This window comes from Streptomyces sp. NPDC006207 (assembly GCF_040613835.1).
In the GTDB taxonomy this organism is placed as follows: domain Bacteria; phylum Actinomycetota; class Actinomycetes; order Streptomycetales; family Streptomycetaceae; genus Actinacidiphila.
In genome coordinates this window covers 1-57671 of the sequence record NZ_JBEXSX010000046.1, presented here as the reverse complement: position 1 = coordinate 57671, position 57671 = coordinate 1, and the positions used below count along the sequence as shown (strand labels likewise).

Annotated in this window: 44 protein-coding genes and 5 pseudogenes; 31 read left to right on the top strand and 18 right to left on the bottom strand. The window is 72.8% G+C overall.

Annotated elements, in window-relative coordinates:
* Nucleotides 1–23: 23 nt before the first annotated feature.
* Both ABZ312_RS30625 and ABZ312_RS30620 read right to left on the bottom strand, forming a co-directional pair.
* A complete protein-coding gene (locus tag ABZ312_RS30625; protein ID WP_500356579.1) occupies nucleotides 24–629 on the bottom strand; it encodes a GOLPH3/VPS74 family protein in 606 nt (201 codons plus the stop codon).
* A 114-nt stretch (nucleotides 630–743) separates the two neighbouring features.
* Nucleotides 744–1202 (bottom strand): RrF2 family transcriptional regulator, encoded by a 459-nt coding sequence (locus ABZ312_RS30620; RefSeq protein WP_500323664.1) that lies wholly within the window; start codon nucleotides 1200–1202, stop codon nucleotides 744–746.
* 319 nt (nucleotides 1203–1521) lie between these two features.
* Between ABZ312_RS30620 and ABZ312_RS30615 the strand changes: the two are divergent.
* A pseudogene (locus tag ABZ312_RS30615) lies at nucleotides 1522–2539 on the top strand (RNA-guided endonuclease InsQ/TnpB family protein).
* 13 nt (nucleotides 2540–2552) lie between these two features.
* Here ABZ312_RS30615 and ABZ312_RS30610 read toward each other — a convergent pair.
* From ABZ312_RS30610 to ABZ312_RS30595, 4 genes and pseudogenes are all read right to left on the bottom strand, one after another.
* Complete coding sequence (locus ABZ312_RS30610) at nucleotides 2553–3794, bottom strand: acyl-CoA dehydrogenase family protein (protein ID WP_500439202.1); 1242 nt, start codon at nucleotides 3792–3794, stop codon at nucleotides 2553–2555.
* Nucleotides 3795–3890: 96 nt separating this feature from the next.
* On the bottom strand, nucleotides 3891–5042 hold the full coding sequence (locus ABZ312_RS30605) for a PP2C family protein-serine/threonine phosphatase (protein WP_500439197.1): 1152 nt from the start codon (nucleotides 5040–5042) through the stop codon (nucleotides 3891–3893).
* Between the two features lie 114 nt (nucleotides 5043–5156).
* Nucleotides 5157–5903: a hypothetical protein gene (locus ABZ312_RS30600; protein ID WP_500323666.1), complete on the bottom strand. Its 747-nt coding sequence runs from the start codon at nucleotides 5901–5903 to the stop codon at nucleotides 5157–5159.
* Between the two features lie 120 nt (nucleotides 5904–6023).
* Nucleotides 6024–6256: pseudogene (locus ABZ312_RS30595) on the bottom strand (IS5/IS1182 family transposase); the annotation flags it as partial.
* A gap of 126 nt (nucleotides 6257–6382) precedes the next feature.
* Here ABZ312_RS30595 and ABZ312_RS30590 point away from each other — a divergent pair.
* Nucleotides 6383–7351, top strand: coding sequence for an esterase-like activity of phytase family protein (locus tag ABZ312_RS30590; protein ID WP_500439196.1), 969 nt, complete (start codon nucleotides 6383–6385; stop codon nucleotides 7349–7351).
* A gap of 217 nt (nucleotides 7352–7568) precedes the next feature.
* Here ABZ312_RS30590 and ABZ312_RS30585 read toward each other — a convergent pair whose 3' ends face one another.
* Nucleotides 7569–8462: a hypothetical protein gene (locus ABZ312_RS30585; protein WP_500323669.1), complete on the bottom strand. Its 894-nt coding sequence runs from the start codon at nucleotides 8460–8462 to the stop codon at nucleotides 7569–7571.
* Between the two features lie 251 nt (nucleotides 8463–8713).
* Between ABZ312_RS30585 and ABZ312_RS30580 the strand changes: the two genes are divergently transcribed.
* The 3 genes from ABZ312_RS30580 (at nucleotide 8714) to ABZ312_RS30570 (ending at nucleotide 11555) form a co-directional block, all read left to right on the top strand.
* The gene (locus ABZ312_RS30580) at nucleotides 8714–9307 is read left to right on the top strand and encodes a DinB family protein (RefSeq protein WP_500356583.1); all 594 of its coding nucleotides are present in this window, start codon (nucleotides 8714–8716) and stop codon (nucleotides 9305–9307) included.
* A gap of 39 nt (nucleotides 9308–9346) precedes the next feature.
* Entirely contained in the window at nucleotides 9347–10447 is a 1101-nt protein-coding gene (locus ABZ312_RS30575) for a M20 family metallopeptidase (protein ID WP_500323672.1), read from the top strand.
* A 124-nt stretch (nucleotides 10448–10571) separates the two neighbouring features.
* The gene (locus tag ABZ312_RS30570) at nucleotides 10572–11555 is read left to right on the top strand and encodes an aldo/keto reductase (protein ID WP_500323674.1); all 984 of its coding nucleotides are present in this window, start codon (nucleotides 10572–10574) and stop codon (nucleotides 11553–11555) included.
* Nucleotides 11556–11626: 71 nt separating this feature from the next.
* Here ABZ312_RS30570 and ABZ312_RS30565 read toward each other — a convergent pair whose 3' ends face one another.
* Nucleotides 11627–14161, bottom strand: a complete 2535-nt coding sequence (locus tag ABZ312_RS30565; protein WP_500323675.1) for an alkaline phosphatase D family protein — start codon at nucleotides 14159–14161, stop codon at nucleotides 11627–11629.
* Nucleotides 14162–14324: 163 nt separating this feature from the next.
* Here ABZ312_RS30565 and ABZ312_RS30560 point away from each other — a divergent pair, with 163 nt between their 5' ends.
* Entirely contained in the window at nucleotides 14325–14903 is a 579-nt protein-coding gene (locus tag ABZ312_RS30560; protein WP_500323676.1) for a P-loop NTPase family protein, read from the top strand.
* A gap of 119 nt (nucleotides 14904–15022) precedes the next feature.
* On the opposite strand, the gene ABZ312_RS30555 is transcribed toward ABZ312_RS30560, so the two are convergent.
* The 4 genes from ABZ312_RS30555 to ABZ312_RS30540 all read right to left on the bottom strand — a co-directional run bounded on the left by ABZ312_RS30555 (nucleotide 15023) and on the right by ABZ312_RS30540 (nucleotide 18328).
* Nucleotides 15023–15409 (bottom strand): hypothetical protein, encoded by a 387-nt coding sequence (locus ABZ312_RS30555; RefSeq protein ID WP_500323677.1) that lies wholly within the window; start codon nucleotides 15407–15409, stop codon nucleotides 15023–15025.
* Nucleotides 15410–15496: 87 nt separating this feature from the next.
* Nucleotides 15497–16183: an NADPH-dependent F420 reductase gene (locus tag ABZ312_RS30550; RefSeq protein ID WP_500439195.1), complete on the bottom strand. Its 687-nt coding sequence runs from the start codon at nucleotides 16181–16183 to the stop codon at nucleotides 15497–15499.
* Between the two features lie 71 nt (nucleotides 16184–16254).
* Nucleotides 16255–17286 carry an LLM class flavin-dependent oxidoreductase gene (locus tag ABZ312_RS30545; protein ID WP_500356584.1) on the bottom strand — a complete coding sequence of 344 codons (1032 nt, stop codon included), beginning with the start codon at nucleotides 17284–17286 and terminating at the stop codon, nucleotides 16255–16257.
* The gene (locus tag ABZ312_RS30540) at nucleotides 17279–18328 is read right to left on the bottom strand and encodes an LLM class flavin-dependent oxidoreductase (RefSeq protein ID WP_500323680.1); all 1050 of its coding nucleotides are present in this window, start codon (nucleotides 18326–18328) and stop codon (nucleotides 17279–17281) included. Before ABZ312_RS30540 ends, ABZ312_RS30545 begins: the two co-directional genes overlap by 8 nt.
* 104 nt (nucleotides 18329–18432) lie before the next feature.
* Here ABZ312_RS30540 and ABZ312_RS30535 point away from each other — a divergent pair, with 104 nt between their 5' ends.
* On the top strand, nucleotides 18433–18909 hold the full coding sequence (locus ABZ312_RS30535) for a MarR family winged helix-turn-helix transcriptional regulator (RefSeq protein WP_500323681.1): 477 nt from the start codon (nucleotides 18433–18435) through the stop codon (nucleotides 18907–18909).
* Nucleotides 18910–18936: 27 nt separating this feature from the next.
* Here ABZ312_RS30535 and ABZ312_RS30530 read toward each other — a convergent pair whose 3' ends face one another.
* The 3 genes from ABZ312_RS30530 to ABZ312_RS30520 all read right to left on the bottom strand — a co-directional run bounded on the left by ABZ312_RS30530 (nucleotide 18937) and on the right by ABZ312_RS30520 (nucleotide 22192).
* Nucleotides 18937–19746: an SDR family NAD(P)-dependent oxidoreductase gene (locus ABZ312_RS30530; protein WP_500439194.1), complete on the bottom strand. Its 810-nt coding sequence runs from the start codon at nucleotides 19744–19746 to the stop codon at nucleotides 18937–18939.
* Nucleotides 19747–19867: 121 nt separating this feature from the next.
* Complete coding sequence (locus ABZ312_RS30525; RefSeq protein WP_500439193.1) at nucleotides 19868–20716, bottom strand: GNAT family N-acetyltransferase; 849 nt, start codon at nucleotides 20714–20716, stop codon at nucleotides 19868–19870.
* Nucleotides 20717–21151: 435 nt separating this feature from the next.
* The gene (locus tag ABZ312_RS30520; protein ID WP_500439201.1) at nucleotides 21152–22192 is read right to left on the bottom strand and encodes a multicopper oxidase domain-containing protein; all 1041 of its coding nucleotides are present in this window, start codon (nucleotides 22190–22192) and stop codon (nucleotides 21152–21154) included.
* A 201-nt stretch (nucleotides 22193–22393) separates the two neighbouring features.
* Between ABZ312_RS30520 and ABZ312_RS30515 the strand changes: the two genes are divergently transcribed.
* The 3 genes from ABZ312_RS30515 to ABZ312_RS30505 all read left to right on the top strand — a co-directional run bounded on the left by ABZ312_RS30515 (nucleotide 22394) and on the right by ABZ312_RS30505 (nucleotide 27686).
* Entirely contained in the window at nucleotides 22394–24874 is a 2481-nt protein-coding gene (locus ABZ312_RS30515; protein WP_500439192.1) for a ThuA domain-containing protein, read from the top strand.
* Between the two features lie 47 nt (nucleotides 24875–24921).
* On the top strand, nucleotides 24922–27087 hold the full coding sequence (locus ABZ312_RS30510) for an OmpL47-type beta-barrel domain-containing protein (protein ID WP_500439200.1): 2166 nt from the start codon (nucleotides 24922–24924) through the stop codon (nucleotides 27085–27087).
* A 131-nt stretch (nucleotides 27088–27218) separates the two neighbouring features.
* Nucleotides 27219–27686 carry an SAM-dependent methyltransferase gene (locus ABZ312_RS30505; RefSeq protein ID WP_500439191.1) on the top strand — a complete coding sequence of 156 codons (468 nt, stop codon included), beginning with the start codon at nucleotides 27219–27221 and terminating at the stop codon, nucleotides 27684–27686.
* On the opposite strand, the gene ABZ312_RS30500 is transcribed toward ABZ312_RS30505, so the two are convergent.
* On the bottom strand, nucleotides 27652–30198 hold the full coding sequence (locus ABZ312_RS30500) for an ADP-ribosylglycohydrolase family protein (RefSeq protein ID WP_500439190.1): 2547 nt from the start codon (nucleotides 30196–30198) through the stop codon (nucleotides 27652–27654). The two genes, ABZ312_RS30505 and ABZ312_RS30500, sit on opposite strands and share 35 nt — an antisense overlap.
* A gap of 174 nt (nucleotides 30199–30372) precedes the next feature.
* Here ABZ312_RS30500 and ABZ312_RS30495 point away from each other — a divergent pair, with 174 nt between their 5' ends.
* The 13 genes and pseudogenes from ABZ312_RS30495 to ABZ312_RS30435 all read left to right on the top strand — a co-directional run bounded on the left by ABZ312_RS30495 (nucleotide 30373) and on the right by ABZ312_RS30435 (nucleotide 47203).
* Nucleotides 30373–31497, top strand: a complete 1125-nt coding sequence (locus tag ABZ312_RS30495) for an MFS transporter (protein ID WP_500323720.1) — start codon at nucleotides 30373–30375, stop codon at nucleotides 31495–31497.
* Between the two features lie 201 nt (nucleotides 31498–31698).
* Nucleotides 31699–35481 (top strand): S8 family serine peptidase, encoded by a 3783-nt coding sequence (locus ABZ312_RS30490; protein WP_500439189.1) that lies wholly within the window; start codon nucleotides 31699–31701, stop codon nucleotides 35479–35481.
* A 112-nt stretch (nucleotides 35482–35593) separates the two neighbouring features.
* On the top strand, nucleotides 35594–36100 hold the full coding sequence (locus ABZ312_RS30485; RefSeq protein ID WP_500439188.1) for a hypothetical protein: 507 nt from the start codon (nucleotides 35594–35596) through the stop codon (nucleotides 36098–36100).
* Complete coding sequence (locus ABZ312_RS30480; protein ID WP_500439187.1) at nucleotides 36100–36561, top strand: hypothetical protein; 462 nt, start codon at nucleotides 36100–36102, stop codon at nucleotides 36559–36561. The genes ABZ312_RS30485 and ABZ312_RS30480 overlap by 1 nt, the downstream gene beginning before the upstream one ends.
* A gap of 60 nt (nucleotides 36562–36621) precedes the next feature.
* A complete protein-coding gene (locus ABZ312_RS30475; protein ID WP_500356598.1) occupies nucleotides 36622–37107 on the top strand; it encodes an RrF2 family transcriptional regulator in 486 nt (161 codons plus the stop codon).
* 102 nt (nucleotides 37108–37209) lie between these two features.
* Nucleotides 37210–38091 (top strand): RNA polymerase sigma factor SigJ, encoded by an 882-nt coding sequence (gene sigJ / locus ABZ312_RS30470; RefSeq protein ID WP_500439186.1) that lies wholly within the window; start codon nucleotides 37210–37212, stop codon nucleotides 38089–38091.
* Nucleotides 38092–38191: 100 nt separating this feature from the next.
* Nucleotides 38192–38650, top strand: a complete 459-nt coding sequence (locus ABZ312_RS30465) for a carboxymuconolactone decarboxylase family protein (RefSeq protein ID WP_500323692.1) — start codon at nucleotides 38192–38194, stop codon at nucleotides 38648–38650.
* Nucleotides 38651–38704: 54 nt separating this feature from the next.
* The gene (locus tag ABZ312_RS30460) at nucleotides 38705–40879 is read left to right on the top strand and encodes a SpoIIE family protein phosphatase (RefSeq protein ID WP_500439185.1); all 2175 of its coding nucleotides are present in this window, start codon (nucleotides 38705–38707) and stop codon (nucleotides 40877–40879) included.
* Between the two features lie 584 nt (nucleotides 40880–41463).
* A complete protein-coding gene (locus ABZ312_RS30455) occupies nucleotides 41464–42192 on the top strand; it encodes a sigma-70 family RNA polymerase sigma factor family protein (protein ID WP_500439184.1) in 729 nt (242 codons plus the stop codon).
* A gap of 129 nt (nucleotides 42193–42321) precedes the next feature.
* On the top strand, nucleotides 42322–43047 hold the full coding sequence (locus ABZ312_RS30450) for a hypothetical protein (RefSeq protein WP_500439183.1): 726 nt from the start codon (nucleotides 42322–42324) through the stop codon (nucleotides 43045–43047).
* Nucleotides 43048–43379: 332 nt separating this feature from the next.
* Complete coding sequence (locus ABZ312_RS30445; RefSeq protein ID WP_500323696.1) at nucleotides 43380–45512, top strand: SpoIIE family protein phosphatase; 2133 nt, start codon at nucleotides 43380–43382, stop codon at nucleotides 45510–45512.
* Between the two features lie 43 nt (nucleotides 45513–45555).
* A pseudogene (locus ABZ312_RS30440) lies at nucleotides 45556–45861 on the top strand (FAD-dependent oxidoreductase); the annotation flags it as partial.
* A 175-nt stretch (nucleotides 45862–46036) separates the two neighbouring features.
* A complete protein-coding gene (locus tag ABZ312_RS30435) occupies nucleotides 46037–47203 on the top strand; it encodes a phytoene desaturase family protein (RefSeq protein ID WP_500439182.1) in 1167 nt (388 codons plus the stop codon).
* Here the strand turns inward: ABZ312_RS30435 and ABZ312_RS30430 are convergent.
* Complete coding sequence (locus tag ABZ312_RS30430; protein ID WP_500439181.1) at nucleotides 47183–49150, bottom strand: FUSC family protein; 1968 nt, start codon at nucleotides 49148–49150, stop codon at nucleotides 47183–47185. The two genes, ABZ312_RS30435 and ABZ312_RS30430, sit on opposite strands and share 21 nt — an antisense overlap.
* 300 nt (nucleotides 49151–49450) lie before the next feature.
* Nucleotides 49451–49957 (bottom strand): signal peptidase II, encoded by a 507-nt coding sequence (locus tag ABZ312_RS30425; protein WP_500323699.1) that lies wholly within the window; start codon nucleotides 49955–49957, stop codon nucleotides 49451–49453.
* A 132-nt stretch (nucleotides 49958–50089) separates the two neighbouring features.
* On the opposite strand from ABZ312_RS30425, the gene ABZ312_RS30420 reads away from it, so the two are divergent.
* The 8 genes and pseudogenes from ABZ312_RS30420 to ABZ312_RS30385 form a co-directional block, all read left to right on the top strand.
* Nucleotides 50090–50575, top strand: a complete 486-nt coding sequence (locus ABZ312_RS30420) for a MarR family winged helix-turn-helix transcriptional regulator (RefSeq protein ID WP_500323700.1) — start codon at nucleotides 50090–50092, stop codon at nucleotides 50573–50575.
* A 125-nt stretch (nucleotides 50576–50700) separates the two neighbouring features.
* On the top strand, nucleotides 50701–51516 hold the full coding sequence (locus ABZ312_RS30415; RefSeq protein WP_500439180.1) for a glycosyltransferase: 816 nt from the start codon (nucleotides 50701–50703) through the stop codon (nucleotides 51514–51516).
* Nucleotides 51513–51842, top strand: coding sequence for a nucleotide disphospho-sugar-binding domain-containing protein (locus ABZ312_RS30410; protein ID WP_500439179.1), 330 nt, complete (start codon nucleotides 51513–51515; stop codon nucleotides 51840–51842). The genes ABZ312_RS30415 and ABZ312_RS30410 overlap by 4 nt, the downstream gene beginning before the upstream one ends.
* Before the next feature lie 3 nt (nucleotides 51843–51845).
* On the top strand, nucleotides 51846–52334 hold the full coding sequence (locus ABZ312_RS30405; protein WP_500323702.1) for a hypothetical protein: 489 nt from the start codon (nucleotides 51846–51848) through the stop codon (nucleotides 52332–52334).
* Nucleotides 52331–53248 (top strand): hypothetical protein, encoded by a 918-nt coding sequence (locus ABZ312_RS30400; RefSeq protein WP_500439178.1) that lies wholly within the window; start codon nucleotides 52331–52333, stop codon nucleotides 53246–53248. The genes ABZ312_RS30405 and ABZ312_RS30400 overlap by 4 nt, the downstream gene beginning before the upstream one ends.
* A gap of 64 nt (nucleotides 53249–53312) precedes the next feature.
* Nucleotides 53313–53900 (top strand): annotated as a pseudogene (locus tag ABZ312_RS30395) (TetR/AcrR family transcriptional regulator); the annotation flags it as partial.
* Between the two features lie 240 nt (nucleotides 53901–54140).
* On the top strand, nucleotides 54141–57089 hold the full coding sequence (locus ABZ312_RS30390; RefSeq protein ID WP_500439177.1) for a M14 family metallopeptidase: 2949 nt from the start codon (nucleotides 54141–54143) through the stop codon (nucleotides 57087–57089).
* 378 nt (nucleotides 57090–57467) lie between these two features.
* Nucleotides 57468–57671, top strand: a pseudogene (locus ABZ312_RS30385) (ABC transporter substrate-binding protein); the annotation flags it as partial.

Sequence of the window (57671 nt, the reverse complement as noted above, 5' to 3'; positions counted from 1 at the left end):
CTCCTGAGCCGCCGCCCCCGCCCTCAGGCCCGCCAGATGTTGTCGAAGGCCGCCTTCTCGATGTCCTTCCGCTGCCGCACCGACTGCAGTTCCTCGACGGCGTCGTGGACCGCGGCCAGCACCGTCTCCACGGCGTCGTCGCCGACGTCGGCGAGGTCGCCGGCGGTCCGGTCCCCGGGGACCCCGGCGGCGGAGGCGAGGGCGGCCAGCACGGGCTCCCCGGACGACCGGCGGCCGAGCGCCTCCCGGCGGGCGGGGGAGTCCAGCAGCACCTGCTCCCCGGTGGCCCAGGGCCGCCACCGGGGGCGGCTCACGGCGGTCAGGCCGGTCGCCTGCAGCGCGCCGCGGTAGACCGAGGAGAGGTTGCGGCCCCTGCGCCACAGCCAGTCCTCGACCGACTCGTAGGGCTCCTGGTCGACGAGCGCGGACGCCGCCTGGTCCAGCAGGTGGTCACCGGTGGCCGGCCCGTGCGCCGGCACCAGGCGGTCACCGTCCAGGGTGACCGCCCGCGCTCCGAGGAGGTCGATCACCTCGGCCCCCGCGAGCGCGAGCGACAGGTCGCCCGGTTCGACGGGAGGGCTCGAAGGCGCATCCATGCTGACGATCATCAGGTCCTGCGGCGTGGTCATGGCGGCTCCCGTCGAAGAGATCAACAACGATACGTCGCCGCGGGCCGCCGTCCGCCGTTCCCGGCGCACGGCGAGCCGCCCCTCACGGTGCGTGCAGGTCCGGGCGGTGCCCGGTCAGGGGTTCGTCCAGGCGCTGGGGGCCTCCGTCAGGGCCAGGACGCCGCGCGGCAGTTCGGCCCCGGCGACGTCGGCGAGCGACACGCCTTCGAGGATCTCGCGCACGTTGGACCGCAGCGCGATCCACAGCGGCAGCAGCGACTCGGCGGGGCCCGTGTACGCCAGGTCCGGGGGGCGGACCCCGCGGACCGAGACGAGCGGTCCGTCGACGGCGCGGATGACGTCGGCGATGCTGATGGACCCGGCGGGCCTGGCCAGGCGGTAACCGCCGTTGCCGCCCCGCTGGCTGAGGACGAGACCGGCGCGGCGCATCTCGTTGAGGATGCCCTCGAGGAACTTGTGCGGGATGTCCTGGGCGGCGGCGATGGCCTCGGCCTTCATCGGCCCGGCCTCCGGTGACGCGGCGAGCTGCAGCGCGGCACGTACCGCGTAGTCCGCCCTGGCTGAGATCCGCATGGGCGCATTATCCCGTCGGGTGCCGGTGGTGTCGGTTCCGGGTCACTTTAGGATGCCCGGGCCTTCAGGCCGGAGAGGAAGGCGTCCTTTGGTTGGAGCCGCGATGCGGCGGAGTTGGCTGCCCATCTGTTGTGACCTGTGTTCTCTTTCGTTGTCGGTGGGCGCTGTTAGGTTCCGCAGCGTGACGGCGACAGCGACGGCGGAGCAGGGGTGCGGGCATGCCCGGTACACCTACAGGTTGCGTGTGTCGTCCACGGCGCGTGCCGGTCTGGAGGCGGAGTGGGCGCGGTGCCGGTGGGTGTGGAACGAGTGCGTGGCGGTGTCCCGCAAGGTCCACGGCCTGAACCAGACCGCCGGGCAGAAGATCACGTGCGGCCCCGCGTAGCTGGACAGGATGCTGACCGAGGCCCGGCGGTCGATGGCGTGGCTGCGGGCGGGCAATTCGGTGTCGCAGCAGCAGGTCATCCGGGATTTCGCCAAGTCCCGGACCAAAGCGATCAAGGACATCGCGGCGCGGCTGCCGATGAGGCAGCGGGCCGGGATGCCCCGGATCAAGCGCAAGCGCGAGGCCGCACCGTCGCTGAACTACACCACCCGCGGTTCCCACGTCGGTACGCGTGTACCGGGACAGCCTCGGCCACTGGTACGCCTCGTTCGTCGTCGCCGTCCAGGTGCAGCCGCTGCCCGCCACCGGCGCGGTGATCGGTATCGACTGGGGCGTGCGTGAGACCGCGACCACGACCAGCGACGCCCACGACCTGCCGCACGCCCAGCACGGGAGGAATGCCGCGGCGAAACTGGCCCGCTACCAGAAGATGATGGCCCGCCGACGTACCCCGAAGAACAAGCGCGGCTACCGCAAGGCCCGCCGGGCCGCCGCGAAGGTGTCCAAGAAGATCGCCCGCCGGCGGCAGGACACTGCCCGCAAGTGGGCCGAGCGCGTCGTGCGCGACCACGACGTCATCGCGGTCGAGGACTTCCGGCCGAAGTTCCTCAGCCGGACCACCATGGCGCGCAAGGCGGCGGACGCCGCGATCGGCGCCACCAAGACGGCGCTGATCGAGATGGGCCGCAAGCACGGGTGGGACGTCCGCCTGGTGCATCCCGCGCACACCACCATGGACTGCGCGTCGTGCGGAGCGAGAACCAAGCACGCACTTCCTCTTTCGGAACGTACCTACACCTGCACCGCGTGCGGAGCCGTGTCTCCCAGGGACAAGAACTCCGCCCGCGTGATGCTGGTCCGGGCTGGTCTCAACCCGGCTGGTGCCGATCGTGTAAGCGCTGGCGGACCGCTGGTTCCCAGCCCACGTGAGCCAGGAATCCCCGTCCTTTAGGGCAGGGAGGATGTCAAACGGGCAGCGTGAACGGGGGGTGCGTGCCGTTGAGGAAGTAGTCCCCGACGTCGCGGAGGCGGGGGGCCACGGGCTCGTACAGGGTGTGGGTGCGCGCGTTGCGCCAGAAACGGTCCAGGCCCAGGCGCGCGGACGCGGAGCGGGGCCCGATGACGTCCAGGGCGCGCGTCGTGCTCTCCCGCACGGCGGTGGACGTCGCGACCTCGGCCACGGCCACGAGCGCCGAGATCTCCGCGCACTCCTCGTAGCCGAGGGCCTCCCCTCGGGCCAGGCCGCCCTCCAGTGCCTCCAGCGCTTGACCGGCGAGCGCGGAGGCGGAGCGGGTGAGGACGGTCAGCTCGCCGAACGCGGCGAGCACGTGGGGGTCCTGGGGCGATCCGGCCGGCCACTCCGGGTGCCACGGCCGCTGGCCCGCCCTGCTGTACTCACGGGCCTCGGCGAGCACGCCCTCGGCCGTGCCGAGCCGGAGCTGGACCGACATCAGACGCCCCAGCGGCGAGGCCAGCGAGGCCAGGGGCGGCAGGACCTCCTCCTCTGCGGAGAGCGAACCGAGCACCTCGTCGGCGGTGACCGCCACGGAGACGAACTCCACGCCGCCCCCGGCGGCGAGCCGCTGGCCGAAGGGATCGTCCTCCGCGCCGACCGCGACGCCGTGCCGGGCGGGGTCGACGGCGACGGCGAGCGGTTCCCCGGTGTCGGCCCGCGCGGCGCGCACGGCGATGCGGTCGGCGACGAGGACGCCCGTGACGTAGCTCTGCCGGCCTTCCAGCCGGTAGCCGCCCGTGGTCCTGGCCAGAGTCAGCGGCGGGTCCTGGCGGGCGAACCCACCGCCCCAGCACCACTGCCCGGCCGCGGAACGCCGTTCCAGCCCCGTGGCGGCCGAGGGCCCGGTGAGGAGCCGGGCGCTCCACGACACGAAGTAGTGCGTGCCGAGCAGTTGGGCGATCGCGGCGTCGGCCGCCGCGATCTCGCGGACCACGGCGTACGCCGTGGCCCAGTCCGCGCCCCCGCCGCCGGACCCGGCGGGCACCAGCAGCGGCAGCAGCCCCGCCTCGCGCAGCCGGGAGACCTCGTCGAACGGGGGCTTGCCGGCCTGGTCCCTGGCGACCGCGTCCGTGGCCAGGTCGTCCGCCGTCTCACGGGCCACCCGCAGCCAGTGCGCGCGGCCGGGCCCGGTCGGTTCCGGTTCCGGCTCCGGCGGCGGTGCGGAGCCGGACGGCGCGGTCTCAACGTCCAAGGGCGTCTGGGGCACGTTCCTCATCCTGCGCAGCCTGTCGGACCACCGTCAATGCTTTCCCATCAATTCAATAGGAAATACTCGGCGGCGACCGCATCACGGGGTGCCCGCGGCGGTCCTGCGGATGGCGATGCAGGCGATGTCGTCGTTGAGGCCGCCGTCGCTGTGGCGGAGGAGGGCCTGGTGAAGGAGGCGCAGGAACCCGGCCGGTGCGGTGGTGGCGGCCTGTCGGGTCCAGGCGGTGAGGGGGAAGAAGGCGCCGCCCGGGTCGCGGGTCTCGCTCACGCCGTCGGTGTAGAGCAGCAGCAGGTCGCCGACGGCCAGGGGAACGCGGTCGACGTGGTAGCCGGAGCCGACAAGTGCCGCCAGGTTGACCGGTGGTGAGGGGGCCACCGGTTCGATGGCCCGGGTGCGGCCGTCGTGCACCAGCAGGGCAGGCGGGTGCCCGCAGCTGAGCACGGAGGCATGGTCGGCTGCGGGCGGGATCTCCACGATGACGGCGGTGGCGAAGCGTTCGCAGTCGTCCTCGGCGGGCACCGCCGCGGAGTACCGGGTGATGGTGGTCTCCAGACGGTGCGCGAGGTGCGCCAGGTCGGGGGCCTCGTAGGCGCCTCGTGGAAGGAGCCGAGGAGGGCGGCCGAAACCCCCACGGCGCGCAGGCGGCCCTTGCCGCGGACGTCCCCGAGGATCAGGCGCAGGCCGTGGGGGGTGTCGGCCGCGGCGTAGAAGTCGCCCCCGATGCGCGCCTGGGGGGCCGCGGCGAGGTAGAGGGTCGCGATCTCCAGGTTCCTGATGCGTTCGGGTACCGGCCTGAGGAGGACCTCCTGCGTCGCGTCGGCGACGGCGCGGACCTGGGCGAGGGTGTGTTCGCGCTGCAGGCGCAGGTGGCTCGCGTAGGCGGCGGCCAGACCGACGGCGCCGATCGCCCCGGCGGTGTAGAGGGCGGACATGTCGGAGAAGGCCAGGGCGTAGCCGATGACCGGGAGCAGGCAGATCATCCCGAGCGTGAGGGTCGCCCGCACGGACCAGAGCGACGCGGCGAGCGCGGGCGCCGCCGGCAGCAGGCGGGTGAAGGGGACGTCCTGGGGGGTGAGGATCGCCAGGACCCCGATGACCGCGGTCAGGACGGCGGGGGACAGCAGAACGGGGTCCCGTCGCCGCAGGTTCGACCACATCGTCCGATACCGGGCCAGAGCGCTCATGGCTGGATCGTAGGCGATCCTTGATCGCACCCCTCGGGTGCGACATCTGATGCCGCGTCCGGCCCGGAACGCCCTTCGCGGGTCCGCGGAGGGCGCGCGTCCTTGGGCTGGTGTCCCGCACCTGCCGCGGTGTTCCGCCGGTGGGCCCTGCGCATATGGGTCAGAAGGGAGGTTCGAGATCGCCGCGGCCGTCGCTGTGCGGCCCCCGGTCCCAGGGCTCCGCCTGGAAAGGTTTGGGGCCGGGGACGTCGTAGCCCCACGTTTCAAGGGCCCTCCGGGCGACGCGGCGGTTGGGTTCGTGGCCGTTGGTGTCGAGGACGCGGCGCGCGTGCACGGTGAGGTGATCACGCTGCTCGGCGAGTGCGGGGTGTTCGGCGAGGATGAGCGCGGCGATGACGGCGGCTTCGCGCACGTTCTCGTGGCGGTCCTGCAGGAAGGGAGCAACGGCCCGGTAGACCATCGGGCGCAGGTCCCGGAAGGACGCCATGGTGGTGCCGCGGGTGAGGAAACCGGGGAACCACTGCTCGATGCGGCCGACGATCTCGTCGGAGGCGTCGTAGGCCGTGGAAACCAGCCAGTTCAACAGCGTCGCGCGGATGGGGACGTTGCGATAGGCACGGAGGTTCGCGGCCGCCGGGTGGGTGAGGATGCCGGCGACGTACAGGGCGACGGGTGCGGTGGCCTCGTAGATGGTGTTCTGGTGGTTGACCATCTCACCCAGCTCCGACAAAGCGGTGACCTGGATCTTGGGATCGGGCTCCAACAGTCGCGCGAGGACGTCGGGAAGGTCCTCGCCGCTCCCGAAAGCAGTTTGGAGCGAGCCCCAAGGGGTCTCCGCCAGGACCACCCGGTAGGGCGGCACGTCGGGCTCAACGGGCGCCCCGGCGCTGGAACGGCTCTCGTGCATGGGCCGAACCTAGACCAGGCCGCTGACACGATTCCCCTTGCGGGCCGGTCATTCGGACTGCGGTCCCGCGCGAGCTATGGGCGGGACGGCGCCCCGACTTCCGCTTCCGCGAGCGCATCGGACACCAAACAGCGGGGCGAACTGTCGCATCGTGAGGTGTGCGCGTCATCCGCCGCGACCGTCAGTATCCGGTCCTCCAGGGGGCGTCAGGGGCGGCCCGTGCTGACCGTGTCCTCGCCGTGGCCGCGCATCATCACTGGCTTGCCGGACCGCCGTGGACCCGGTCCGGCGAACAAGGCCATCCAGTAGGGTTCCGACGCCGTGATCACTCCCGCGCAGCAGGATCGCTCCATGGCGGCAACGCCTTCGCGCGCGGTAGTGGGGAATCGCTGGAACTTACTGCGAGAACATCCCAGGTGACGGGCACGGCCGAGAAGTCGGATGTGGAGGGTTTTCGACCCAATGCGAAGGGGTTCACGATGACCGAATTTTCTGAGGGTTCGGAGCCGAACGCCTGCTCCGCCTGGGCCGTTGTCGACTGGTTCTCCGATGCCCTCGACAAGACCTATTTCGAGGAGAAGTTCGTCGGCAACATGTCGGCCCTGGCGGTCAGCCCCGAGGGACGTGTGGCCGCCCTCGCGGACCGCTCCTTGCTCTTCCACCTGGACGCCGCCACCCACGAGCCCGTCGAAGTCGTGGCGCTGTACGACGAGAACGGGAAGGAGACGGACTTCGAGGCCCTGGTCTTCGATGAGGACGGCACGCTCCTGATCGCCTCCGAGGAGCCGGCCGTTCGTCGCTACACCCCGGAGGGAAAGTTCATCGACAGGCTGCCGGTGCCGGACAGCCTCCTCCTCGCGCCTGCGGGCCGGGCCGTGGTCAACGAGACCTTCGAGGGCCTCGCCATGCAGCCCGGCGGCCTCACCCTGGTGGCGTCGATGGAGGGTGCGCTGAGGGGTGACGAGAGCGCCTACGTGCGTTTCCAGGCGTGGAAACGCGAGACGACCGGCGACGAGTTCCGGATCGGCGTGCAGTGGGGCTACGTGCGAGACAAGGGCCTGTTGCTGTCGGACATCTGCGCGTCCGGTGACGGCAGGCTCCTCGTTCTGGAGCGAGGCTTCGACAAGAGCGTGGGCAATATCATCCGGGTCTATCTCGCCGACCCGCGCGAGGCGGACGACATCACCCACGTCGAGAAGCTGTCCGGCCAGGACGACGTTTCCCTGATGAACAAGACCCTGCTGGTCGACATGGTCAACTGCCCGCCGCTCGGAGCCACGAACAAGCAGTCGCAGGCCAACCCCCTGCTCGGCAACATCGAGGGCATGACGATCACCGGGACCGCCCCGGACGGCCGTTTGAAGGTCCTCATGGTCACTGACGACAACCAGAGCGCCATGCAGACCACCCGACTGTACGGGATGACCATACGGTTGCCCGAGCTCTGAGTCCCATGCGCCCGGTCCGGGAGCCGGCGTGCGGAGGCGGATGACATGGCATCGGGCACGGGTCCCGGCGCGGGGACGCCGCATCCGGACTCGACGGGAAAGGAGCCCCAGGCTGCTTCCCGGGGCTTTCCGCTGGAGCGGGCGACGGGGATCGAACCCGCGCTGCGTCCGCCGGGTGGCGTGGGTGCCCCACGGCGCCCGGCGGACGCGAGCGGCGTCACTCCACGAAGTGGCCCGGGCCGACGACCTTCCACTGGCGGGTGTGCGGGTCCTCGATCGAGGTGTAGGGGGCCTGGAAGACCAGCACCTGCTCGGTGGAGCGCTTGATGGTCCACAGCTCGGGGGTCCTGCCGGAGCGGTCCCAGGCGATGGCCTGGCCCTCGACGTCGGGCAGCTTGACGGTCGCCACCCAGCGCAGGTCCGAGCCCTCGGACGGGACGTCCATCACGTAGGCCTCGTCGTAGTCGTGGCCGGTGATCCACAGCCGGCCGTCGGGGCCCCACGAACCTCCGGAGTTGCTCATGGGCCGGATCTTGTCCAGGAGTTCCTGCGGCAGCGTCCAGGCCTCCACGACGCGGAACCGGTCGTCGAGTTTGACGATCTGCGTGTTGTCGGTACCGCCGTACGGCTCCGTGGAGCCCGCCGGGGGCTTGTCGTAGTTGGCGAAGGCCGCCCACCACGCCCCGTCGTGCCGGTCCAGCCAGGTCAGCGAACCGCGGTCGATGCCGAAGCTGAAGGTGTCGACGTGCTTCATCGTCCGGGTGTCGAACACCTCGACGGAGCTCTTCTCGGGCGTGGTGTTGTAGTTCGAGGTCGCCGCGTACAGCTTGTCGCCGACCACGGTGGCGCTGTCCATGTGGATGATCGGGCCGTCGGCGTCGCCGACGAACTGCAGGAGAGGTCTGCCGGTCGCCTTGTCGTGCTTGGTGATGGTCTGGTTGTTGACGGCGTAGAAGTACTTCCGGTCGACGGCCACACCCTGCCGCGCGTCGAAGGCGGCGAAGGTGTGCCGGAGTTCGGCCGTGTACTCCGTGGGGGCCGCCTTGGCGACCGCCGTTTTCGCGACCGCCGGGGTCGAGGCCTCGGCGGATCCGAGGCCCGTGGCCGCCATGAGTGCCGCCGCCGCAAGGCAGGCTGCCGCGGCTGAAGCGATCTTGGTCCGTACGCGCATGGTTCCCCTCGGTGGATCCGGTGACAGGGCAGGGTTCGACCCTGACGCGGCCGGAGATCGTCCACGCGAACTCCGGGGGAGCGGAGGGTGAAGGACAGACCGCCGACCGCTGCGCACCGCCCGGCTTCTCCGCGTCCGCGACCGCCCGCGCACGGGGGCCGGTGTCGGCGCCGGGTGGGAGACTGCCCGGCATGATCGAACCGAATCCCAAGGCGGACCTCCTCCGGTACCTGCAGGACGCGCGGGACACCCTGCTGTGGAAGATGGACGGGCTGTCGGAGTACGACGTCCGCCGCCCCCTCACACCCACGGGGACGAACCTGCTGGGGCTGGTCAAGCACGCCGCCGGTGTGGAGCTTGGCTACCTCGGCGACACCTTCGGGCGGCCGTTCTTCGGTGCGGAGCGGCCCTCCTGGTACCGGGAGGACGCGGAGGCCAACGCGGACATGTGGGCCACGGCGGACGAGACGCGCGAGGAGATCACCGGGCTGTACCGCCGGGCCTGGGAGCACGCGGACGCCACGATCGAGGAGCTGCCCCTCGACGCGGTCGGCCACGTCCCGTGGTGGCCGGAGGAACGCCGTGCGGTGACCCTCAACCACGTCCTGGTCCGCGTGATCGCGGACACCCAGCGGCACGCCGGCCACGCCGACATCCTCCGCGAGCTGATCGACGGCAGCGTCGGCTTCCTGCAGGGCAACGACAGCATCCCGTCGGACGACCGGGCCTGGTGGGAGGAGTACCGCGCCCGGCTCGAGCGCGTGGCACGCGAGGCCGGCAAGTGACCCGAGCGTGCCGGGCGGTGTGCTCACTACGCTGGCGGGATGACGATGCACAAGATCGGCCCCGTGAGTGTCGACGCGATGATCGAGGACCTCAGGACGCTCGTCGAGGTCGAGTCCCCCTCACGTGACGTCGACGCCCTGACGGCATCGGCCAAGGCCGTCGCCGGCGTCATCGAAAGGCGCCTCGGCGGTCAGGCCGTCTGCGTCGAGAGCCCGGTCGGGCCGCACGTCCGCTGGTCTTCCGGGGGCGACCCCAAGGTGCTGATCCTGGGACACCACGACACGGTGTTCCCGCTCGGCACCCTCGCACGGCGCCCGTTCACCGTCGCCGGCGGCCACGCCACCGGCCCCGGCGTCTTCGACATGCTGGGCGGTCTCGTGCAGGCCGTCCACGGTGTGGCGCTCCTGGAGGACCGGTCGGGCGTCGAGATCCTGGTGACCTGCGACGAGGAGGTCGGCTCCGCCCACTCCCTGGCCCTCATCGAGGAGCGGGCCCTCGCCTGCGGCGCCGTGCTCGTCTTCGAGGGCGCGGCCGAGGGCGGGGCGCTGAAGACGGGCCGCAAGGGCTGCGGCACGTTCGAGGTCACCGTCACCGGCCGCGCCTCGCACGCGGGACTGGAGCCCGAGGCCGGGGTCAACGCCCTCGTCGAGGCCGCGCACCAGGTGCTGGCCGTCGCGGCGCTCAGCCGGCCCGAGGCCGGTACGACCGTCACCCCGACCGTGGCGTCGGCGGGCACCGTCGACAACGTGGTGCCCGCCGAGGCGACCGTCGTCGCCGACGTACGGGTCGAGACGGCCGAGGAGAAGGAACGCGTCGAAGCCGGCTTCGCCGCTCTGACCCCGCACCTGGACGGAGCCGCCATCTCGGTCCGCGGCGGCGTCCGGCGGCCTCCGATGGCGGAGTCGGCGTCCGCGGCGCTCTTCGCCCTGGCGCAGCGGTTGCTGCCCGGCATCGAGGGCAGGGCCGTCGGCGGCGGGAGCGACGGCAACCACACCGCCGCGCTGGGAGTGCCGACCCTCGACGGTCTCGGAGCGGTCGGGGGCGGGGCGCACGCCGACCACGAGTACGTGGTCGTCGACGCCATGGCCGAACGGGCGACCCTCGTCGCCGGCCTGGTGCACGCCATCCGGAACGCGTAGCCGCGGGGCCCTGTCGCCGCCGGTGTCACGGACACGGGAGCTGTCCGGTCATGCAGGTAGCTGACGACCGCCGTGCGCGCCGGCGCACCGGGGCGGATCGACACCACTGCGGGAGGGAATGGCGATGCGGACGGTGGACCTCGGCGGTCAGGGACTGCGCGTGCCGGTGCAGGGCCTGGGTGCGATGGGGATGAGCGTGGACTACGGTGCGGGGGACGAGCGGGAGTCCGTGATCACCCTCAACCGCGCGGTCGACCTGGGCGTCACGTTCATCGACACGGCCGAGTCCTACGGCCCCTTCGAGAACGAGAGGCTGATCGCCCGCGCCCTCGGACACCGCCGGGACGAGGTCATCCTGTCGACGAAGTTCGGCCTCGACTTCGCCGACGACGGTACGCCCGGTCCCCTCGACGGCCGTCCGGAGCACGTCCGCCGGGCCGTGGAGCGTTCGCTGCGCCACCTGGGCACGGACGTGATCGACCTCTACTTCATGCACCGGGTCGATCCGGGGACGCCCGTCGAGGACACCATCGGCGCGATGGGCGAACTGGTCACCGCCGGCAAGGTCCGCTACATCGGGCTCTCCGAGGTCTCCTCGGAGACCATCCGCCGGGCCCATGCCGTCCACCCCCTCACCGCGGTCCAGTCGGAGATGTCGCTGTTCACCCAGGACCTGCTGGACAACGGCCGCAAGGCGACGATGGACGAACTGGGCATCGGCCTGGTCGCCTCCTCGCCCATGGGCCGCGGCTTCCTCAGCGGGGCCATCCGCAGCGTCGACGACCTGGCGCCGGACGACGCGCGGCGCGGACTGCCCCGCTTCTCGCCGGAGAACATCGCCGCGAACCTCGCCCTGGTCGAGCGCGTACGCGAGATCGCCGAGGCGCGCGGTGCGACACCGGGCCAGGTCGCGCTCGCCTGGGTCAACGCGCAGGGGGCCGTCGCCATCCCCGGTACGAAGCGGCGGAAGTACCTCGAGGAGAACGCCGCGGCGGCCGACCTCGTCCTGTCGCGGGACGAACGCGCCGCGCTCGGAGCCGCCGTCCCGGCCCGGGAGGTGAGCGGCGCGCGCTACACCGCGCGGGCGCTGGAGTCCACCAACCGCTGACGACCGACCGAGCGCCGCGGCGGCGGTCCCCGCGACCGGGGGACCGCCGCCGCGGCGGCTCCGTGCCCGGATCAGAGCCCGGCGAGCACCGCGAACGGGTCGGCCGCGCCGCCGTTGTCGACGGCGGCGATCCGCCGCCGCAGGGTGAACGCGGCGCCCGGTTCGATCGTCACCTGACGCTGGGTCATCGCCCATATCCCGCAGGCGTACACGGTGAAGCCAGGCTCGTCGTAGAGCAGCCCGTACGTCTGACCGTCGGAACCGGTCATGCCCACCCACGGCGCCGTCGGCTCGAAGTCGGCCGGGGCGGAGGCGGTCACGGTGCCGTGCCCCGCGACGCCGCTGCGCTGGCCGGCGCCGTCGTGGTCCAGCACGTCGCCCAGCCAGAAGGTGCGGGACTGCGTTCCCCGGTTGGTGAAGACGCTCTCAGCGGTCACCCAGGGCTCGCCGTCGCCGATCGTGAACGTCGTGACCACCTCGACGTCGGGGACCTGGGTGCTCGCCCCGGTGGCGCGCGCGGAGGCGACCGGGCCGCCCGCGGCGAGCACCTCCAGGGCGGTGGACCGCACAGTCAGCTGCTGCCAGGCGCTGCTCCCGCGCGGCCGGGCCGCCGAGGCGTACGGCAGGTTCATCCAGTCCAGCTGGTCGAGGTGACCCACGGCCGCAAGGTCCAGCGGCTTGCCCAGGGTGACCCCGGACAGCTGGGGGTCCTGGGAGCCCGCGGAGACGGCCAGCGACAGCATGCCGTTGGACAGCGTGACGTCCGTGGCCGCCGCCTGCGACTGCGGCCCGGGCACCGCACGGCCGGTGCCGGCCCGTACGGCGGCACGCGTCAGGGCCACGTCGCCCCGGGTCTGCGCGCCCGCGCGCACGGTGGCCGTGGCGGTCGCCGGTTCGTAGCCGACGCCGCCCACGGCGACCGCGTACTGTCCGGGCGGCGCGAAGGCCAGGTACTCGCCGGTGGTGTCGGTGGTGACGGCCGCGAACCGGGTGCCGTCCGCCGCCGTGACCGTCACCTGGACGTTGGCGAGCGGCTTGCCGGTGACCTTGTCGGTGATCCGGCCGACCAGTCCGTCGCCGGCGTCGATCCGCCGGGCCCCGGGGCGCCCGTCGCACACTTCGAAGGCGGCGATGGTGAAGGCCGGGGAGGCCGCGTCGTCGCCCTTGAGGACGATGCGCAGGTCGGCGCGCCACCGGTCGCGGGTCACGTCGCACATCACGTAGCCGCGGTAGGTGCCGTTGTAGAACTTCACGTGCGGGTTGGCGACGAGACCCGCCCGGACGTCGGCGTCCCAGCCGGCGCCGGAGGAGATCGACGTGCCGACGAACTCGGTGGCGACGACCGGCGCGTGCGGGTCGTCGAAGTCGGTCTTGAGGTCGTTGACCCAGTGGGTGTGCCAGTCGCCGCTGAGCACCACCGGGTTGGCGACGTCACGGTCGGCGAGGAAGTCGAGGATACGGGCGCGGGCACCCGCGTACCCGTCCCACTGGTCGAGGTTGACGATCTTCCCCGGGCCGAGGTCGTAGTCGAAGGCGGCCATGATGGTCTGCTGGGCGATGACGTTCCACCGGGCCTTGGAGCGGTCCAGGTTGCCGAGCAGCCACTTCTCTTGCTCCGGGCCGGTCATCGTGCGCTCCGGGTTCCAGACCTCGGGGCCCGGTTCCTTGCGGCCGTCCCCGTACGCCTGGTCGGTGCGGTACTGGCGGGTGTCGAGGACGCTGAACTCGGCGAGCTTCCCGAACCGCACCTGACGGTACATCAGCGCGTCCGGGCCGGTGGGCCGCTGCTCGGGCCGCAGTGGCAGGTGCTCGTAGTACGCCTGGTAGCCGTTGGCCCGGCGCTCCAGGAAGGGACGGCCGTCACCGGCGCCACCCGGCACGTCGGCCGCGTAGTTGTTCTGGACCTCGTGGTCGTCCCAGGTGACGAAGAACGGGAACCGGGCGTGGGCCGCCCGCAGTTCGGGCGAGGTCTTGTACAGGGCGTGCAGCCGGCGGAACTCGGTGAGGCCGCCGTCGGTCGTCTCGTAGATGTAGTCGCCGAGGTGGAGGACGAAGTCGAGGTCCTGCTCCGCCAGGTCCCGGTAGGCGGGGTAGGCACCGCCCGTCCACGACTGGCACGACACGAACGCGAACCGCAGCCGCTCGGCCTTCGCCCCGGGCGACGGCATGGTCCGCGTGCGGCCGGTGCGGCTGCGGACCTCGCCGTACTGGAAGCGGTACCAGTACCAGCGGTCGGGGGCCAGGTCGTCGACGACGACGTGCACGGTGTGCGCGGACTCGGGCAGCGCCGTCACCGCGCCGCTCGCGACGACCTTCCGGAAGGACTCGTCCTTCGCGACCTCCCACCGCACCTCGACGGGCGTCGCGGGCATGCCGCCGGTCTCCGCGTCGAGCGGGTCGGGCACCAGGCGGGTCCACAGCACGACGCTGTGGTGGTCCGGGTCGCCGGAGGCGACGCCGAGGGAGAAGGGCGCGGGGTCCAGTTCCGCGGCGCGCGCGGAGAGCGCCTGGGTCAACTGGCCCGCGGCCAGGACCCCGAAGGTGCCCCCGGCGAGGGCGAGGAAACGGCGTCGGTCGAGGGTGCGCAGTGCAGGGGTGGTGGTCACGTCCCAAGATCGTGCAGCAGCCGTACGGCCGGGCGGGTGTCGCTGCGGGGAAGGGACGGTGTCCAGTACATGTCGGGCGCGGGCGGTGTCGGGCCGTCGGCGTCGTTCGACGGGCGGGGTGCCCCGGCGCGGTGGCCGGCGGCGGCGTTGCTACCGTGGCGGCGTGCCACTCCTGGGACCGGCTGACCCACTGCCCCACCGACCGCGGCGGGTGCTCGTCGCCGGCACGTCCGGCGCGGGCAAGACGACGCTCGCCGCCCGTGTCGCCGCCGCGCTGCATGTGCCGCACGTGGAGATCGACGCGCTCTTCCACGGCCCCGGCTGGACCAGGCGCCCCTCGTTCGAGGCCGACGTCCACCACTTCAGCGCCGGGCCCGGCTGGGTGACCGAGTGGCAGTACGGCTCGGTGCGCGCCCACCTCGCCGCCCGCGCCGACGTGCTGCTCTGGCTGGACCTTCCCCGGCGCCGCGTCATGCGCCAGGTGATCCGGCGCACCCTGGTGCGTCGCCTTCGCCGGCAGCGGCTGTGGAACGGCAACGTCGAGCCGCCCCTGTGGACGATCCTCACCGACCCCGAGCACATCGTCCGCTGGGCGTGGACCACCCACGGCAAGACGGCGGCGCGGGTGTCCCAACTGCTGCACGAACGGCCGGAGTTGACCGTGGTGCGCATCCGGAGCCACATCGAGGCGGCCCGCTGGGAGGACGGGCCGCTGCGGGACTCCGTCGTCACGCGGCCGTAGGACTGTCACCGAGCCGTGGTCATGGGGTCACGGTTCGTCTCAGCAGGCCAACTCATAGCCTGAGCACGCCAGTTGGCGCACCATGGCATGTGCGCGCGGCAAGCGGCGGTCGCCGGTCGTCAAGACGGTGCGAAGAGTGCGAAGGGGTGGGTGGGAGTGGGCTTACGCAGACCGGTGCTGCTGGCGGCGGCAGGGGCGCTGCTGCTGGCGGGGTGCACGAGTGAGGGGAAGCAGGGCGAGGGCGCCAAGACGCCGTCGGGGGCGAGCCCGAGTGGACGGAGCACCCAGAGCCCGGCCCCCTCGGCGTCGGCGGTGAACGACCCGTACACGCTGGCCGAGAGCGCGGCACCGCCCCACAGCTCCTGCTCGGCCTCCTCCGCCGTCTCCTGCTCCGGGGAGGTCAACGCCCGCAGCAGGGCGGGGACATCACCGGCGGGACCGTAGGCATGGTGCAGCTCCGCCCAGGCGACGCGGTCCAGTTCGGCGAACACGGTGTCGAGATCCATACGGCGGATCGTGTCACGGGGGTCCGACAACGCAGCGCCCGGGCGGGAGGCCGTCGCCTTCCGCCCGGGCCCTGCGGTCCCGGCCGCCTACGCGCGCGCCGCCGCGACGCTGCGCCCGCGGTCGGTCTCCGGGAAGCGGCCGAGCATGGCCCGCAGTTCGCCGCTGTCGACGTTGGCGCCGAAGGGCTCGGTGCCCGGTTCCAGGCGGACGCCCTCGGCGAGCGGGCCGGCCACGACGGGCTCAAAGCCGAGCGCGTCCACCAGGCCGGCGACCTTGGCGAGGTCGTCGGGGTCGTCGCCGGCGATGGCGATCGCCTTGCGGCCGGGCGTCCCGGCGGGCCGGGCCCCGTCCTCCAGGTCGTGGTAGCCCATGTGGTTGAACGCCTTCACCACCCGCGAATCCGGCAGGAACGCCTGGACGGTCTCGCTCGACGACGTACGCGGATCGGTGAGGTCGTCGCGTATGCCGTCGACCTCCCACCAGTAGTTCATCGCGTCGATCACGAGCTTGCCGCGCAGCGCCTCGGCCGGGACGGTGCGGTACTTGCCCAGGGGGAGGGCGAGGACCGCGAGGTCGGCCCGGGCCGCGGCCTCCGCGGCGGTGACCGCGACCGCGCCCGGGGTGAGGACCTCCACCGTGAGCGCGATGGCGGCGGGGTCGCCCGAGCCCGCGATCAGCACGCGGTGGCCCGCGGCCAGGGCCAGCCGGGCCAGTACGGTCCCGACCTTGCCCGCGCCCAGGATGCCGATCGTGCGCACGCCCTCGGTGTTCATCGTGTGGTCTCCGTTCCTTGGGTTCCGTTCCGGCGTCCGCGTCGGCGTCGGTGTCGGTGTCGGTGTCGGCGTCAGTCCGCGAGGATGTCGCGGACCATGGGGATCACCTTCGTGCCGAAGAGCTCGACGGCACGCATGCGGGCGGCGACCGGCTGGGGGCCCACGGTGTAGATCAGGTCGAACCGGCCGACGCCGAGGTCGCCGACGGCCTGGGCGATCTTGCGGGCGACCGTCTCGGGCGACCCGATGTAGAGGGAGCCGTGCTCGATCTCCGCGTCGTACTCCTCGCGACGGACGGGGGGCCAGCCGCGCAGCTTGCCGATGCGGTCGCGCATCACCTTGTAGCCCGGCCAGAACCCCTCCCGGGCCTCCTCGTCGGTGTCCGCGACGAAACCGGGGGAGTGCATCCCCACCGGGTGGGCGGTCGTCCCGAACTGGTCGGCGGCGCGCCGGTACAGGTCGATGTAGGGCGCGAAGCGCGTGGGGGAGCCGCCGATGATGGCGAGCATGAGCGGGAGGCCGTAGCGCGCGGTGCGGACGACGGACTGGGGCGAGCCGCCCACGCCCACCCAGGTCTTCAGCCGGCCGGACTCGGTCTTGGGGAAGACGTCGGCGTCCTTCAGCGGCGCCCGCGTGGTGCCGCTCCAGGTCACCGGCTTCTCGTCGAGGAGCTTCGCGAAGAGCTCGATCTTCTCCTCGAAGAGCACGTCGTAGTCACTGAGGTCGTACCCGAACAGCGGGAAGGACTCGGTGAAGGAGCCGCGGCCCAGGATCACCTCGGCCCGCCCCCGCGAGAGGGCGTCGACGGTCGCGAAGCGCTGGAAGACCCGGACGGGGTCGTCGGAGCTGAGCACGGTCACGCCGGAGGCGAGCCTGATCCGCTCGGTGCGCGTGGCGATCCCGGCGAGCACGGTCTCGGGGGTCGACACGGAGTACTCGGGGCGGTGGTGCTCGCCGAGCGCGATGACGTCGACGCCGATCTGGTCCGCCAGGACGGCCTCGTCGAGCACCTGCCGGATCGCCGCGGCGTGGGAGACGGGGGCACCGGTGCCGTCCACCGGCACGTCGCCGAACGTGTCGAGGCCGAATTCGAGGTCAGACATCAGAGGGTTCCTTCGTGAGCAGTTCACGCACCATCGGGGCCACTTCCCGGCCCAGGAGCTCGATGGTGCGGGCGCGGGCCTGGCGGGGCAGGTGCATGATGTCGTACTTGAGGTCGAAGCGGTCCAGGTGGAGGTCGCGGGCGACCCGGGCGATCTTGCGGGCGACGGTCTCGGGGGAGCCGACGAACAGCGCGCCGTCGACGAGTTCCGCCCGGTAGCGCTCGTAGCTGGGCTTGTAGAAGCCGCGCTCCTCCGAGATCGCGGCCACGACCGGCTCCCAGTACCGCCACCAGGTCTCGACCGCCTCTTCGTCGGTGTCGGCGACCAGGCCCAGGGAGTGCTGTCCGATGGGCTGGGCGGGGTGCCCGTACTGCTGGAGCGCCCGCTGGTAGAGGTCGACGTGGCCGGCGAAGCGCTGCGGGCGGCCACCGATGATCGCCAGCATCAGCGGCAGGCCGTACCGGGCGGCACGGATCGTGGAGTTGGGGCTGCCGCCCACGCCGATCCAGGTGGGGATGCCGCCCTTGCGCATGCGGGGGCGCAGGTGCTGGTCGGTCAGCGGGGACCGGACGGTGCCGGACCAGGTGACCGTCTCCTCCTGCTGCAGGCGCATGAACAGTTCGAGCTTCTCGTCGAAGAGCCGGTCGTAGTCGGCCATGTCGTGGCCGAACAGGGCGAAGGACTCGGTGACCGAGGCCCGGCCGAGGACGAGTTGGGCGCGGCCGTCCGACACCGCGTCCAGGGTGGAGAACGCGTGGTAGAGCCGTACGGGGTCGTTGGTGCTGAGCACGGTCACCGAGGTGCCGAGCTTGATGCGCTCGGTGGCGGTGGCCATCGCGGAGAGCAGGACGGGGGTGGCGGTGTCCATGTGCCCGGCCCGGTAGTGCTCGCCGACGCTGAAGACGTCGAGTCCCGCGGCGTCGGCGAGCGCGGCCTCCTCGACGAGCAGCCGGACGGTCTCGGCGTCGCCGAGCACGCGGCCGTCGTCCGTCGCGATCTCTCCGAACGAGTTCAGACCCAGTTCGAAGGCAGTGGGCGTCATGGTCCCCTCCTCCCGCCTCCGGAACGGTTCCACGTCCGGTGGCCAAGTGATTGACGCGTCAAGCATGCATCGATATGATTGACGTGTCAAATAGAGGGGCGGTCATGGGACGCGGACACGGGCCTCTGCCCACCACGGAAGAACTCGGGATCTGGCGTGACTTCATCGAGACGACGGAGCGGCTCCGCTCCCACCTGGCGTCGCGCCTGCAGGGCGACTCGGGGCTCTCCCCCGGGGACTACGGCGTCCTGCTCACGCTACGGGAGGCGGAGGGCCACCGGCTGCGCTCCTCCGAGCTCGCGGCGGCGATCGGCTGGGAACGCAGCCGCCTCTCCCACCACCTCGGACGCATGGAGCGGCGCGGGCTGATCCGGCGCGTGGAGTGCACCACCGACAACCGGGGCGCCGAGGTGCTCCTCACCGACGACGGGGCCCAGGCCTTCCGGCGGGCCACGCTGCCGCACCTCGGCGCCGTCCGGGAGATGTTCGTCGACTCCCTCACGGCGGAGCAGATGGCCGCCGCGGGTGAGATCGCCCAGGCCCTGCGCGCCCGGCTGGACACCGCTTCCGGGCCTTCCTGAGGCCGCCGGGGGCCGGTCGGGACCCGGTCAGGGCCGGGCGTAACGGTCGCTGATGACGCCGCGCAGGCCCGCGGCGTTCCGCAGGCCCTGCCCCCGCGCGGCCTCGTCCTCCCAGGCCGACATGTCGGGGAGGGTGGGGATGCAGACGAGTTCACCCATGTCCAGGCCGACGAGCGCGGCGCGGACGAAGTCGTCGGCGTCGACGAACGACTCCTGCGGGAACAGGGCGGAGTCCACGCCGGAGGCCTCGAAGAACTCGGTGCGCACGGGACCCGGCAGCACGACCTGCACGCGGATGCCGCTGCCCTCGACCTCGCGTTGCAGGGCCCGGGAGAAGTGCAGGTCGTAGGCCTTGCTCGCGGCGTAGGCGGTGCCGCCGGGCGGGGCGTGGAACGCGCCGATCGACGACACGTTGATCAACGTCCCCGAGCCGTGCCGGTCGAAGGAGAGCAGCGCCGCCCGGGACAGCCGGGTCAGCGCGAGCACGTTCACCGCGACGAGACGGTCCAGGTCCGCGGGCGCGGCCTCGCGCAGCGGCCCGAGGGCCCCGAGGCCGGCCGCGTTGACGACCACGGCGAGGCCGTCGTGGTCGAGGACGGTCCGCTCCACCCGGGCGAGGCCGCCCGGGTCGGCCAGGTCGGCGGCGAGCACGGTCGCCTCGAGACCGGTCTCTCGCCGGACGGACTCGGCGAGCGCGGCCAGCCGGTCCGCGCGGCGGGCGACGAGGACCGGCGCATAGCCGCGCCGGGCCAGCTGCTCGGCGTAGCAACGCCCGATCCCCGAGGACGCGCCGGTGATGAGTGCGGCTTGGGCGCGGTCTGCCTGGTCGCGGGTCATGGGCACCTTCCGGGGGAGGGCCGGACCCGTCCCGTCGCGCGGACCCGGTCCACCCATCGTCGCGGCGCGGGCCGCGTTCCGCCGCACGGGCGGCGGACGCATCACGGCCGACCACGGAACCTCACGCCTCGGGCGACGACCGCCAGACCCAGTTGCGGCGCTCGTACGCCACCTGGAAGCCGAGCCGGAGCATGTTGTGCAGCGAGGAGTTGTGGGTGCCCGGTGCCTCGGCGCCGGTCTCGGCGACCAGCACACCGCAGCCGAGCTCCCGTGCCCTCCTGGCCCGTGCGGCGAGCAGGGCGGTCTGTCCGCCGCGCTTGCGGGCGTGCGGCAGCACCGCACCGGCGAACATCTGGGCCGCGTCGCCGTTGACGTGCATCGTGCCCGTGCCGACGATCTCCCCGTCCAGCCGGGCCGCGAACGGATGCCACCCGGTCCGGCTCGCCGAGGCGGCGGTCATCTGCGCGTAGTGCTCCTCGGGCATGCCGAACGCACGGGTCACCACCGCGCCCCACTCCTGGGCCTGCTCCGGCTCCAGCGGGGCCACCCGGATCCCGGCGGCGGGCCGTCCCAGCGCTTCGGCGCGCGCCACGGCCTCCTCGACCGGGCAGACGAGCTTCACCCAGGACGATCCCGCGGTGATGCCCTCGCGGCCGCGGATGTCGTCCCAGTCCTCGGGCAGGAACGCGGGCGCGATCTGGAGGACGGCCTGCGCGGTCCCCTCCGAGCGGTAGAAGTCGCACACCTCGTGGATGACCTCCGCCGTGACCGGGGTGGTGACGCCGAGGCCGAGGGCCTTGCTCCAGTAGTGGGTGGGGTCGTTGCGCATCGACAGCACGACACCGCCACCGATCCGCGCGGCGTTCATCCCGAGCGCGGCCCGCACGGCTCCGGGCGCCTCCGTCTCGAACCGGTACATCGCCTCGGCCTCGGACCGCTCCGCGACCGCCGGGGGGACCACTGCGTTCATGTGAGGCCTGGCTCTCTTCTCTGGTGCACGTCGCCCGCGGGCCGGAACACGACCCCTGGCGGGGAGGGGCCGCGCGGATCATATATCGACAAAGCGACGCACGGGATTCCCGTCACGGCGCCCGTGTCAGTGCCCTCCGGCACAGCGCCGCGCGCCCTGCCCGCCTCCTGACGGCACGGGACGGCGGCGTCGACCTCACCGCGGAACGGGGGACACGAGCACGAACGCCCTGCTGTCCGCGCCCGTCCGACCGGGCGGCCCGGCGGCCGTAGACACGCTCACCGAGATCGTCGCGGTCACGGCGCGCCACGGTCGGTGGCGCACCGCCGCCGCCCTCAACGCGCTCGCCACCTTCGGCAGCGCGGACGTGCCGCACCCTCCTCGCACGTCTGTCCTGAACCCGCGGGAACGGCGTCGGCACCGAAGGGACGCGCGTCACCCCATGTCGTGCGCGTGTTCCCCGCCGGAGGACGTCTTCGCGCCGCTCCTCCCGGAGTTCGCCGCGCCCGCGGGGTGGTCCGGGTGGTGCGGTTCGTAGCCCGGGATCGTGCCGTCGGGCTTGGCGACGAGGAACATACCGGCCATTCCCATGTCGGAGTGGCTCTGGACGTGGCAGTGGTACATCCACGCGCCGGCGCCGACGTGTTCGCCCGCGATGATCTGGAAGCCGAAGGAGTCCGCCGGTCCGGTGATCTTGTTGTCGATCACGCGGCTGGGGTCGTCGGGTCCGGTCAGCAGGCCCGTCCTGTTGTCGGCCCAGCGGTGACCGTGCATGTGGAACGTGTGGTAGTACTCGCCGTGCGTGATCATGACGATCTCGACGCGGTCGCCCACCGTCGCCTCGAAGTTCGGGGTGTCGGCGCCGGACCTGTTGTTGATCGTCATGTCGTTGAAGACGATCGTGAACTGCTTGTCCGGCAGGATGTCGCCCTTCCTGCGCACGACGACCGGCCCGTAGAGGCCCTTGCGGATCCCGCCCGTTCCGTGGTCGGTGCCCACGACGTGGTCGTGGTAGTGCCAGTAGCCCGCGCTGCCCGGCCGCCACGTGCCGTCCTTGCGCCGGCCCGGGGCGTGGGTGCGCCAGGTGTACGTCCGCGTGCCGCCCGGCTCGACGTGGCTGCGGGTCATCCGGGTGCCGTCGCTGGCGATGTCGTAGTCCATGCCGTGGACGTGGAGGCTGGCGTCCACGTCCGAGGCGTTCTCGAACTCGATGTGCAGGGTGTCGCCCTCGACCAGCTCGATCAGCGGGCCGGGCACGGTGGCCTTGCCCTTCTCCAGGCCGTACCCCATCCGGCCGTTCGGCAACGTCTCGGCGTAGAGCTTGAGGTGGCGCACCTGGCCGCCGGCCGGTGCGGTGGGCGGTGAGGGCTCCGCGGAGGAAGCCGAGGGGGCGGAGGCCACCGCCAGCGAGGCCGTCCCGGTGGCGGCGACCACGCCACCGGCCAGCAGCCGCCGGTTGAAACTCCTTCTGTCCAAAGCCATACCGGTCTCTCCAGTGCCGTGAGGAGACGGTCGGGGCGCGAGGGTCCCCGGGGACGGCCACACGGTAGACCAGGGATCTCCGTTTATCCACACCCAGGACAAAGTTGGTGAGATTCCGTCCATAGCTGTTGGCGGACCGTCAAAAGCCGTCTAGCTTCAGGCGCTGTTGCTGTGACCTACGAAGGTGGGTGAACGATGCAGAGCGCACCACATCACCGGTCGAGATCCCGGCGAGGCGCGGCCGCGGTCCTGGTGACCGGGACCCTGGCGGCATCCCTGCTGGGCGGTACCACCGCCTCGGCCAGACCGTATCCGGAGCCGGTGCCGACAACGTTATCCCTGCCGTCCCCACCGGGCGGCAAGAACGTCAAGGTCCTGGTGTTCCACGCCTCGGCCACCGAGGAGTCCCCGAGCGTCGACGCGGGCATCGAGGCGATCGAGGCGATCGGCCTGACCGGGCCCGCGGCCCAGCGCTACAAGACCGTCGCGACCGACGACGCCTCGGTCTTCACCAACGCCAAGCGCCTGGGCACCTTCAACGCGGTCGTCTTCCTGACCGGGGGCGGCGATGTGCTCGACCCCGAGCAGGAGGCCGGCCTGGAGGCCTACATGGAGGCCGGTGGCGGCTTCCTCGGCATCCACGACGCGGCGCGCACCGAACCGTACTCCGACTGGTTCGCCGGCCTGATCGGCGCCCGGCCCGCGGCCACCAACCCGGCCGCCGTCCAGCGCGCCGTCGTCGAGATCCCCGACCGGACCAATCCGGCCACGAAGGACCTGCCGCTGGAGTGGAAGCGGCCCGACAAGTGGCTCAACTGGGCGAGCAACCCGACCGGCAAGGTGCACACCGTGGCCAAGGTCAGGGAGAGCAGCTACAAGCCGGGAACCGGCGCCAACGGCGTCGACCACCCCGTCTCCTGGTGCCGTGACTACGACGGCGGCCGGTCCTTCTACACCGGGATGGGCGGTACGGCGGATTCGTTCGCCGAGACCGACTTCCGCGACCACCTGCGCGGCGCCCTGCAGTGGACCACCCGGCTCTCACGCGCCGACTGCAAGGCGACGATCGACGCCAACTACAGCGCGGTGAAGGTCACCCAGCCCAACCAGCCCGGCCAGCAGGACCAGATCGGCGAACCGCACGGCATGGTCGTCGCCCCCGACGGACGGGTGCTGTACATCGGCCGCGGCGGCGGTGCCAACGGCGCGCCGGTCGTGACCGACTGGAACAGCCCCGACATGGGCAAGGGTCTCGGCCAGGTCCACGTCTACGACCCGGCGACGAAGAAGGTGACCCTCGCGGGCGCCCTGACCGTCTTCGGCAACAAGGGCGGCGGCGACGAACTCACCAAGGTCGAGGAGGGGCTGCTCGGCATCGAGCTCGACCCCGCCTTCGAGACCAACGGCTGGGTGTACCTCCACTACACCCCGCACTCCGGTCTCGACCGCGACAAGCACGTCGCGGAGCGGCGCGTCTCCCGCTTCACGCTGGACCTCGCCACCGACAAGCTGGACCTCGCCTCCGAGAAGGTCCTGCTCAAGTGGCCCGTCCAGGTCCACAGCTGCTGCCACGCCGGCGGCGGGATGGCCTGGGACTCCAAGGGCAACCTGTACATCGCGACCGGTGACAACAACTCGTCCGGGTTCAGCGACGGTTACTCCGGCAACAACCCACAGCCCAACTTCAAGGGCCTGTCCTTCGCCGACGCCCGCCGCACCGCGGGCAACACCAACAACCTCAACGGCAAGATCCTGCGCATCCACCCGGAGCCGGACGGCACCTACACCCTGCCCGAGGGCAACCTCTTCACCGGCAAGGAGCAGGACGAGGGCGGCGGCAAGACCCGCGGCGAGATCTACGTCATGGGCGTGCGCAACCCGGCGCGGATCTCCGTCGACAAGAAGACCGACGTCCTCTACGCGGGCTGGGTCGGCCCCGACGCGGGCGCACCGAGCACGACCTGGGGACCGGCGAAGTACGACACGTTCGCCGCGATCACCAAGGCCGGCAACCACGGCTGGCCGTTCTGCATGGGCAACAAGCAGCCCTACAGGGACCGCAACCTGCCGGACCCGGGCAAGCCGCTGGGCTGGTACGACTGCGACGCCCCCAAGAACGAGTCGCCGAACAACGACGGACTGGTGAACCTCCCGCCCGTCACCGGCAACACCATCTGGTACTCCCCGCAGGGCGGCGCCCCCGACTTCCCCCGGGACGCCAATGGGGTCCCGAGCTACAAGAACGAGGAGGCCACCTACCTCCTGCCGTGGCTCAAGGGCGGCGGCCAGGCCACCATGGACGGCCCGGTCTACCGCTACGACGCCACGACCGCGGGCGCCGGCGCGTGGCCGCAGTACTGGGACGGCAAGTGGTTCGTCGGCGACTTCTACGACGCGGACAATCCGCGTCACGCGGTGCTGACCGACCCCAAGACCGTCGGCAAGGGCGGGCTGCCCGTCACCGCCGAGTCCCTGAAGAAGATCATCCCGGTCGGCCAGGGCGGCATCCGCAACCTCATGGACTGGAAGTTCGCCCCGGACGGCTCGCTCTACGTCCTCGACTACGGGCGCGGCTTCTTCACCTCCGACTCCCAGTCCGCGCTGTGGCGCGTGACGTACACGGGCGGCGCGGCGACCCCCGCCGCGCAGGACCTGGTCAGGAAGGCGGCACAGTGAGACAGCGACCTCTACGCCCCCTGGCGGCCCTGCTGGGCGCGCTGCTGATGGTGCTGGGGCTCACCTCGACGGTCGCCTACGGGCGCACCGACGACCGTGCGGCGGCCGGCGGGACCACGGCCGCCGCCCAGGTGCTCACCTGGACGGCGAGCTCACGCACCGACCAGTACGCGAGCTTCCCGACCACGGCGGTCGCCGGGCCGACGACGCTCGTCTTCGAGAACAGCGCGGCGACCGGCAACGACATCGGCATGCCGCACACGCTCACCTTCGACGTGTCGGACCCCGAGTACAACCACGACGTCCCGGTCAACATCCTGGCCAACCCGGGCGACGACAGCGGCGGCCGGCACACCGTCGACGTCACCCTCACACCCGGGCGCTACCGCTTCTTCTGCAGCATCCCCGGCCACGGCCAGATGCAGGGCATCCTCACGGTGACCGAGCCCGGCGGCGAGGACACCACCGCGCCCACCACCGCGGCCGAGGTCACGGGCCAGAAGAACGCCGACGGCGCCTACGTCGGCTCCGCCACGGTCACCGTCAGCGCGACCGACGACGGATCCGGTGTGAAGACGGTGGAGTACGCGATCGGCCAGGACGGCCCGTGGCAGCCGTACACCACACCGCTGGTCGTCGACCAGGTCGGCGCCCACGCCGTCCGCTACCGCGCCACCGACCAGGCGGGCAACGTCGCCGCCGAGAAGTCCGTCGCCTTCGACGTGGTCGCGCCGCCGACCGACGACACCACCGCGCCGGAGACCTCGGCCACCGTGAGCGGCGAGAAGGACGCCGACGGCAACTACCTGACGATGGCCACGGTCACCGTCACCGCCTCGGACACCGGGTTGGGCGTCAACACCATCGAGTACGCGGTCGGCGCCACCGGCGCCTGGCAGACCTACACCGCGCCGGTGATGGTGCACCAGGTCGGCTCGCACACCGTCCGCTACCGCGCCGCCGACAAGGCGGGCAACGCGTCGGCCGAGAAGTCCGTCGCGTTCACCGTCGTGGCGCCGCCCACCCAGGACACCACCGCGCCGGAGACCTCGGCGACCGTGACCGGCACCAGGAATTCCAATGGCGCGTACATCACCAGCGCCAAGGTCACCGTCACCGCCACCGATGCGGGCTCCGGGGTGGACCGGATCGAGTACTCCCTCGACGGCGGCCCGTACCTCGTGTACTCCGCCCCCGTCATCGTCGACCGGATCGGCTCCCACACGCTCGCCTACCGCGCCACGGACAAGGCGGGCAACACCGCGACGGCGCGCGAGGTGACCTTCACCATCGCGCAGGGCGGCGGCGTCCCGGCGCCCAACTGCCCGGAGTACGACGAGCGGCTGACCGTCATCGTCGGCACCGTGGACTCGGGCGTGCCGAACCGGCTCACCCGCAGCCGCTGCACCATCAACGAGCTGATCGAGGACGAGAAGGACTGGTCCTCGCACGCCCTGTTCCTCAAGCACGTCGACGGCGTGCTCGACCGGCTGCTCGCCGACAACGTCATCGACCAGCGCGAGTTCAACAAGATCACCAAGGCCGCCAAGCAGTCGAAGATCGGCAAGCCCGGCCAGACGCAGGGCTACCGCGACCTGTTCGACGGCACCGAGGCCTCCCTGGCGAAGTGGGAGCAGGTCGGTGGCGGCCGCTTCACCCTCTCCGGCGACGGCGCCATCACCAGCAGCACCACCGTCCCCGGCATGGGCATGCTGTGGTTCCCGGAGCGGAAGTACGGCGACTTCTCGCTCAAGCTCCAGTTCCGCGACGACGCCCCGGGCACCGGCAACGCCAACGGCGGTGTCTTCATCCGCTTCCCGGACGTACACGACCACCCCGAGGAGTCCCGTCCCGAGTGGGTCGCCATCAACTACGGGCACGAGATCCAGATCCTCGACCGCCCCGACGGTGACATGTACAAGACCGGCTCCGTCTACGGCTTCGACCGCGTGGGCCTCGGCGGCGCCGGCGTGACCCCGAAGGGCACCTGGAACGACTACGAGATCCGCGCCGAGGGCCAGCACTTCACGGTCCTGCGCAACGGCGTCGTCATCAACGAGTTCGACAACGTCGGCGGCCAGGTCTTCACCCCGCCGCGCGACGGGGACCCGGGCACCGACGGCCGGCGCTACGCCACCGGCTACATCGGCCTCCAGGTCCACAGCACGACGGACGTGATCTCCTACCGCGACATCCGCATCAAGCAGTTGTGATCCGCCGTCCCTGACCGCTCCCCGGGCCCTCCCCGCACCCGCGGGGAGGGCCCACCGCGTCATCCGGGCACCCGGTCCCGGGACCGGTCCTCATCTGGGCACGGCATCGCCCCGAGCGATAGAACCGTGCCATGCCACGTTTCGAGGTCACTTCGATAGGTACGGTCCGGAACGACCGGACGGACGTCCAGCACACGGACAACTGGGGTGCCGTCCGGAGCACGATCACCATCGACGAGCGCTTCGGTGAGGCGTGCCTGCAGGGTCTGGAGGGCTTCTCCCACGTGGAGGTCCTCTTCGTCTTCGACCGGTTCCCCGAGAGTGACGACCACCGCGAACCCCGCCCCTACCGCGGCCGCTCCGACCTCCCGCCCGTCGGTGTCTTCGCCGGCCGCGGCCCCCGCAGGCCGAACCGCATCGGGGTGACGTGCTGCCCCATCGAATCGGTCCACGGCCGTGAACTGACGGTGCTGGGCCTTGACGCGGTCTCCGGCACCCCGGTCATCGACCTGAAGCCGGCGATGGTGGAGTTCCGCGCGGTGGACGTCAAGCAGCCGGAATGGGTCAGCGACCTGATGTCGGAGTACTTCCAGCCGTAGACGGCGCGAGGAGGTCGTGGGCGAGGGTGTCCAGGACCCAGGTGAGTTCATGGCGGCTGAGCGGACCGGCCGGCAGGGCCCGTACGCCGTGGGCGGCGCCGAGGAGGGCGCCGGTGAGGGAGGCGACGGACGCGCCGTCAGGCGCGGCGGCGGCGAAGTGGAGTGCGTCGCCGATCTGGTGCCGGTGGGGGAAGGAAGCGGCGCAGTAGAGGGCGCCGCGCAGCGCTGAGGGAGCGGTCGCGTCCGGGGCGAGGGCGGCGAGCCGTCGCGGGTCGGCCGGGTCGTCGGTGGCCTGCCGGTACGCCGTGTGGAGGCGGCCGGGTTCGCCCGTGTCGCCGAGGGCGTCCAGGCCGGCCCGCAGGGCGAGGTGGAGTTGCGACTGCTCGGCGAACAGGGGCTCCTGGGCTTCCGTGGTGCCGGTCAGGCAGTGGTGGAGCAGCACGGTCGCGTGGGCCGCCGCGGGGTGGGCGGCGATCTCGCCTGCCCAGGCGGCCGCTTGGGCCGGGCCGTGCGTAGCGCCGGCGACGGCGATGGGGAGGACGGCGCGGAGGTCGGCGCGGAGGTCGGTGGCGAGGAAGTCCGGCTCCTTGCCGCGCGGTTCGGCCAGCGCGGGGACGCGAGCGAGCCAGCCGCCGGGCTGGTGGCCGCCTGCGTCCTGGAGGGCTTCCCGTCGGCCGTGGGCGCGCTGCACGGCTGACGGGAGATGACCGGCACCGTGCCGGGCACCGGTCCGTGCGCGGATGATGCCTTCGACGGTGAAGCAGGCCAGTTGGGTGCCGGCACCGGCCCTCAGCGGGCCGCGGTCCGGCAGCGTGCCCTGGGCGGAGCCCAGCGTGTCGCCCAGGGCCAGGCCGAGCAGCAGCCCGCGCACGCGGGACAGTGCGTACCCCGGCAGTGGCGGTCGTTCGCTCTCGTGCTCCGGCTGCTCCTCGGGGTCGGTGCTGTCGATGCCGTCGGCGGCGTCCTCCTCCGGGGAGGCGTCGCGCGCCGCCGGCACGGCCGCCGCGGGGGCTTGCGTGCCGTGCGCGGTGGCCGGGGCGGGTGCCGCGGTCAGTGCCCGTACGGCGTGGCGCAGTTCGGGGTGGGCCGGCACCGGGAGCGCCCCACCCGGCGCCCCGCCGGCGAGATGGCTGTAGACGGCGGCGACGGCGGCGGTCCGGCTCTGCCCGGCCGAGGAGTGGAGCAGGACCTTCGTGCCCGCGCGCCGCAGCCGCAGCACCTGCCGGGCGGCCTGGTCCAGCACGAAGGCGAGGTTGGCGTTGTCTCCCGTGCCGTCCCGCAGCCACACCCGTATGTGCTCCACGTCGGCGCCGGGCAGCACGGGCGCCGTTCCCGTACGGCACAGCGACACCACCGCGTCGGCCGTGACCGGCCCGGCGCCTTGGGCCAGGGCCAGGTTGCCCAGCATCACACCGGGGTCGTGCGGGTGGGTGACGGCGAGGCCGGCGGGGGAGTGGGAAGGCAGTGGCACGCGCGGTGCCGAGGGCCAGCCGTCATCGTCGTCGGCCCCGTCCCTGGCGGTGAGGACCGCGAGCCGTACCAGGTCGGGCCCGCTCAGGCCGGGCCAGCCGTGGACGGCCCGCTGCCAGTCCAGGGGGATGCCGCAGCAGCCCCAGCGCGCGCCGAGCAGGGCGCCGGCGATCGCCGCGACGGTGTCGGTGTCGTGGCCGGCCCGCACCGCGGCCGCCAGCGCCTGCCGCAGGTGCGCCGCGGGGAAACGGCCCTTTCCGGGGTCGAGTTCGGGTACGGGCGTACGGGTGATCGCCGACCAGGCCGCCTGGAGCGCCCGGACGACCCAGCCGTTGTCGGCGAAGTGCCCGGGCGGCGCGGCCTCCGCCTCGTCCAGCCGCTTCGCCCACGTGTCCCGCCGTACGGCCGGGAGGAGGCCGAGCCCGGCCCGCACACCGTCGAAGGTGCCGTGCAGCACGGCGGTGCGAATGCCGGAGCACCACAGGACGCAGGCGTCGGCGCAGTCGGGGTCCGGGTGGGTGAGGGAGCTGACCGCGGTGGCGGCCTCGGCCATCGCGGCGGCGTCCCCGAGGTGTGCGAGGGCGACGATCCCGGTGCGCATCAGCGAGCCGTTCCCCGCGGTGAGCCGGTGCCCGGCGGCGTACCGGCGGGCGGCCTCCCGCAGCGCCTCCGCCGGGCTTCCGGGCAGCGCTTCGGCGGCGCCCAGCACGGAGCGGGTCTGGGCGCCGACGTCGCTGGCCCCGCCGTCCACCCAGTGCCGGAAGCCGGCGGCGATCGCGTCCAGGGCCCCGGGGCTGCGCAGGTCCGCCCCGGTCGCCGCGACCTGGGCGACGCACACCTGCATCTGGGTGTCGTCGGAGTACTCGCCGGGCCGGTACGGCCCGAGACCGCCGCCGATCATGCCCGGCTGCTGGTCCTCGCGCAGGGTCGCCTTGAACTCGTAGGGCACCCCCAGCGCGTCACCGACGGCCGCACCGAGCAGCACCCCGGCCGCGCGGTCGATGCCCCGGGCGTCGAGGCGGGGGCTGGAGGCGCGGGTCATGGCGGGTCAGCCTGGCACGTCGGCCTGCCTGTTCTCAAGGCGACGCCGTGGGGCGCGCAGGAGCGTCCGATCCGACGGGTCGTCAGCTAGCGTGGAAGCGTGATCAGGCAAGCCACCGGGGAACGCCGCGCGCGGAGCGCGTACGTCGCGGCGTCGGGCGTGTTCGCGGTCGGCATGGCGGGCACCACGCTGCCGACACCGCTGTACGGGCTCTACCGGGAACAGATCGGCTTCTCCGAACTGGTCGTCACGGTGGTCTTCGCGGTCTACGCGATCGGGGTGATCGCCGCGTTGCTGGTCGCCGGGGACTTCTCCGACGTCCTCGGCCGGCGCCCGGTGCTGTTCGCAGCGCTGGGCCTGTCGCTGCTGAGCGCGGTGTGCTTCCTCTTCGAGAGCGGCCTGCCGCTGCTGTTCGCGGGGCGGCTGCTGTCGGGGTTTTCGGCCGGTCTGCTCAGCGGGGCCGCGACGGCCGCGGTGCTCGAACTGGCGCCCCCGGACCGGCGCGCACGCGCGGGTCTCGCGGCCACCGCCGCCAACATGGGCGGCCTCGGCTGCGGGCCGCTGCTGTCGGGGGTCCTGGCGCAGTACGCGCCGTGGCCCCTCCGGCTGCCCTTCCTGGTGCACATCGTCCTGCTGCTGGCGGCCTACGCCGTCGCGCGTGCCCTGCCCGAGACGGTGGCGGTGCGCAGCCCGCGTCCCCCGCTGCGCCCTCAGGGCATGGTCGTCCCTCCGCCGACGCGGGCGGCGTTCATCCCCGCCGGGCTGGCGGCGTTCGCCGGTTTCTCCCTGCTCGGCCTGTTCACGGCGGTGGCGCCGAGCTTCCTCGCCATGACGCTGGGGGAGCGCAACCTGGCCGTCGACGGCCTCGTCGTCTTCTCCGTGTTCTGCGCTTCCACCGCCGGGCAGATGCTGATGGGACGTCTGGGCGTCCGGCGCGCACTGCCGACCGGATGCCTGGCGCTCACGGCCGGCATGGCCGTGGTCGCGGCCTCGCTGGTGGTGGAGTCCCTGCCGGTACTGGTGGTGGGTGCCCTGGTCGGCGGCCTCGGGCAGGGCATGTCGTTCCGCGCAGGCCTGACCGGCGTGAGCGCGGTGGCCCCCGACGAGCACCGCGGCGCGACGATCTCGGCCTTCTTCGTCGCCGCCTACGTCGGCATCTCCGTACCGGTGGTCGGGGTCGGCGCGCTCAGCCTGGCGCTCGGACTGCGGGACGCGGGCGTGGTCTTCGCGCTGTACGTGATCCTGGTGTCAGCCGCCGTCGGCGTCTTCCTGCTGCGCCGGCCGCTGCGTACGCGGTGACGTGACGGAGGCCGCGCAGCGCATGTGCGGCACCGGTACCCCGCCCCGCACCGGCACCTGACTCCGCGCTTCGCCCCGAGCCCCGCTCCACGACACAGCGCCTCAAGTGACATGCGCTACCTCGCTGTTCGAGGCTGTCAAGATCTGTTCGAAATCTCAGGGATGTGATCGTATTCGCCCAGGAAAACGCAAGGAGGAACAGTGCTGTTCACCACGGCCCGAAGAACGGGCTTGGCGGCTCTGGGCACCGCCACCGCCGTACTCGTCACTCTCCTGAGCCCCGCGTCGGCGGGGGCGGCCGCGTCCGCCGCACCGCCGGAAGGGCCGCCGGCCCCCGCCGGGGGCCAGGTGAAGACCGTGACCCTCATCACCGGGGACAAGGTCGTCGTCACCCCGGGGACCGGCGGCGGGCGGGACTCGCTGACCGTCGAGCGCCGTCCCGGGGCCGCCGGTTCGGTGCGCATCGTCACCGAGGCGGGCGACACCTACGTCTACCCGGACGACGCGCTCGCGTACGTGGCAGCGGACCGCCTCGACAAGCGCCTGTTCAACGTCACCGGGCTGATAGCGCAGGGCTACGACGACGCGCACGCCCCGCGGCTGCCCCTGATCGTCACCGGCGGGAACCACGCCGCCCTCCGCCGCGGCGGCAGCGCCCTGCCCGGTGCGGAGACCCGCCGCGACCTGCCCTCCGTCGGCGGCGCTGCCCTCGCGGCCGACCGGTCGGAAGCGGCCGACGCCTGGGCCGCGCTCACCGCGGGCGGCACCGGCCCCTCCGGGCGGGAGGCGACCGGGTCCCGCCGTGCCGCCGCGGCCCCGTCGTTCACCGGCGGCATCGACAAGATCTGGCTGGACGGCAGGACGAAGGCGACGCTCGCCGACACCACGGCCCAGATCGGTGCGCCGCAGGTCTGGGAGTCGGGGGACACCGGCTCCGGCGTCAAGGTCGCGGTGCTGGACACCGGCGCCGACACCGGGCACCCGGACCTGAAGGACCGGATCGTCAGCACCCGCAGTTTCGTTCCCGACCAGGACGTGCCGGACGGCAGCGGCCACGGGACCCACGTCGCCTCCACCGTCGCCGGCACCGGCGCGGCGTCGGACGGCAAGGAGAAGGGCGTGGCCCCCGGCGCCGACCTGGTGGTCGGCAAGGTGCTCGGCAACCGCGGCGAGGGACAGGAGTCCTGGGTCATCGGCGGCATGGAGTGGGCCGCGCGCACGGAGCACGCCAGGGTCGTCAACATGAGCCTGGGCAGCGCCGAGCCGAGCGACGGAACCGACCTGATGAGCCGGAGCCTCAACGCTCTGAGCGCCGAGACGGGCACGCTGTTCGTCGTCGCCGCCGGCAACAGCGGCCGGGGGTCCACGCCGTACACCATCGGTTCCCCGGCCGCCGCCGACGCCGCGCTGACCGTGGGCGCGGTCGGCCCCTCCGACGACCTCGCGTTCTTCTCCAGCGTCGGACCGCGCGTCGGCGACGAGGGCGTCAAGCCCGACCTGACGGCCCCGGGCGTGGACGTCCTGGCCGCCCGGTCGCAGTACGCGAGCGGGGGAGAGGGCCCCTACACCACGATGAGCGGGACCTCGATGGCCTCCCCGCACGTCGCGGGCGCCGCGGTCCTGCTGGCGCAGCGGCATCCCGACTGGCCGGGCAGCCGGTTGAAGGACGCCCTGATGAGCACCAGCAAGGCGACGCCGTACCTGACCGCCTACCAGGGCGGTTCGGGACGCGTCGACGTCGCGGCCGCGGTCCGCGCCCGGGTCACGGCGACCGGATCGGTCTTCCGCTTCCTCCGGTGGCCGAACGGCGGCACCGGCCCCGTCACGCAGGGGATCACGTACACCAACTCCGGTGACGAACCGGTGACGTTGCGACTCGCGGTGGAGGCGGGTGCCCCGGACGACGGCGTGTTCTCCCTCTCCGCCGACCAGGTCACCGTGCCGGCCCACGGCAGCACCGCGGTGGAGGTCGGCGCCGACCCCTCCGGCCTCGCACGGGGCGACCACACCGCCCAGGTCGTCGCCCGCGACGCCACCGGTGCGGCGGTCGCCCACACGGTCGCCGGCATCGGCCTCGAGCCGGAGCGGTACGACCTCGGCATCACCATGAAGGACCGCTCGGGCGAGCCGATGAGCGGCTGGATCCACCTCAAGGGCGCCCTCAGCAGGTCCACCACCGCCTACGAGATCCCGGCGAGCGGGGAGCTGACCCTGCGTCTGCCCGCCGACACCTACACGGTGGTGTCGTACGCGGACGTCGTGGGCACCCACGGCCCGAGTTCCCGGGGCATCGCCCTGCTGAGCGCCCCCGAGGTGGACCTGACCGCGGACCGGCAGGTCGTCCTCGACGCCTCCAAGGCGCATCAGGTGCGGGCCGTCACACCGAAGCCCACCACGCTGGTGAACACCCGGCTGGACTTCTTCCGCTCCTTCACCTCCACCGAACCCAGCCCCGGTGACTACGGCGCGGTCAGGGAGAACGTGATCGTCGGCCCGGGCTACGACAGCGTCTGGGCCCAGCCGACCGGCGCCAGGGTACGGCACGGCAGCTTCGTGTTCGCCACCCGCCTGCGGGCCCAGCAGACGCCGCTCGACCTGTCCTACGACGGCGGCAGGATCGACGACGCGCTCGCCCAGGAGGGAAGCGCCGCCCTGCCCGACGGCACGTCGACGCCGGACGCGGTGTTCGCGGGCGCCGGTTCGGCCGAGGAGTTCGCCACGGCGCGAGCCCGCGGCAAGGTCGCCGTGGTCCGCCACAGCACCGAGGTCGCGCCCTCGGCGCAGGCGTCGGCCGCGAAGGCGGCGGGCGCGAGAGCGCTGCTCGTGGTCAACGACGGAGTGGGGCGGCTGGCCACCTGGTACGGGTCGCCGGACTACACCACCGACTCGGACGTGCCCGTGGTGTCGGTGACCAAGGACGAGGGTGAGGCACTGATCGCGAGGATCGCCTCGGCGCGCGAGCACCGGGTCGGACTCCGGGTGGCGGCCCACCCGTCCCCCTCGTACCTGTACGACCTGGTCAAGTACCACGCGGGCGCCGTGCCCTCGGACGTGGCCTACCGGGCCGACCCGGACCGGCTGGCGCGCGTCGACGTCGACTTCGCCCAGCCGCGAGGCAAGCAGGCCCTGGAGCGCAGGACGGACTACCCGGCGTACGAGTGGGCCGCGGGGTACTCCTTCGGACTCGAGCCCATGGCACCCGGACGGCGTACCGACTGGGTGACCGCGGGCGAGGACGCCACATGGCAGCAGACCGCGTCGGTCAGCGGCTGGGTGGGCGCGACGAACAGCCCCACGTCCTACCGGCCGGGCAGCGTCCAGCAGGAGCGGTGGCTCGGCCCGGTCCTGCGGCCGCGCATGTCCGACGGCGACTCCCAGGCGCGGGACGACACCTCCCTCTCGCTGGTCGTCCCGGGCTGGAGCGACTCGGGAGCCCCGCACACGGGCTCCGCGGGAACCGAGACGATGACCGCGCGCACCTCACTGCTCCAGGGCGGCACCACGCTGCTGACGACCGACAGCGCCTACGTCAACGCCTTCGACCTGCCGGCCGAGTCGCTGCCGTACCGCCTCGTCGTCGACACCGCGGGTGATCCGGCGCTGAGCCCGTACTCGTCGAAGACCCACACGCAGTGGGACTTCGTCTCGGGCAAGGCGCAGTCCGGGACCGTGCCGCTGGTCCAACTCGACTACGGAACGGAACTCGACGCCGCAGGCAGGGCACGCCGCACGCAGGAGGTCTCGATCACCCCCTCGGTGCTCGGCACGTCCGCGAAGGACGCGGTGTCCTCGGTCCGGCTCGAGGTCTCCTACGACGACGGAGCGTCCTGGCACCGCCAGGACCTGAAGGCCCGTCAGGGATCCTGGCGGGCCACCCTGCACGCCCCCTCCTCGGCCGCGTTCGTGTCGCTGCGCACCAGCGCCACGGCACGCGCCGGGGGATCGGTCGCGCAGACCGTCATCCGGGCCTTCGGCCTGAAGTGACGCCCGGGGGCCGGTGCCGCGCACACGCCGCGCACACGCCGCGGCACCGGCCCCGCGGGCCCCGGCGTCCGGCCGGGCGCTTTCGTGCCGCCGCGGTGCCATACTCCGGTGCATGCGGGGGGACTTCGTCAAAGCCGTGCCCAAAGTGCCGTGCGCCCTTGCCGTCTGCTGCCTGCTCCTGACGCTGGGCGTCGCCTGGTTCCTCTACGGCCAGGTCCGGGGCGCCGACCGGATCGACGCCTCGCCCGTGCGGGTGGACGGCGTGATCGAAGAGGTGACGTTCGGCAGGGGCGCGAGTGCGCGTGTCGGGTACGAGGTCGCCGGGCGCCCCCTTGTCGACCGTGACCTGCCCGTGTCGCAGATGCCGGGCCGCGTCGCCGTGGGCGCCCGCCTGTGTCTGGAGGCGGCAGCAGACCATCCCCGGTCGGTACGCCTGTGCGGCCGGCGCTACCCGGCCGGTGACGACATGCCGCCGACCGCCGTCCTCGGCATCGTCGCCGGCACCGCCGGCACGCTCTGCGCGGCCGCCTTCGCGGTGTCCGGGTACCGCGACCGCCGCCCGCAGGCCTCCGGACGACCGGCCTCGGCCAGACCGCCCGCCGCGGAAGCGGGTGTTTGATGACGGGCACGGGAGGAAGCGGGGAACTCCGCCTGCCCGCCGCGTGGGGGGCCGGCACGGCCGTTGCGGCGCTCCTCGTCATCGGCCTCGGCCTGGCCGGGAGCTACCACGGCGGCATCATCGGCGCGCTGCTGCTGGCCGGCCTCGCCGGCACGGCGGGAGTCCTCCCCGCCTACGGCCTCGCCCGTGCGTGGCGGGCCCGCGACCACCGCACCCCCGGCTGGCTCGTCCACCTGGCCGCCGCCCTCGTCTGGTCGGCCACCCTGTCGCTCCTCACCAGCGCCGTGCTCCTGGGACTGCCCCACGGTTGGGGAACGGCCCTGTCCTGGAGCGACGTACGCCTGCGCACCACGTGGATCGCTGCCGTCGTGACCCCCTCCGCCCTCGGCGCGTACGCCGTGACCCTCCCCGTGGTGCGCAGCCGGGCCGGCGACCCCCGCAGGGGCGGCCGTCACCGCTGAGGTGCCCCCCGAGCAGGCATGACCTTTGACGGACGATATCTGGATGTTTACTATCCAGATATGCGAACGGGTAAGGGCGTCGAATGGGCGGTGCACACACTGCTCAACCTCGCGTGGCTCGGGGACGGCGAGCCGGTCCCGACCGCGCAGCTGGCCGCCGGTCACGATCTGTCGGCGTCCTACCTGAACAAGCAGCTCCAGCAGCTCGTCAAGGCGGGTCTGCTGGAATCCGTGCCGGGTGCGCGGGGCGGCTTCCGGCTGGCCCGCCCGCTGGAGGCGGTGTCGATGCTGGACGTGGTCCTCGCCGTCGAGGGGGACGACCCCCTGTTCCGCTGCGCCGAGATCCGCCGCTGCGGCACGATCGGCGAGCGGGTGCCGGCGGGCGGTTTCCGCCGTCCCTGTGCGGTGAACAGCGCCATGGGGCGGGCCGAGCTGGCCTGGCGGAAGGTGCTGGCCGAGCAGAGCCTCGCCGACGTGCGGGCGGAGGCCGAAGCGCACGCTCCCGCGGTGGGGTCGTACGTACGGGGAGGGCTCGGGCGCGACTGAGCCCGCTTCCCGTGCCGGGGGCCCTTCGCTCCCAGGAGCTTCATTCAGGATGAAAAACATCTCGATTTCGCCGGATGTGGGGGCGAAGGAGGTCACGCCAGCATGAGTCTCATGCGCATACCCAGGTCGCCCGAGGTGCTCGAGGCCGAGTGGGAGACGCACCGGCCCGCCGTGTTCGGGGTGGGGTACCGCCTGCTGGGAAGCGTGGCCGACGCCGAGGACATCGCCCAGGACGTGTGGCTGCGGGCGGCCGGAGCGGATCTGCGCGACATCGGCGACCTCCGGGCCTGGCTGGTCACGGTCGCCGCCCGACGGTCGTACGACGTCCTGAAGTCCGCGCGCGCCCGCCGGGAGACTTATGTGGGGCCATGGCTGCCCGCGCCGTTGCTGACGGGTCCTGACGCGTCGGAGGCGGTGCTCGTCGACGAGTCCGTCGGGTCGGCGATGCTGCTCGTCATGGAGGAACTGAGCCCGCCGGAGCGTGTGGCCTTCATCCTCCACGACGTCTTCGGCCTCGAGTTCAGCCGGATCGCCGACGTGCTGGACGCCTCCGCACCGGCCGCCCGCCAACTCGCCTCGCGGGCGCGGCGCAAGGTGGCCAGGGCGAGGCAGTCGACGCCGCAGGCGACCCGGGCGGAGCGGGAACGGCGGCTCGCCGCGTTCCGCGCCGCGTACGAGGCCGGGGACATGGCCGGACTGGTGCGGCTCCTCCACCCGGAGGCCGTGTACGTCACGGACGGCGGCGGCGAGGTCTTCACGGCGCGCAAGCTGGTCCACGGCGGCACGCGCATCGCCAAGCTGATGGTGGGGGTGTGGCTCCGGTGGCGTCCGGACCGCGTCGACCTCGTCGAGGTCGGCGGCGAACCCGCGCTCCTGCACCGCCGCGCAGGCCGCGTCTTCTCCGTCGACACGGTGGAGATCGAGGACGGCCTGATCAGCGCCTACCGCAGGGTCCTCGACCCGGCGAAGATCGCTCACGTTTGACCCGTCCCACCGGACGGAACGCCGCCGTGCGTGACGGCGGACCTTCGACGAGGCTTACCCGGCAGAAGACACCCAGAGAAGACACCCAGAGGGGACATCCATGACCGAGCAGCAGCGCGTGAACATCGGAAAGCAGCACCCGGACAGCTACCAGGCGCTCCTCGCCCTGTCCACGGCGGTGGAGGAGAGCGCCGCCGCGGCGGGCCTCGACCCGCTCCTGGTCGAACTGCTGAAGATCCGCACGTCCCAGATCAACGGCTGTGCGTTCTGCCTGCGGATGCACACGCGCGACGCCCTGAAGAAGGGCGAGAACCCGGACCGGATCGCCGTGCTGCCCGCATGGGAGGAAGCCGGCTACTTCTCCGGGACGGACCGCGCCGCCCTGCGCCTGACGGAGGCGATCACCCGCGTGCCGGAGGGGCACGTGAGCGACGCGGACTACGAAGCGGCCGCGGCCGTGCTCACCGCCGACCAGGTCTCGGCGGTCGCCTGGCTGGCGACGCTGATGAACGCGTTCAACCGCGTCGCGATCACCAGCCGCTACCGCGTCGCCGGCTGAGCCACCGGCCGGCGTCCCGGGCGGGGCCGGCCGGTCCGGACGTACGGTTGAGCCATGAGCGCTACACCGGACGACGGTGCTGCTCAGGCGTACGCGAGCACCGCTGCCGACGCCGCCGGGCCGACGTGCCGGGCGGAACTGGACCGGTTGCTGGAGCTCGCCGCGCGGGACACCGGCGCCCACGCGGGCGCGCTGTTCCTGCTGACCCCCGAGGGACGGTCGCTGCGGCTCGAAGTGACCACGGGGATGCCGGCGGAGTACCTCGCACCCTGGTTCGGGGTGGCCCTGTCCGCCCACGTCCCCGTGTCCGACGCGGTGCGCGACAGACGCCTGGTGTGGCTCAGCAAGCCCCAGGAACTCGCCCGTCGTTACCCCCGCACGGCGATCGCCCTGCCGTACCACTTCGCGGTGGCCGCGGCACCGGTCCTCGACGGCTCCGAGGCCTGGGGGGCGCTCCTGCTGTTCTGGCCCTGCTGCGACGCCGCCGAGCTCGCCGGACCCAGCCACGAGCGGGTCGGCGCCGCCTGCCGCCGCCTGGGGCGGTTCCTGCGGGACGCCGCGGACGCCGGGCACCCGGTCACTCCCGCCGCGTCCCCACGGACCCTGTCCCAGCCCCCCGCCCAGGAGTGGGAGCCGTCCGAGGCGCAGGCCGCGGCACACTTCGCCGAACGCCTGCCGGGAGGCAGCTGCACCCTCGACCTCGAGGGCAGATTCACCTACCTGAACTCCACCGCGGCCCGTCTGCTGGGCGGGACCGTCCCCGGTCTCCTCGGCAGACGCCCCTGGCAGGCCCTGTCCTGGTCCAACGATCCCGCCTTCGAGGACCGCTTCCGGGCGGCCGTGGTCAGCCGGCAGCAGGAATCCTTCACGGCGACGGTCCCGCCGGACCGGCGGCTCGCCTTCGAGCTCTACCCCGACGCCTCCGGGGTGAGCGTGCGCCTCGTGCCCTGCGGTCCCGACCGCGTCCAGGCCGCGGCGCGCCCCGGCACGGCGGCGCCCCGTGGCGCGCCGATCGCCCTGGGCGAGCTCTACCAGGTGCTGCACCTGGCCGCCGCCCTCTCCGAGGCCGTCGGCGTGGGCGACGTGGTCGACCTCGTCGCGGACGAGATGCTGCCGACCTTCCACGCCCGGACCCTGGCCCTGGCCCTGTTCTCGCCCGAGGACGGCGCCCTGCGGTTCGTCGGCTGCCGGGGCTACAACCCCTGTCCCGCGGAGGTGTTCACCGGAGCGGCGCTCACCTCCCCGGCCGCGCTCGGGACCCTCGCCGAGGGCGCGCCGGCCTTCTTCACCACCTTCGAGGAGATGCTCGGCGCCTATCCGCACGCCCCCCGCCGTGAGGGCCTGGACGCCTGGGCCTACCTGCCGCTGATCGCCTCCGGCCGGCCCGTGGGCCTGTGCGTCCTCGCCTTCGAACGGCCGCACCACTTCTCCGGCAACCAGCGGACGGTGCTGACCGCACTCGCGGGGCTGATCGCCCAGGCGCTGGAGCGTGCCCGCCTCTACGACACCGTCAAGGAGCTCGCGGAGACCCTGCAGGCGGCCATGCTCCCCGACTCGCTGCCGGACATCCCCGGACTCGACGTCGCCGCCCGCTACCTGCCCAGCGTCCGGGGCATGGACATCGGCGGCGACTTCTACGACCTGGTCCGGGTCGACGAGACCACGGCGGCCGCGGTCATCGGCGACGTCCAGGGCCACCACGTCAGGGCGGCGGCCCTCATGGGCCGGATCCGGCCCGCCATCCGCTCCCAGGCCTTCGCCGGGGCCGCACCGGCGCAGGCCCTCCGCCAGGCCAACCGCCAGTTGTTCGACCTGAACCCCGGCCGCTTCGTCAGCTGCCTCTACGCCCGGCTCGATCTCAGGCGACGCCGGGCCCTCCTGGCCACCGCCGGCCATCCACCGCCGGTGCTGCGCCACCCGGACGGGCACACGGAGGTCCTCACCGTTCCGCCGGGGGTGCTGCTCGGCATCGACCCCGAGGCGGACTACCCCACCACCGAGATCCCCCTGGAGCCCGGCACCGTCCTCGCCCTGTACACCGACGGACTCGTCGAGACCCCCGGTGTCGACCTCGACGACGCCATGGCCGGGCTCGCCGCCCGCCTCGCCGGCACCGCCCGCCAGCCCATGGACCGGCTCGCCACGGACCTGATCGACCACGCGCGCCGAACCGCCCCCCGCACCGACGACATCGCGCTGCTGCTCATCAGGTCCGTCGGCGCGGCGTAACGCAGGTGGGATACAGGCCGGATGACGGAGCGTCAATGGCCGGGGGCCGCAGGGTGACCTCGTGGAGCACCCAGCCGTCGCCGTCCGGGTCGCTGAAGGTAGCAAGGCGGGAACTGGCCGGTCGCCGGGACCGCCGCGCACCGCGACCGTCCTGACGCACGGGGGCAGGGGGTCATGCGGCACCTCCCGCCGCCGGCTCCGCCTCCACCAGGCGGCGTGCACCTGTACCAGGACCCGCCGTACGTACGCCTCGGGGCGGCCGTCGCGGATGCGCCGCCACGTGGGCCGGCTCCTCGCCAGGGCCGTGCACAGCAGGTCCTCGGCGTGATCCCGGTCGCGGTGAGCATCCGGGCCGGGCGCAGCAACCGCGGCCCGCGAGGGGCCACGAACTCCTCGCGGTCCGACCGGTCCGCCCGGCCGCTCTCCTCGGGCCGAGCTGTCACACCCGTACGGGCCACCTCGTCTCCCTGACGAGACCCGGGAAGACACCCGCCTCGCGGACCACTCCCCCACGCCCCCGAACTTCGACGAGGTTGCTGCGTGCGGCCGCGTTGTGTGGTCTTGTACGAGAGGGAGGATGCCGTATGGACGTGGCCAGCGACGCGGTGCCGATCGCGGTGCTGCTCGACGAGCGCCGGCATCTGCTGGATGTCGCCCACCGCATGTCGGGCGGCCGCAGCGATGCGGAGAGCGTGATCGACGAGACCTATCGCCGGTGGTACGCGCTGTCCGACGCGGAGCGCGCGGCCATCACGTCGCCCCGTGCCTGGCTGTCGACGACCGCGGGCCGCATCTGCCTGGGCGAACCGTTCACGCCGGACGAGCACCGCGGCTCCGGGCACGACGGCCCGGAGGCGAGGTCCGGGTACGACGAACTCGCCGCCATCGCGCGTCGCCGGCTCCAGGCACAGCGCTCCGGTCCGTCGGCCCCGCTGGAGCACGACGCGGCCGTCCGCGCCGTCGGGGATGCCTGCACGGCGGGCGACGCCGGGTTGCTGGCGTCCGCGCTGTCACCCGACGCCATGGCCGTCTTCGACGGCGGCGGCAAGGTCCGGACACTGGTCCGATCCGTGCACGGCAGCGAGCAGGTCACCCGCAGCCTCCTGACGCTGCTGGGCCCCCATCCGCGCACCACCCTGACCGCCCAGTCCGTGAACAGCCGTACCGGACTCGTGGTGCGCTGCGACCGCACCGTGGCCGCGGTCATCAGCCTCGACGTCACCGACCGCCGCGTGGCGCAGGTCTGGGCCGTGCTCAACCCGGAGAAGCTGCGCCGCTGGAACCAGCACCCGGAGCGAACTCCGGGCGCCTGATCCGTCACGTAGGTGCGGGCCGTGTCGTCTCCCTGACGGGAACGTGATCGCGACGATGCGCCACCGCCCCCGGGCGCCCCTCCCGCAGCGCGGCGCCACCGACACGTGCAGACAGAATGGAATTCAAGCGTGACGACGATGCTCGACCGCTATTTCGAGATCGTGGACTCCGCCGACGGCGGCCACTCCCACCTGGACGACCTCAGGGACGTCTTCGCCGAGGACGTGCTGCTGATGCACAGCGGGGACATGGTCCAGGGCCGCGAGCCGGCCGTCGACCTCCACCGGACGCTGGCTGCCGAGTGGAAGGAGTCCACGCACCAGTGGACGGCTTCCGTGGCGGCGGACGGCTCCATCACGGGCACGTGGAGCCGGGCCGGACTGGACGTCCGGGGCAACGGTCGCTCCGGCAGCGGAGGGGTCTCCGTCTCCCTGGACCCGGACGGGCGGATCTCCCGGCTCCACCTGACGCTGACCGCCGGGTCGGACCGCGCCCGGGTGCTCATCGCCAAGCACCTGGAGGTCTGGATGACTCCGGACCCGGCCGGGCGTGCCGAGGCGATGGAGGGCATCTACACCGAGGACATCACGATCATGGAGCCCGACCAGGTCATCGTGGGCCGGGACGCCATCAACGCGTACATCACCGCCGTGCAGCGCCAGGCGCCACCGCTGAGCGGCCTCATCACGGGTCACTTGCAGAACCGGGAATTCATCCACTGGGCCTGGGACTTCGGCTTCCCGGGCGGCAAGTCGGCACTCGGATCGGAGATCCTCCAGCTCGACGGGGACCTGATCGAGAAGGTCGTCATCTTCAGCGCCGACATGGACGTCGTCACCGAGGGCCTGCGGTAGCGGCGCTCCGGCACCGGCCCGTGGAAGGCTCCGCGCACGCAGGGTGCGGGCGTGCGCGGAGCCGGCAGGCCCGTCCGACCCGCCCGCACGGCGATGGTTGCCGCCCCTCCCGGGGGACACGGCCCGCCCCGTGGGGCTGCGCACCGTGACCGGCGCCGTGGATGCCGTAGTGCCCCTTGGGGCGTATGGTCCGGTTATGGGACCAGAGCGGTGCTGGGGCCGCGGGGCTCTGCGGCACGGACGGACGGCTCGGCGGGCCCGGTACCGCCGGTGGCCTGCCCGCGTGTCCCGGCACGACGGCGACGGGGGCGAACGCGGTGACCCGGCATGACGTGAAACCGTTGACAGGCGGCATGCGGCGCTTCGCCGGCCTGTTCGAGGGTCTCGTCCGGGACACCGACACCGCGGTGGGCATGCTCTACGTGCTCGCGCCGGGGGAGCGGATGCTGGAGCTGGTGGCGTTGTCCGGCACGTCCCGGCGGATCGCCGCCCCGTGGGCACGGATCGCCCTGGACGACGCGGCCCCGGTGGCGCAGGCCGTGCGGGAGCGGTCGCTGGTGTGGGTGGGGAACTCCAAGGAACTGGCGGAACGCTTTCCCCGGGTCGCGCTGGTGGCGCCCTACGAGATCATGCTGGCGGCGGCGCCGATCATGGACGATGACGTGATGTGGGGTGGCGTGTGCCTGCTGTGGCCGATCTGGCACGCTCCGGTCCTGAGCCCCGGGGAACGGGACACGATCGGCATCTTCTGCGGCAGGTCGGGGCGGCTGCTGAGGCACTACTCGGACCGGGGCCACCCCGTCCTGGCCGGCGCGGACGCGCTGATCCTGCGGGCGGCGCGGCGTCGGGAGCCCGGACGGGCCGAGGCGCTGGCGGCGTACGACTTCGCCGAACGGCTGCCGACCGGGTGCTGTTCGCTGGACCTGGAGGGCCGGGTCAGGTTCCTCAACGCGGCGGCGGCCGACCTGCTGGGCGTCGGTGCCGCGGACCTGAAGGGCTCACGCCCGTGGGAACGGCTGTTCTGGCTGGACGGCCCGGCGTTCGAGGACGCGTACCGTGCCGCCGTCATCACCAAGCAGACCACCCGGTTCACCGCCCTGCGTCCACCGGACCAGTGGCTGTCCTTCCGGCTCCACCCGGGGCCCACCGGGATCAGCGTCAGCATCGTCGGCTCACCGCGGGAGCGGATGGACGCGGCGGAGGAGTCCGTGGTCCCTGCCGGCGTCCGCGGCCCGGTCGGCGCGTCGGCGATGTACCAGTTGATGTACCTGGCCGCGAGGCTCACGGAGGCGGTGGGCGTGCAGGACGTGGTCGACCAGGTCGCCGACCAGCTCATCCCGGCGTTCGAGGCCCAGGGCCTGGTCGTGCTCCTCGCCGAGGGCGGGCGCCTGCGCCTGGCCGGCCACCGCGGCTACACCGACGAGTTCATGGCCCGCATCGACGGAACGCCCCTGACCTCCGGCATCGTCACCGCCCAGGCGCTCACCCGCGCCACCCCGCTGTTCTTCTCCAGCTTCGCCGAACTGCACCGCGCCCACCCGGAGGCCCTGCGCTTCCGGCACAGGGACGCCTGGGCCTTCCTGCCGTTGATCACCTCGGGCCGCCCCGTCGGGCTGCTCGTCCTGTCCTACGACCGGCCCCGGCCCTTCCCGCAGTCCGAGCGCACCGTCCTCGTCGCGCTGGCCGGGCTCATCGCCCAGGCCATGGACCGCGCCCACCTCTACGACACCAAGCACCAACTCGCCCGCACCCTGCAGGCCGGCCTGCTGCCCAAGGAACTGCCCCGGGTACCCGGTCTCGACGTCGCCGCCCGCTACCTGCCGGCCGGTCACGGGAGCGACATCGGCGGTGACTTCTACGACCTCATCCACTGCGGACCCCACTGCGCGGCCGTCACCATCGGCGACGTCCAGGGCCACAACCTGCAGGCCGCCGCCCTGATGGGGCAGGTCCGCATCGCCGTGCACGCCTACGCCACCGCCCACTCCTCACCCGGCGACCTGCTGGCCCGGACCAACCGCCTGCTGTCCGACCTGGACCCGGGTCTGTTCACCAGCTGCCTGTTCGCCCACATCGACCTGCGGAGGCACGTCGCCCGGCTGGCCACCGCCGGTCACCCCCCGCCCCTGATCCGCCATCCCGACGGCCGCGCGGGGATCCTCGGACTCACGCCGGGCCTCCTGCTGGGCATCGCACCGGACGGCGACTACCCCACCACGGAGATCCCCCTGCCGCCGGGCACGATGCTGGCGATGTACACCGACGGACTCGTCGAATCCCCCGGCGCAGACGCCGAATTGGCCGCGGCCGACCTGGTGCAGTACCTGGTGGCGGCGGCCGACCAGGGCGTGGACGCCGTCGCGGACAGTCTCCTCGAACACGCCCTGCGGACCGCCCCCGGTACGGACGACACGGCACTGCTGATCGCCGCCCCCTCACCGGCGAACGGAGGACAAGGCCCATGACCGCTTGGCGAAGCGAGAGGATACGCGGCGCGAGGGCGGGGCGATGACGGCCGCCGGCTCCCGCGACTACGACGCGGTCGTCGTCGGGGGCGGCCACAACGGCCTGGTGGCGGCCCTGTACCTGGCGCGGGCGGGCTGGTCGGTGGCCGTGCTGGAGCGCAACGCCGCCGTGGGCGGTGCGATCGCCGGTGGCGAGGTGACGCTGCCCGGGTTCGTGCACGACCTGTACTCCACCAACCAGAACCTCTTCCTCGGCTCCCGGGCGTACGCCGACTTCGGCACCGAACTGGCGCGCCACGGGCTGCGGTTCCGCACCACGGACCGCCCCTACGCCAACGTCTTCCCCGAGGGCCGCAGCGTCCGGGTGTACGGCGACTGCGCGCGCACGATGGAGCAGCTCGCGGCCCACGACGCCGGGGGACGCCGACGGCTTCGCCGGCCTGTACCGCGAGTATCAGCGTTTCGCGCCGTACCTGTTCGCGCTCTACGGATCCGCGCTGCCGTCGCGGTCGGCGGCACGCCAGGTGCTGAGCCTGCTGCGCCACCACGGCGTGCGGGGCGCGGGCGACCTCGCGCACACGCTGCTCATGAGCACCCGCGAGCTGGGCGGGGTCTGGTTCGCCACGCCCGAGGCGCAGGCGATGGCGGCCTGCTGGGGCATGCACCTGGACTTCGCCCCCGACGTGTCCGGAGGAGCGATGTTCCCCCTCCTGGAACTCTTCGCGGACATGGAGAACGGCATGTCGGTCGTCGAGGGCGGCGCGCAGCGGCTGCCGCAGGCGCTCGCGGCGGTCCTCGTCGACCACGGCGGCGAGGTCCGCACCGGTGTCGAGGTCGAGCGCGTGCTGTGCCGTGACGGACGGGCCGTCGGGGTGCGTACGGCGGAGGGCGGCACGATCACCGCACGGCGCGCGGTGATCGCCAACACCGCTCCGGCCGCGCTGTACCGGCACCTGCTGGAACCCGAGGACGTGCCGGAGCGGGTGCGCCGTACGGCGGACCGCTTCCTGTACGGCCCGGGCACGCTGATGCTGCACCTCGCGCTCGACGGCCGGCTGCCGTGGGCGGCGGGGGAGGAGCTGGCCGGTTTCGGGTACGTCCATGTCGCGCCGTACGTCGACGACTTGGCGCGCACCTACACCGAGTCCCAGGCGGGGCTGCTGCCCGCGGACCCCCTGCTGATCGTCGGGCAGACCTCGGCCGTGGACCCGACACGCGCCCCCGCGGGCCGCCACGTCGTGTGGATCCAGGTCCGGACGATGCCCACCCGCATCCGTGGTGACGCGGCGGGCACGATCCGGCAGACCCACTGGCCGGACGTCGCCGAGGCGATGACGGACCGGGTGCTGGACAAGCTGGAGCGCTACGCGCCCGGCAGCCGGGCGCGGATCGCCCACGTCACCGCGTACACCCCGCAGGACCTGGAAGCGGCCGATCCCAACCTGGTGGGCGGGGACAGCACCGGGGGCAGCCACCATCTGGCGCAGAACTTCCTGTTCCGGCCGATGCCCGGGCACGGCGGATACCGCACGGCGGTCCCCGGCCTGTACCTGACCGGTGCCGCGACCTGGCCGGGCGCGGGGAACAACGCCACGTCGGGCCTGCTCGCCGCCCGCCGGGTGCTGAAGGACGCCCGGCGGCGGGTGGGACACCGCCGTGCCCGTACTGACTCAGCGGTGCCCGCGCCGTAGCGGCCGGCAGCCGCACTCCTCGGCCTGCGGTGTGCTCAGGGCGCTGTGGAGGCCGTGCAGAGCGGCGTCCAGGCGGGCCGGTCCCGGAAGGCGGGGCAGGTCGAGGGGCGGGGGCGGGGTGACGGTGGCGGCCGAGGCGGCGAGGGCGTCGAAGGCACGCTGGACGCGGGCGGCGTCGTCGGGGCCGGGCCGCGCTTGCGGGGGCAGCGGGCGGGTGGTGGAGATGGCCAGGTAGCCGAGTTGCTGAGTGGCGGCGATGGCGGGCCAGAGCCGGGCGAGTTCGCAGGGGGCGGGGCGGTCGCCGGCGGCGCTGTCGGCGACCGCCCGGAGGTTGATCAGGTCGGTGCGCAGGCGGTGCCGGGCCCTCGCGGCGGCGCTGTGCCCGGCGTCGTCGCCCGCGCTGAGGTTCAGGTGCCAGGTCGTGCCTTCCGCACGGATGACGTGGGCGAGGGCGCTGGGGAGCCGGACGGTCGAGGTGCGCCGCCAGAGCGTGAGCCCCGCGGCCACGCCGACCGCACAACCGCACACCGTGTCGAGGAGGCGGGCGGTGACGAGTTGGCTCACGGGCAACGCCGGCTGCGCGGCCTCGGTCAGGAACAGCGACAGGGGGGTGATGAAGGCGACGCCGAGGGCGTAGTTGTGGGCCAGGACGGCTTCCGCGGCGAACTGGGCGAGCATCACGGCCGCGACCAGCGCGGGCGGGCCGGGGTGGAGGGCCAGGACGGCGCCGCCGAGCAGGACCCCGGCGGCGGTGCCGGTGCCGCGTTGCAGACCGCGCCGGATCACGGTGGTGACGTTGGCGCCCTGCAGGACGACGATGGCGGCGCCGGAGGCCCAGTAGGGCTGCGCGAGTCCGCACGCGTGGGCGAGCCAGCCCGCGATGACGGCGCCCGATCCGACGCGCAGCGCGGCGGGCAGGACCAGCGAGTGCCGCTTCCTGGCCGAGGCGAGCAGCCGTGTGGCGCTGGACGGGTCGAGGAGTTCCCCCTCGCCGTCCGGCGGCGCCCCCGACGCGGCATCGCGTACCGCCTGCTCGACCTCGCCGCGCACCGCGCGACGCGCGGCCGGCTCCCCGCCGGGCCCGTGGGCCGGGGGCGGCGGGGGCGTACGCCGGTGGCGGAGGCAGCCGGCGGTGCGGCGCAGCGCTGCGGCGAGGTCGCCGGGGAGCGGCGCAGGGGACGTGGCGGCGGCGCGGACGGCGGCGGCGAACACGTGGTGGGCCTGCCGCACGGCCGGTCGCAGCCGTGCCCGCCCGGTCGCCCGGCCCAGGGGCTGGGGCGGCGCCGCGACGGCGTACCAGGCGGTGCGCAGTGCGAGGGCCGCCTGGTGCTGGGCGGCGTCCTGGCGGGGGCCGCCGATCGCGTCGAGGTAGGCGGCGAGCTGGTCGTAGGCGTCGGCGACCGCCGTGGTCTCCGGCCCGTGGCGGTCGATCAGGCATCCCGACATCGAGACCAGCCAGGCGCAGGTGGCACCGGCCACGGTGAGCGTGACCCGCTGCCCGATTGCCGCCGCGTCGACGGGCAGGGGGGTGGACATGGCGCAGGCGAGGGCGAACAGGTAGCCACCCGGTGGCCCGATCCGCAGCGCGTCGCAGACGTAGGTGGCGACCGCGCCGACGAGGCCGATCACGACGGGCGCGAGCCAGGTCCTGCCCCCGGCCAGCGACCCGGCGGCGACGGAGAGTACGAACCCTGCGGCCACCCCGGCCAGGAGCACCGCCCGCCGGCCGTAGGGCTCCTTCGCACCGTAGACGGCGGTGAAGGCACCCATGGTGGCGGTCAGCCCCCACGACAGGTGGCCCGTGGCGGCCCCGGCGGTCAGGGGGATGCCCATGCTCACCGCGGCGCGCAGCCCGGCGGCGTACCGGTAGCCGGGCCCGCCGCCGGGGCGCAGGGCGTCGTGCAGGAGGCCACCGGCACGGCCGGCCGAGAAGTGGGGCAACCTCATGGCCTCCGAACGTCCGAACGGCGATGGAACCCGTGCCCGCCCGCGCCGTGGGACGAGTCCTACCAGAGCGCCCGGCGTGTCCCGGGGAGGGAGCCGCCCGGCGCGTCCGGCTGCGGCGGGCCGCCGGTGAGGCGGCACGCGGGCGGGGTCAGACGAGGGCCGGGTAGTCGGTGTAGCCCCGCCCGTCGCCGTAGTAGCTCGCCGGCTCGGGGGTGTTGTACGGGCCCTGGGCCCTGATGCGGGTGATGACTCCGGTGAGGAGATCCAGCTGACGGCGTGACGGGCCGCGCCCCGTCGCCGCTACCGCTCCAGCGCCTGGCCCCCGACGCCGCCCGTGACGGCGGCACGCAGCGGGACGCCGCGGAAGGCCTGGATGAGGACGATCACGGCGCCGGCCGTGATGCACTGATCGGCGAGGTTGAAGATCCCGGAATCGCCGATCTGGATGAAGTCCAGCACGGCTCCCCGGCCGAACCCGGGGGTGCGGAAGACGCGGTCGGCGAGGTTCCCGCCGGCACCCGCGAAGATCAGCCCGAGGCCGACCGCCCAGCCCGTGGAGCGTACGGAGCCGGCGACCCGCGCGATGGCCACGAGCGCGACGACCGCCACGAGGGTGAAGACCAGGGTCGCGCGGGGAGCGAAGGAGCCGGCCGCCCCGGAGTTCCGGAAGGCGGTGAAGGTCACCGTGCCACCCAGGGCGTGCCGTGGTTCGTGGCCCTCGACGACCACCGCGGCGATCGCCTTCGTGACCTGGTCCACGGCGAATCCGGCCGCCGCAACCGTCCACAGCAGATACGCCCGCCGCACCGCCCACCTCCTGATCGCTGGTGACTGCACCGAGCGTACGCGCAGCCTCCGGCGGCGCGGCGGGCGCCCGGAGCGGGGTTCGGTATCACTCGATACGGTCTCGAACGAGCAGATGGCTGGTAATGTGCGTACATGACTGCCGACGCCCCTCGTGGAACCAGCGCCCCGCGTGCGACCGACCGACCCGGGGACACCTCCCCGTTCGCCCTGGGGCTGCTGCTGCGCCGCGCGCACTGGCGCGCGGGCGCGGTGATGGGGGAGGCGCTCCGGCCGCTCGGCATCGAGGTGCGGCACTTCGCGGTGCTGATGGTGCTGGTCGACCGCGGACCCACGGTGCAGCGGGACCTGGCCGCGGCGACCGGGTCGGACAAGGCGGGGATCATGCGGGTCGTGGACGACCTGGAGCGCAAGGGGCTCGCCGTGCGCAAAGGCGTTCCGGGGGACAGGAGGGTGCGGGCGGTGGAGATCACGCCCGCCGGCGTCGAGCTGTTCGACGCGGCCCACGTGGCGGCGGTGCCCCTGGCCGAGCATCTGGTCGCCGAACTGGCTCCCGGTGAGCCCGAGCGGTTGAAGGACCTGCTGACCCGGTTCGCCTATCCCGAAGGTGGCGAGGCGTAAGCCTGTCGTAGCGAAGACCGTCCAGCCGTGTGGTGCGCCCGCCACGCGGCTCTCGTCGTTCCCCCGCGGATGGTGCCGGCGCCGGCGGCGAGACATGGTCAGCATTAGTCGCACACGAGACGGTATTGAGTGATACCGTCGTAGGTGTAACGGCCGGGTTCCGTGAGGAGATCGAGGCCGCCGGCGCCGAGGTGTACCTCTACCCCGGCGGCGAGCAGCCGCTCCCCGATCCGCCGACATCAGTCACGTTGCTGGAGGGGCTCGCCCGTAGTGCCGTCGGCCTGCTGCCCGCGGTGCTCGCCGAACTGCGCCGCATCCGGCCGCACCTGATCGTCCACGACAACGCCTGCCTGTGGGGCGCGGTCGCCGCCCGTGAACTCGGCGTGCCCGCCGCCTCGTCGTTCACCACCTTCGCGTTCAACCGGGACGTGCCGAGCCCCACCCGCGGCTCCTGGGACCTGCTGACCGCCGCGGCGGCCCACCCACGCGGCGTCCGGGGCTATCTGCGGTCACGCCAGGACCTGCGCCACCACTACGACACCCACGGACTGCCCCCGATCGACCTGGGCAACCTCCGCCAGCCGCTCAACCTCGTTTTCACCTCACGCGCGTTCCAGCCCCAGGCCGAACGCTTCGACGGGACCTACTGGTTCGTCGGTCCCAGCATCGGCGCCCGCCCGGCCGACCCCACCTTCCCCACCGACCGGCTGCGGGACCCCGTGGTGTACGCGTCGCTGGGCACGGTGTTCAACGCCGACCCGCACCTGCTGCGCACCCTCGCCACCGCGCTGGCGGCACTGGGGGGCACCGCCGTCGTCTCCGCCGGACGCACCGACCCCGTCGCGCTGGGCCCGTTGCCGTCCAACGTGCTCGTCCGTCCCTTCGTCCCGCAACCCGAGGTGCTGGCCCGCTCCGCGCTGTTCGTCACCCACGGCGGATGAACAGCGTCAACGAGGCCCTGTACGCCGGGGTTCCGATGCTCGTGGTCCCACAGGGAGCCGACCAGCCGATGGTGGCCCGTCGCGTCGAGGAACTTGGCGCCGGACTGTCGATCCCCACCCGGGAGGTCACCGAGAACGCGGTACGTGCCCGGGCGGGACGCCTCGTCCAGGACCCCCGCTTCAGGGCTGCCGCGGCCGCCCTGCGGACCGCCCAGCGGGCGGCCGGCGGACACCTGGGTGCGGCCGACGCACTCGAGCGGTACCTGCGGGCCGCGGGTTCCGCCGACCGGTCACCGGTCCACGCCCACGTGCGGGGGCGAGGCTGAACCATGTCGCTCGCCGCCATGATCCTGCTGGCCTTTGCCGGGGTGTCCAAAGCCGCCGGGCGCATCCTGCCCCTGGCGGTGGGCCGGCCGGGCATGCCGCGCACCCTCGTGGCGGGATCACTGATCGGCGGTGGCCTCATCGAAGCCGCCGTGCTCGCGGTGTGGCCGCAGAGCGCGGCCACGCTGGCCGAACTGGCACTGTCCGCTCCACCGCCGGGCGCCGGACCGGTGTGGACGCCGGGCCTGGCGGCCCCGCTGCTGCTCGCCGGCGTCCTCGCGTTCCCCTGGCCCGGGCCCATGCTTCACCTGCTGCTCTTCTTCGGGGTCGGGGCCGGGCTGGCCGACCGGCTCGCCACCGCCGCCGGCCTGGGCTGGTGGGCCGCCGCCGGTTGCGTGGCCCTCGCGGGGGCCGGGCTGGGTGTGACGGTCGAGGCCGTCCGACGCCTGGTCGTGCGGATCAGCACGACCGAACTGTTGGAGGCGCAGACATGAACGGGTACCTGATGTGGGCGTTCGCGGTCGGCACGGCGCTGATCGCCGAAGCGCTGCTGGCCCGTTACGAGGTGCTGGCCTACGGTGCGCACTGGCGTGCCCCCGTCACCGCACTCCCGGACGGCGTTCCCTACGCACGCGGCGCGGCTCCCGACGGCCACCCCGACGCGTACCTCGTCTACCTGGACGGCATCGGCAAACGCCGCGTCCGCGACACCCGTGACGGCGGCCGGCTCGTCGCGGCCCTCATCGCCAGGGCGCCGGAACTGCGGGTACTGGGTCAGGTCCAGCCCTACTCGCCCCTCGCGGAGCCCCTTGCCGAGCGGCCGGTCTGGGCGTGGCTGCGCCGCCGCGTCGCACTGTTGCTGTTCCTGCACAACGTCGTGCAGATCTTCGTCGCCGCCGACCACCGCTACCGCCCCCTGTACAACCGGGCCGTCGGTCGCCAGATCGCCACCCAGCTCCGGCTCGCCGGCTACCCGCCCGGCAGCGGCACCCCCGTGGTGCTCCTCAGCTACAGCGGCGGGGCCCAGGTCGCCACTGGTGCGGTCGACGAACTGCACGCCCAACTGCACGCGCCACTTGTGCTGATCACGCTGGGCGGGTTCCACAACGGCGCCAACGACCTCACCCATGCCGAGCACCTGCACCGGCTGACGAGCGCGAGCGACCGCATCGAAAGGCTCGGCACCTGGATCTTCCCCCAGCGTTGGCCGCTGGTCCGCGGCAGTGGCTGGAACCGGGCCCGCCGTGCCGGAAAGATCAGCGTGCACCGGCTCGACCCGGCCACGCACGTCGGACCGCTCGGCTACATCAGCCCCACCGCACGGTCGTCCGAAGGCCGCAGTCACCTCGACCGCACCGCCGACACCGTGATCGCGGCCGTGCGCGCCCACCATGTGACGGAGCCATGAGCGACGGCGCCGGCCGCCGTGCCCGGAGGAGCAACACCAGGACCAGGATCCTCACGCCGCGCTCGAACTCTTCGCCGCCAAGGGGTACTCGGGCACCACGTTGCGCGCGATCGCCGGGCGCGCCGAGGTGGACCCCGCGATGATCCGCTCCTTCTTCGACGGCAAGGACGCCCTCTTCCGGCACGCGGTTTCCTCCCGCATCGACCTGTCCACCCTCTTCGACGGGCCCACGGCCGAGGAGGCGCAAGCCGCTCCCATGAGCCGGGGGGAGCGGATGGCCCGGACGTTCCTCCCCGTCTGGGAGGACGAGTCGACCCGCCCGGCACTGGTCGCGGTGTACCGGACCGGCATGTCGGACGGGCCGATCGCCAGGACGCTCCGCGACCGTGTCCAAGCGGCCCTCGCCTCGTGCATGGGCCGGATCGCCCCAGAGGAGACCTAGCGGTCACCGATGTTCACGTCCTCGGTGTCCGCCCAACTGACCGGCCTGGTCATGCTGCGCTACGTCTTCCCGGCGGAACCGCTGGCCTCACTGGACGTCGAGGAGCTGACGAAGCTGTTCGCCCTCGCCCTCTCCGTCGACGTTCCCCGGGCCCCGCAGCAGGGGGTGTCGGCGCGTCACGAGCGCGGAACGAGTTATTCCCGCCAGTAGCAGGTGCTCGCGACGTGCACCCGGGCTATCACAAACCGCGTTCACCGAGATCCCGAAATTCTCCCGACGCCTCGCCCCGGCCTTCGGGCAATGGCGGCCGAATTTCCCGTTGCTCAAAGGGAAATGTCCGCTCCCGCGGGACGCCGACCCCCGAGGCGCGTTTTTCCCGGCACCTTGACGGGCGACCTGACTTCTTATGGGATTGGCGCCTCTGTCCTGGAACGACGTGAAGGGATGCTCGTGAGAACCAGATCCTTATCGATCGCTGCAGTCGGTGCCCTCATCCTGTCCGGTGCGGCCGTCGCACCCATGGCCCAGGCCCGCGACGCGGGCACGGCCGCCGCCGGAGCGGACACCGTCAAGGTGTACCGCGCGGAAGTGACGAAGAGCCAGATCCCGTTGCTGCTCCAGGCCGGCCAGGACGCGCAGGAGCTGAGCGAGCGGCCGCCGGCGCAGGGCACGACCTCGGTCGAGGTGTACCTCACCGGCGATCAGGCGGAGGAACTGCGGCGCGAGGGCGTGCGGCTCACCGAGCACACGCTCGGCGCCAAGGCCGAGGCGCGGGTGCAGAACGCGGCCGACAAGGTGTTCCGCCCCTACAGCGGCAAGGGCGGCATCAAGGAGGAGATCCTCGCCACCAACCGCGCGAACCCCGGGCTGACGAAGGTCGTCTCGATCGGCAAGACCACGCGCGGGCAGGACATCCTCGCCCTCAAAGTCACCAAGGACGCCGCGAAGTCCAAGGACGGCTCGAAGCCCTCCGTGCTGTACATGTCCAACCAGCACGCACGCGAGTGGATCACGCCGGAGATGACCCGCCGGCTGATGCACCACTACCTGGACAACTACCGCACCGACAAGCGGATCAAGAAGCTCGTCGACTCCACCGAGCTGTGGTTCCTGATATCCGCGAACCCCGACGGCTACGACTACACCTTCCAGAGCGACGACACCCGCCTGTGGCGCAAGAACCTGCGGGACAACAACGGCGACGGCGTCATATCCGCGGGCGACGGCGTCGACCTGAACCGTAACTTCGCTTACAAGTGGGGCTACGACAACGAGGGTTCGTCGCCGAACCCGGCCAGCGAGACCTACCGCGGTGCCGGCCCGAACTCCGAGCCGGAGACGCGGGCGCTGGACGCGTTCCAGAAGCGCATCGACTTCACGTACGGCATCAACTACCACTCCGCCGCCGAGCTGCTGCTCTACGGGGTCGGCTGGCAGGTGGCCACGGACACCCCCGACGACGTCCTGTACAAGGCGCTGGCCGGCACGCCGGACAACTCCGCCATCCCCGGCTACCACCCGCAGGTGTCGTCCGAGCTGTACACCACCAACGGCGAGGCCGACGGTCACGCGTCCAACGTGAACGGCCTGGCGATGTTCACGCCCGAGATGTCGACGTGCCAGACCGCGTCCGACATCGACCCGGACGACCAGTGGGTGGCCTCCGACTGCCAGTCGGGGTTCAACTTCCCCGACGACGAGAAGCTGATCGAGCAGGAGTTCGAGAAGAACGTCCCGTTCGCGCTCTCCGTGGCCGAGACGGCCTCCCACCCCGACGTCCCCTCCTCCTCCGTGGGCCTGGACGCCGCCGACTTCACCCCGGGGTCCTTCACCACCTCCTACGCGCGCGGCAACGACCAGGAGGTCTCGGTCGTCGCCCGAAAGTCGCTGCGCGACAGGGAGCTCAACTACCGCGTCAACGGCGGCCGCACGAAGGACGAGGCGCTGCGCTCCTGGCGGGGTGGCGAGACCTACGGCGGTGAGGACGACCTCTACTTCGACGAATACCGTGCGAAGGTCCGCGCCGGGGACGTCGGCGACAAGGTCGAGGTGTGGTTCACCGCCCGGGCCAGGAGCGGCAAGAAGGTCTCCAGCGACCACTTCACCTACACCGTGGCCGCCCGTCCCTCGGCCGACACCCTCGTCGTCGCCGAGGAAGGCGCACCCGCCACGCAGACCAAGGCGTACGTCGACGCCCTGAAGGCGAACGGCCACCGCGCGGCGGTGTGGGACGTCGCCACCCAAGGCGCGCCCGACGCGCTCGGGGTCCTCGCGCACTTCCGCACCGTCGTGCACTACACGGGCGCGGCCCTGCCGGGCAACCCCACCCAGCTCGAACTGCGCGCCTACCTCAACGAGGGCGGCAAGCTGATCGAGGCGGGCGAACGGGCGGGCGGCAACGTGGCCCTGGCCGACGGCACCCCCTCGAACGACTTCAGCCAGTACTACCTGGGCGCGTACTCGCGCACGTCGACCACCGGGGCCACCGGCTTCGGCGGCACGGGCGCACTGGCCGGCTTCACCGGTCCGCTCGGTGCCGCCACCGGCAACCCGCTGGACACCGCGGGCACCTACCGGGTGACATCCGACTGGCTGGCACCCGCCACCTTCCCGAAGTTCGCGAGCAAGGGAGCCGGCCGCTACACCGGGTCCGTCGGCTCGGACGCGCCCTACGCGGGCTCGTACATGGCGGCCGCCGTCCACACCGACGACGCCTACAACCGGCTCACCCGGACGATCGACCTCACCGGCGTGAGCGCGGCCGACTCGCCCACACTCCGCTCCCGCCTGCTGTGGAGCACCGAACCCGGCTACGACAACGCGATCCTGGAGGCGCACACCGTCGGAGCGGACGACTGGACCACCCTCCCCGAGGCGGGCGGCGCCACCAGCACCACCGTGCCCACCGAGTGCGAGGCCGGGTTCTACATCGGCGAGCACCCGTGGCTGACGCACTACCTGACCCCGGGCGCGGACGGCTGCACGGCGACCGGCACCTCGGGCGCCTGGAACAGCTTCACGGGCGCGTCCCAGGGCTGGCAGCCGGTGAACTTCGACCTGAGCGCCTACGCGGGCAAGAAGGTCGAGGTCTCGCTCAGCTACGTCACCGACCCGGGCTCCGGCGGCCAGGGCGTCCAGGCCGACGAGACCTCGCTGGTCATCGGCGGCGCGGTCACCGAGACCGAGGGCTTCGAGACCTCCCTCGGCCCCTGGACCGTCACCGGCCCGCCCGCGGGCAGCCCGCCGGCCCAGCGCGACTGGGTGCGCACCGGCCCGCTGACGCAGGGCGCCGTCACCACGGACGACACCGTGCTGCTCGGCTTCGGGCTCGAGCACGTCACCTCGGCGTCCGACCGCGCGACACTGGTCCGTCAGGCACTCAAGGCACTCCGCCGATGACGCCCGGGCGTCCTCCAGGACCGAGCGTGGCGGACGCCGGTCGCTGAACCAGGCGGCCCGTACCCCCCCTGTGGGTACGGGCCGCCTTTTGCTTCGTCGGCACGCGGTGCGGGCGATATCCATGATCGAGCCATTGCGCGGCAATTCGGAAGCAAAAAGCGAACGCTTAGTAAGTGGCTGCTGCACGTGTGTCGTCCGGGATTGACGGCCCGCGATCCGAACGCGCCACCGCCTGCCGCCGTTCGGGCTGGTCACCCCGGGTTCGGGAACCGTCGGTGGGCCTGGCAGGATGAGGAGCCGGCTGGCGCGAATCCGGAAATTCCTTCTGTATGAGCGTGAGCAGGGATAGGTTCACCAAAAAGTAGTGAGGGAAGTCTTGTGAGGAATCGAGTCCAGCGACTGGCGCTCCCGCTCTCCGCGACCTTGACGGCGGTCGTGGTCGCCGGCTGCGGTTCGGGAGGGTCGGACGGCGAGGCCTCCGGGAAGTCCCTCACGATGGGGATCACGGACAAGGTGACGGCGGTCGATCCGGCCGCCGGTTACGACGTCGGCTCCTGGATCGTGTTCAACAACGTCTTCCAG

Coding starts and splice junctions, on each gene's coding strand:
- ABZ312_RS30625 (WP_500356579.1), bottom strand. CDS start 629: ATGACCACGCCGCAGGACCTGATGATCGTCAGCATGGATGCGCCTTCG.
- ABZ312_RS30620 (WP_500323664.1), bottom strand. CDS start 1,202: ATGCGGATCTCAGCCAGGGCGGACTACGCGGTACGTGCCGCGCTGCAG.
- ABZ312_RS30605 (WP_500439197.1), bottom strand. CDS start 5,042: ATGTCGCACCCGAGGGGTGCGATCAAGGATCGCCTACGATCCAGCCAT.
- ABZ312_RS30600 (WP_500323666.1), bottom strand. CDS start 5,903: ATGCACGAGAGCCGTTCCAGCGCCGGGGCGCCCGTTGAGCCCGACGTG.
- ABZ312_RS30590 (WP_500439196.1), top strand. CDS start 6,383: ATGACCGAATTTTCTGAGGGTTCGGAGCCGAACGCCTGCTCCGCCTGG.
- ABZ312_RS30585 (WP_500323669.1), bottom strand. CDS start 8,462: ATGGCGGCCACGGGCCTCGGATCCGCCGAGGCCTCGACCCCGGCGGTC.
- ABZ312_RS30580 (WP_500356583.1), top strand. CDS start 8,714: ATGATCGAACCGAATCCCAAGGCGGACCTCCTCCGGTACCTGCAGGAC.
- ABZ312_RS30575 (WP_500323672.1), top strand. CDS start 9,347: ATGACGATGCACAAGATCGGCCCCGTGAGTGTCGACGCGATGATCGAG.
- ABZ312_RS30570 (WP_500323674.1), top strand. CDS start 10,572: ATGCGGACGGTGGACCTCGGCGGTCAGGGACTGCGCGTGCCGGTGCAG.
- ABZ312_RS30555 (WP_500323677.1), bottom strand. CDS start 15,409: ATGGATCTCGACACCGTGTTCGCCGAACTGGACCGCGTCGCCTGGGCG.
- ABZ312_RS30550 (WP_500439195.1), bottom strand. CDS start 16,183: ATGAACACCGAGGGCGTGCGCACGATCGGCATCCTGGGCGCGGGCAAG.
- ABZ312_RS30545 (WP_500356584.1), bottom strand. CDS start 17,286: ATGTCTGACCTCGAATTCGGCCTCGACACGTTCGGCGACGTGCCGGTG.
- ABZ312_RS30540 (WP_500323680.1), bottom strand. CDS start 18,328: ATGACGCCCACTGCCTTCGAACTGGGTCTGAACTCGTTCGGAGAGATC.
- ABZ312_RS30535 (WP_500323681.1), top strand. CDS start 18,433: ATGGGACGCGGACACGGGCCTCTGCCCACCACGGAAGAACTCGGGATC.
- ABZ312_RS30530 (WP_500439194.1), bottom strand. CDS start 19,746: ATGACCCGCGACCAGGCAGACCGCGCCCAAGCCGCACTCATCACCGGC.
- ABZ312_RS30525 (WP_500439193.1), bottom strand. CDS start 20,716: ATGAACGCAGTGGTCCCCCCGGCGGTCGCGGAGCGGTCCGAGGCCGAG.
- ABZ312_RS30515 (WP_500439192.1), top strand. CDS start 22,394: ATGCAGAGCGCACCACATCACCGGTCGAGATCCCGGCGAGGCGCGGCC.
- ABZ312_RS30510 (WP_500439200.1), top strand. CDS start 24,922: ATGGTGCTGGGGCTCACCTCGACGGTCGCCTACGGGCGCACCGACGAC.
- ABZ312_RS30505 (WP_500439191.1), top strand. CDS start 27,219: ATGCCACGTTTCGAGGTCACTTCGATAGGTACGGTCCGGAACGACCGG.
- ABZ312_RS30500 (WP_500439190.1), bottom strand. CDS start 30,198: ATGACCCGCGCCTCCAGCCCCCGCCTCGACGCCCGGGGCATCGACCGC.
- ABZ312_RS30495 (WP_500323720.1), top strand. CDS start 30,373: ATGGCGGGCACCACGCTGCCGACACCGCTGTACGGGCTCTACCGGGAA.
- ABZ312_RS30485 (WP_500439188.1), top strand. CDS start 35,594: ATGCGGGGGGACTTCGTCAAAGCCGTGCCCAAAGTGCCGTGCGCCCTT.
- ABZ312_RS30480 (WP_500439187.1), top strand. CDS start 36,100: ATGACGGGCACGGGAGGAAGCGGGGAACTCCGCCTGCCCGCCGCGTGG.
- ABZ312_RS30475 (WP_500356598.1), top strand. CDS start 36,622: ATGCGAACGGGTAAGGGCGTCGAATGGGCGGTGCACACACTGCTCAAC.
- sigJ (WP_500439186.1), top strand. CDS start 37,210: ATGAGTCTCATGCGCATACCCAGGTCGCCCGAGGTGCTCGAGGCCGAG.
- ABZ312_RS30465 (WP_500323692.1), top strand. CDS start 38,192: ATGACCGAGCAGCAGCGCGTGAACATCGGAAAGCAGCACCCGGACAGC.
- ABZ312_RS30460 (WP_500439185.1), top strand. CDS start 38,705: ATGAGCGCTACACCGGACGACGGTGCTGCTCAGGCGTACGCGAGCACC.
- ABZ312_RS30455 (WP_500439184.1), top strand. CDS start 41,464: ATGGACGTGGCCAGCGACGCGGTGCCGATCGCGGTGCTGCTCGACGAG.
- ABZ312_RS30430 (WP_500439181.1), bottom strand. CDS start 49,150: ATGAGGTTGCCCCACTTCTCGGCCGGCCGTGCCGGTGGCCTCCTGCAC.
- ABZ312_RS30420 (WP_500323700.1), top strand. CDS start 50,090: ATGACTGCCGACGCCCCTCGTGGAACCAGCGCCCCGCGTGCGACCGAC.
- ABZ312_RS30410 (WP_500439179.1), top strand. CDS start 51,513: ATGAACAGCGTCAACGAGGCCCTGTACGCCGGGGTTCCGATGCTCGTG.
- ABZ312_RS30405 (WP_500323702.1), top strand. CDS start 51,846: ATGTCGCTCGCCGCCATGATCCTGCTGGCCTTTGCCGGGGTGTCCAAA.
- ABZ312_RS30400 (WP_500439178.1), top strand. CDS start 52,331: ATGAACGGGTACCTGATGTGGGCGTTCGCGGTCGGCACGGCGCTGATC.